Consider the following 57,671-nt stretch of genomic DNA (forward strand, 5'->3'; position numbering starts at 1 on the left):
CCGCTGACTCTACCCTGGATGCGTCTTTGCTCTTTGTGGATTTAGACACCGGGGAATATTTAGATGTGGCTGGCGATCGCCCCCTCTCCGCCGCCAGTACGATCAAAATTCCCATTCTTGTGGCCTTCTTTGAAGCCGTTGACAGTGGCAAAGTCAACCTCGATGATTCTCTTACCCTCACTCAAGAGGTCATTGGGGGCGGATCTGGCGGCATGCAATACAAAACCCCAGGTAGTACTTACACCGCCCTCTACACCGCCACGGAAATGAGCGTCAACAGTGACAACACCGCCACAAACATGATTACCGAATTGTTGGGGGGCAATGCCGTCCTCAACGCCAAATTTCAGCAGTGGGGCATGACCCAAACCCAATTAAACAATCCCCTGCCGGATCTCGAAGGCACAAACCTCACCAGCGCTAAGGATCTTGCCCATCTCCTCGCCCGCGTTAACCAAGGCGAAATCTTGTCTGTCCGCTCCCGCGATCGCCTGTTTCGGATCATGGGAGCCACGAGTAATGATCGCCTTTTACCCCAGAGTTTGGGCCAGGGAGCCGACATTGTGCACAAAACGGGCGATATTGGCAGTATCATCGGCGATGCGGGAATTGTTGATCTGCCCAATGGCAAGCGTTACGTTGCTGCAATTTTTGTAGAGCGTCCCTACAACGACCCCAAGGGTAAAGAACTACTCCACAAAATTAGCCGTCAATTCTATGACCACATGGCTAAAAAAGAGATTATCCAAGCGCCTAGCCAACCAGCCGCCCCAGAGACCGCCCCAGCCCCAACGCCTTAACTGCGGATCTGCACGGGCATAATCAAATAAGTCATTTGCACTGCACCCAGGGGCGTAAAAATGACTGGCTGGTTATTCTCATTCAACTGCATCTTAATCTCATTACTCGGTAAAGCCTTCAGGCCATCGATGAGATACCTCACGTTAAAGGCGATCTCTAGGTCTGTCCCTGAAACCTGGGCGGGCAACGCTTCTTCACCACTGCCCACATCCTGGGCTTCCACAGCGAGGTGAAGTTTTTGTTCGGCGCTGTTGAGGCGGAATTTGACAATATTATTTTTCTGATCGGCCAGAACCGCCACCCGTTCAATGCTGCTAATCAAAGCCCGTCGCTCTAGGGTGACATCACGGCTAAACTGCCGGGGGATTAACTGATGATAGGCCGGATAAGCACCGTCTAGTTTGCGACTGGTGAGGCGCTGGTGATTGACTTCAAAAATGACTTGGCTATCGTCTAAATGCAGGGCAATTAAATCCGCTTCATTGGCGGTGGTCAACATTCGTTCTAGTTCTCGGAGCGCCCGGGCGGGAATAGTTAAAGCAAAATCTTCCAGGGTTGAGGTGGGAAGTTTACCAGTTTCGCTGGATTCTGGCTCTGGACTGACCTGATCACTGGTTTCGACGAGGGCAAGGCGGTGGCCATCGGTCGCGGCAAACTCAAGGCAATCCTGGTGATGGGTGAGATGGACGCCCGTGAGAACTTGCTTGGTTTCATCGGGGCTTGCGGCGAATAGTACACCTCCTAGGCCTTCGCTCAAGGCGATCGCCGGCAACATTAATTTTTTACCGTCCTGGATCGTCGGCAATTCTGGGAATTCCTCGGCCCCCATACCTCGAATCTGAAACCGTCCCGTAGCAGCAGTTAGGGTCGCCTGGGCATCGCCTTTCATCAAAGTATCCGACGGGCAACTCAAGGTCACTTCCCCCTCAGGCAGACGCGACACAATATCATTGAGCAACTTCGCTGGCAGGGTTAGGGTGCCCCCTTCGATGACTTGGGCCGGAAAACTCGTGCGAATGCCGAGGCTGAGATCAAAAGCGGTGAGTTGAATCTGGTGGCGGTTCGCATCCGCAGTCAACAGCACATTTCCCAAAATAGGGTGGGTAGGCCGCGAGGGCACCGCCCGACCGACGAGGGACAGTTGGCTATTTAGATCACTTTGACTGCAAACAAACTTCATGGCTTTTTCCGGAGATCTCCAAGCAGAGCAGATAGATTCTACTACAACATCCCCTGGCCGGCGGGATTTTTTCTGGGGCGGCGATGGCGCAATACCCGATCTAAAATAAACCGACCCACCAGGTTTCCTACGGTACAATGGGGAACAGTAGGGACTTTTTATTTTTCGAATTTAATCCTGCGCTAATCTCCATCGGTGAATGCCAATCACTGCCAAGAAAAGCAAAGAGTTTCGTTCCTACGCCAGTGGCTGTTGTCTTTTCTTTTTGCTGAGCTTAAGCAAACATTGCAACATTCGTCACTGGAGCCCTTAATTAAAAAAGATAGCAAGATAAAACGAGGATTCATGACAAATATTCATCAAAAAATTGAACAAGAACGTGATGCGGCTCGGGAAGCTTGTAGTACTGACTCCACTTCCGCTGAATGTGCAGCTGCTTGGGACGCCGTTGAAGAACTCCAGGCGGAAGCCGCCCACCAACGGGAAAAAGAGCCGGAAAAAAGTCCCCTAGAAAAGTTTTGTGATGATAACCCCGACGCGGATGAATGCCGTCTTTATGAAGACTAATTTTGTCGGCGATCGCCTTTATTTCTGTTAAAAAAATTAATTGATGCGCTTTTGGTCATTGATCTTGGCTTCGGTAAGGTCAAAAAACGTGCTAGAAGCTAATCCCCAAAGCAGTGGTTTCTCTCCGTAGTGCCACTGCTTTGACTTGTGTATACTGTGAAAAATCAATCTTAATTTGTCTCAAACCCCACATAAACCATGGATGAAACGTTACTACAGCAATTGGCCTGGATGGACTACCGTTTGGCGGTCATTTTTACGGTGATGGTGCCGATTGCACTGTTGATCTGGAGTTTCGTCGCGAAGGTGGAATCGATGCAGCGGCTCCTGGGCATTTACTGGAAAGTGGCCAGCTTGTTAATGGTGACGGTGTATCTGTTGATTCCCAGTTGGTCAGTGGGCTATCTGACAGGGCTGTTGTCACGGATTTTGATCCCCATTGGGTTATGGTTTTGGATTGATCTCAATGAAGAAATTCGCGATCAGCCGGGTAGTCGTCTGAAATTGGCGTTTACGGCTTGGCGTTGGGCGGTGACAGTTTACTGCGCGCTCGGGGCGATCGCCAATCTACCATTTTTGGGCTGTGCCTTTTCGACGGCGATGCGCCAAGGAACCTATTGCCAAGTGTGGCTAGAAGCACCCAGCCGTTACCAACAAATTTTGCACGCCAACTCGACACCCGGTTTTCTCGGCTTCTTAGGAATTGTCGGCTTGGTGATTTATGTCGTGTATTTACTGACGTTTTTGGTGTTCCGTTTGGGACGTCAGGGCCGCATTGCCATCGAAGAATAATGAAAAAAACCCCGTAAAAAACTTTTTTTGAGAAAAATCTAGGCTTAGGGGTTGCCAATTTAAAATTGCTTTGCTAAATTAGAACTTGTGCGCAAAACGCCAGGATAGCTCAGTTGGTAGAGCAGAGGACTGAAAATCCTCGTGTCGGCGGTTCAATTCCGCCTCCCGGCACTGCATAAAGAGAGTTCACCTCGGTGGGCTCTTTTTTTGTTTGAAAAATATTTTTAGAATCAAGTTGTTTCCGCCACAAAGAAACCCAACCGGGCTAGGCTGGGTTTGAATGCAGATTGTATTTTTAGGGAATTTGTATGGGCGTACTTATGATCCTGGGGCTTTTGCTCCTAATTCTCCTCGGCGGGCTAATCCTGGGTTTGGGCAATGATTAGGCGGGGACTTCCACCTTTGCTTCACCACCGAGGGCAAAGGCTTCATGGACGAGTTTCAGGGCGGCCTGGCCTTGGGTTTCCGGGACAACGCAGCTAATTTTAATCTCAGAAGTGGTAATCATCTGAATGTTAATTTTTGCCGTAGCGAGGGCTTGGAAGAAACGAGCCGCAACCCCTGGTGCGCCAATCATCCCAGAACCGACAATACTGACTTTGGCGATCGCCGGATCTACTTCGATTTCCCCAAAGTTTAGCTGTTCCGCCATGCTAGAGAGGGCGAGGCGAGCCGCTTCAGCATCCCCCTGGGCGACGGTAAAGGCAATGTCACGGGTTTTGATCCCATTGAGGACACGGCACCGTTGGGATTGGATAATCATATCGACGCTGATGTTTTGGTGGGCCAACAGCGAAAAAATTTGGGCAGCCATACCGGGGCTATCCGGCACGTGACGAATGGCCAGTTGCGCTTGTTTGAGGTCAAGGGCGACACCCCGGACGGGGGGGTGATCTTTGGGATTGAGAGCCGCTGGGGTCGCATTCATCGGGGAAGAGGCAATGTCAAAAACATCGCAGAGGGTGGCGATCGCCCGGTCACAATCCGTCTGCTGGATAACGCAACTCACCTTCACTTCCGAAGTGGAAATCATCTCGATATTAATCCCTGCATCGGCTAGGCTTTGGAACATGGTGGCGGCAATTCCGGGACGGCCAATCATCCCAGCCCCAGAGATGGTGATTTTGGCAATGTCATTGGCGCTCATCACCGCAACATCGCTTAAATCTTGGTCTGTGCCAGCGCAGAGGGTGGGGGCAATAGCTTCGGTGATCGCCTGGGCCTGGGTGGCGGCATTTTCGGTCACGGTAAAGGCAATATCATTACTGTTGCCATCGTGGATCGACTGGATAATTAAATCCACATCGACATTGTGGGTGGCGATTTCCCCAAATAATTTGGCGGCGACGCCGGGGCGATCAGGGATGTGCAGCATCGCAATACGGGCCTGGTTGGTATCAAACTCCACCGCATCGACGGCCTTGGCAATTTCGAGGTTAATCAAGGGGCGATCGCTCACCGGGGCAGAGGTCACCCAAGTCCCCGGATCCTCCGTCCAACTGGAACGCACCACCAAAGGCACCCCATAATTTTTCGCAATTTCGACAGCACGGGGATGGAGCACCTTCGCCCCTAAACTGGCAAGCTCTAGCATTTCATCGGATGTGACTTCGGCCATCAGTTGCGCTTCGGGGACGATACGCGGGTCGGTGGTTAAAATTCCTGGCACATCGGTATAAATTTCACAGCAGGAGGCCTTGAGGGCGGCGGCGATCGCCACCGCAGAAGTATCCGATCCGCCCCGACCCAGGGTAGTAATTTCTAGATCTTCGGTTTTGGAAATGCCCTGGAAACCCGCCACGACGATCACCTCTCCCTTTTGCAGGTGTCGTTGGAGGCGGTCGGTTTTAATTTCGAGGATGCGGGCACGGCTATGTTCCGCTTCAGTAACGATTCCCACCTGAGCACCAGTGAGAGAAATTGCCGGTTGTCCCAGTTCCTGGAGGGCCATACTGAGCAGAGAAATCGAGACCTGTTCCCCCGTGGAGAGGAGCATATCCATTTCCCGCCGGTTGGGATTGGTGCTGATTTCGTGGGCCAATTTCACCAAACCATCGGTGGTTTTTCCCATGGCAGAGACCACCACGACAATTTGATTGCCCGCCTGGGCCCGTTGCTGTACCCGTTTGGCCACCGCTTGGATTCTTTCTACCGAGCCGACGGAGGTACCGCCATATTTTTGAACGATCATTGCCATGGAACCTGCCTCACTCTCCCGAACTTAAAACACAATTCGCTTTCCATAGATGTTTTGGAAAATCGGTGATCCACTCTAGCAAATCCTACCGACTTTTCTGATCGATCTTTCACATTCCGTTGTGTGGTGCCGTCATCTCTGTTACGTTCAGGGGCAATTTTTTCCCCCAAGATTTACGATGGATTATCGTTCACCAAAGCCACGGCATCGAGAAAATTTCAGGCGATCGCCATAGCATAAATTCCCTGGGAAAAACGGAAAAAAACGTTAAGTGACTTGTCTTTCCGCACCATTTACCCCATAATGGGTCACTCGATGGTGCTATACATTCTGTAACGTTCACGGTAAAGTAAAAATTCCAGAGCAACCGCACGATGTGAAGTATGCCACCACTGCTCCTGTGACAGACAAACCGATCAGTTTTCACCGAAGGCCCTAGGGCACAACAACACTGGATGATCAGTCTTTTTACAGTTAAATTTTTTTGTATTCAAGGTCAAAGGCGATCGCCACATTATCAGCACTTGATCCCTGGACGAGTTTGTCCCCAAACCAGTTTTTCATCTAACCCAACCAACATCTAGGAGGTTCCCTATGTCCGTACGTTTGTATGTCGGCAATCTGCCCAAAGACGTCGTCGAAAAACAAGCCCTGGTTGATTTCTTTGCTGAAGCAGGCGAAAACGCAACCACCAAAGTGATCAAAGACCGGAAAACAGGCAAATGCCGTGGTTTCGCCTTCGTTACCGTCCCCACCGACGAAGAAGCCGATGCTTTCATCGAAAAGTACAATGGCCAATCCTTCATGGACAGTCCCCTCAAAATTGAGAAGGCTCTCCCCCGTAGCAAAGGCGATGACAAACCCGCCGAAGCCAGTAACGCCAAAGGCGGCAAGCGCAAGCGCAGTGGTGGTAGTAGCAAGAAGCAATCCAGCTATGGCGATGCAACTTCCGCTCAACCCGACCCCCGCTGGGCCAGTGAACTGGAGAAGCTCAAAGATATGCTCCAACAGCAAACTGCTAACGTTTAGGCCTTGGGTCATTGATTTTCCTGCTGCAGATCGTGTGGCAGGATTTGTTTTGTTTACGCCAAAAAATTTTTCAGTATTAATTTTTTTATTCAACTTTTTTTTCGGAGGGATACACAATGGATGCCGTCACAGTCATGAAACAGGAAGTGGGCAAAGCCGCTGCTGCCCTAGTCCAGTCCAACTCAGTGGTTGGTTTAGGCACTGGGTCAACAACGGCCTATGCCATTCAATACATTGGTGAGCGTTTAGCCGCAGGTGAACTGGAGAATATTGTCGGGATTCCCACCTCCTTCCAGGCAGAAGTTCTCGCAAAACAGTACAAAATTCCCCTAAGCAGTTTGGATGCCGTCGATCACATTGATGTGGCCATTGATGGGGCCGATGAGGTCGATCCCCAGAAAAATTTAATTAAAGGGGGCGGTGCGGCCCACACCCGGGAAAAAGTTGTGGATGCCCTCGCCAACAAATTTGTCGTCGTGGTAGATAGCGGCAAGCTGGTTGATCGCTTGGGTTCAACCTTTTTATTACCCGTGGAAGTTATTCCCATGGCCATTACGCCAGTGATGCGTCAACTAGAAGCATTAGGTGGTAAACCAGAACTCCGAATGGGAGTCAAAAAAGCTGGCCCTGTAGTCACCGATGAAGGAAATTTAGTCGTGGATCTTAAATTTACAGGGATTGACGACCCAGCAACCCTAGAGCAAAAGATTAATAATATCCCTGGCGTCCTGGAAAATGGTCTGTTTGTTGGGGTGGCTGATGTGATTTTGGTCGGCGAAATTATTGATGGACAACCCCGCGTCCGGGAAATTCAATAGTGTTTTTTTGTTGAACAGGTGAGCCTGGGCCTCCTCATTGCAGGGGGTTTTTGTCTTGTTATGTCTGGCTCAAGAGGGTGATGGCCCGCCGGATCCATTCATCGGCATTGTCATTTTGCAACAGAATCGAGTCTTGGCTGAGGGTGGCGATCGCCCCACGGATTTCGGTTTCTTGGTATCCCAAGGCCAACAAGGTTAATTCCAAATCTTCGTGGACAGCGGCATTGGGTTGAACGGCTGTGTCGGGGAGCGAAAATTGATCTCGCCATTGGCTGAGTTTGCTGCGCAGTTCGAGGGCAAGCCGTTCGGCGGTTTTTTTGCCAATGCCCGGCGCTTTGGCTAGCTGGCGATGATCGGCGGTGACAATGGCCTGTACCAATTCCGGCAAGGTTAGGGTATCGAGGAGGGCGATCGCCCCTTGGGCACCAATGCCACTGACACTTATCAATTGACGAAACAGATCCCGCGCGGCACCGCTGGCAAAGCCGTAGAGATAGGTGCCGTCCTCCCGTTGCTGGCTGTGGACAAAAATGTGTTGGGGCTGGCCGATTGCCGCTGCCAACTCCTGGGCGAGGCGTCCTGGCACTTGGATCTCGTAGCCAATGTCCCTTACTTCGAGAATTAGAAAAAAACGCCCCTGCAAATTCCGGTGGATGGCGATCGCCTCTCCCTTAAGATAACTAAACATGAAATCCCCTCTGCCTAATGCCTGCGATCTTCCCATTGCCTCTGACATTCCAGCAAGTCCCAGTGGCGATCGCTATTTTCATTTTCAATCAGTACGTTTAGACTATTAAGAAAGCGTTTCCTTACGCCCCACTTCCTCCCCAACCATGGCCGATTCAACTCCCGCTTTTCCCGGTAACGCCCTTCCGCCCCAAAATATCGAAGCCGAAGAATTTATTCTGGGGGGGATTTTAATGGACCCAGAGGCCATGGGTCGGGTAGTGGATGTCCTGGTGATTAATGCCTTTTATGTCCAGGCCCACCGGGATATTTATCAAGGTTTGTTGGTGCTCCATAACCAAGGCAAACCGACGGATTTATTGGCCCTGAGTACCTGGCTCCAGGACAACGAACGTCTCGAAAAAGTCGGCGGTATTCCCAAGCTTTCCCAATTGGTGGATCGCACCGTCTCCGCTGTGAATATTGACCACTATGCGGAACTGGTCATGGATAAATACGTGCGGCGACAACTCATTGCTGGGGGCCATGAAATTATTGATCTAGGCTATGACACCGTTAAAACTCTACCCGATGTCCTCGATGAATCCGAGCAAAAAATCTTTCGGCTCACCCAGACCCGTCCCCAGGATGGCCTAACCGCCATTGCCGAAACCATTGCCGAAGCCTTTAGCAACATCGAAGAACGCCAGGCCAAGCAGCAGGAAAAAGAGATGCTGTCGGGGCTTTCGAGTGGGTTTTATGATCTCGATGCGATGACCAATGGCTTCCAACGCTCTGATCTGGTGATTATTGCCGGACGTCCCGCCATGGGGAAAACCAGTTTTTCGCTCAATGTGGCCACCAATATTGCCAAAAAAGAGCGGCTTCCCGTGGCAATTTTTAGTTTAGAAATGTCGAAGGAGCAATTGGTGCAGCGCCTTTTGGCTGGGGAGGCTCAGATTGAAAGTAATCGTCTCCGGGCCGGACGCCTCGATGAAGTTGATATGCGCCCCCTCCTCAAAGCGGTGGAATTTTTGTCGGATGTGCCTTTATTTATCGATGATACGGCGAATATCACGGTAGGTCAGATGCGATCGCAGGCGCGGAAACTCCAGGCAGAACAGGGGGGAAAGTTAGGGCTAATCCTCATTGACTATCTGCAACTCATGGAAGGCCGTGGTGACAATCGTGTCCAAGAACTCTCAAAAATTACGCGATCGCTCAAAGGGCTCGCCAGGGAATTAGATGTACCCATTTTTGCCCTATCCCAGTTAAGTCGAGGGGTTGAGGCCCGCAACAGCAAACGCCCGATGATGTCTGACCTGCGCGAATCAGGTTCCATCGAGCAGGATGCCGACCTGGTTTTAATGCTCTACCGCGACAGTTATTACAATCCAGATACCCCGGAGCGAGATATTGCCGAGGTGATTATTGCGAAACACCGTAATGGCCCCACCGGGACGGTTAAGCTGATTTTCCAGCCGGAGCTAACAAAGTTTTTGAATCTGGCCCAGAGTCCCAGCCCCTATGCAGAAACCTATTAAAATTCAACAAAATCTGCGTGGCTATGATTTGTTTTATTTATCAATAGCGGTCATATTTGCCTGGATTTTGGGAATCAGAGCTTCTTTTTGAAGAGATTCTAATTTTTTAAAACGCAAATGCTAAGATGCTGCTAGCATCAAGGCCAAAGCTTGATCAAAATTCTCCAAAAAATTGTGGTGAATTTCGGTCTTGAAATTTTTTACATCTTAATGATTTGGGCGATCGCCTCGATCCATTCCCAGCGCATCTACTGTCATTTAAACATCAGCAAAATAATCGATCATTTTTTCTAAAAAGGCTTGTTATAAGCATTATCAATCAAAGAAAAATGCTTCGATAACTTCAGGTTACGCGATTTCTTGTTTTTTAGTGTTGGATCCTGTGTTCATGTACGGCTTCTCCCCTCCACAATCACCCCGGCAACAGACCCCCATTTCTCTTCAGAAACGTCGCCATAAGCAAGATCAAAAAAGCGCTGGTCCATCAATAGCAGCAAATAAGCAGCATCGGTTCGCTTGCTGGGAATTGGCAGCGCAGATTTCTGTAAATTGTCTCCTTGGTGGGGTGGCGATCGCCTCCATTGCCCAATTGTTACCAGCCCAACTATCCCAACAGCAACAGTTATCCGTTCTCAAGGGTGAAGTCACCGAAGCAGAACAACGGGTCGCCAAACTACGCCAAGAATTTAACCGTCACTTCGATGCCTACGGGAGCCATCGACTAATGCAGGAGTACACCATAAAAGTCGATCCCAAACAACAGCGCATTATCTGGGTAGATCCGGCCCAGGCTCAAAATAGCGAAAATTAATTTTTCTAAGAGCTTGGCTATCAGCTAAACATTTTCTCGAATTTTTTTAATGCTCTAAATCCGTAAACAAAAAAGGGAGTCATCATGGCTCCCTTTCGTGTATTTCTCTGAATTTAAATGCTTACAAGAGACTTAGAGCAAATCCCAAATCCTTTTCCTGCATTAGGAAGCAAGGGATGCTGTGGGACGACGACGACGGCGCTGGGTTCTAACGGCAGTCTGTTCGCTGACCTGCATCAAAAAGACCACCAGGGGTTCCCCTTGTAATTCTCGACGGGCAAGGCGTTGCAGGGATGCTTCGATTTCTAGGCGAATATCAGTCCAGTCAATGTCTTCGTTGCTGCGCTTGCCATGCTCTTTATATTCTGCGAGGCGATCCTCCAACACATTTTCGACATTCCGCTGGATTAACTGGTGGAGTAACTTATTGTTCGCTGCGGTAACTACACCCCGGAGATGAATTTCTGGCGGCGCAATTAGATTACCGTCTTGGGCGATCGCCACGGCCACCGTAATCACCCCTTCCTCGGCCAACTGTTGCCGTTCCTGGAGTACCGAATCATGGACAATACCAGAACGGTCTACTAATTCAATTCCCGAAGGCACTTTCCCGGTAACACCAATGGAATTTTCTGTGAGTTCCACAATGTCACCGTTATCGATAATCACAATATTTTCTTCCGGTACCCCCATCGATTGGGCCGTTTGGGCGTGCTTCACCAACATCCGGTGTTCCCCGTGGAACGGAATAAAGAACTTCGGCTTCGTCAAGGCCAACATCAACTTGTGATCATCTTGGGCGCCGTGACCAGAAACGTGGATTCCTTCCCCTTTACCGTAGATGACTTTCGCGCCGCGCATCATCAGACGATCAATGGTATTGACCACGGCGATCGTATTCCCAGGGATCGGATTGGCCGAAAAGACCACCGTATCCCCTTCCTTAATTTTGATGTGGCGGTGGGCATCGTGGGAGATCCGTGTCATGGCCGATAAGGTCTCACCTTGGGAGCCCGTTGTCAGGATCAAAACATCCTCATCCTTCATGCTTTTCAGCTGCCGCAGGGGAATAAACAGCTCATCCAAACATTTCATGTAGCCTAAATTGCGGGCATGGGAAATGACGTTTAGCATGGAACGGCCCACCACAGCCACCTTACGATTGTGTTTTTGCGCCAGTTCTAAAATAATGCTGACCCGGTGGACAGAAGAGGCAAAGGTCGTCACAAAGAGTCGTCCTTGGGCCTGACCAAAGATTCTGTCTAAATTCGGCTTCACTGAGGCTTCCGAAGGGGTGCGACCGGGAACTTCGGCGTTCGTCGAATCACTTAAAAGACAGAGAACACCTTTTTCGCCATGCTCAGCGAGCCGCTGAAAATCAAACTGTTCACCGTCAACAGGGGTAAAGTCTACTTTGAAGTCCCCTGTGTGAATGATCACCCCAATGGGCGTGTGGATCGCCACGGTAAAGCTATCGGCAATGGAGTGAGTATTGCGGATGTATTCTACGAGGAAATTTTTACCAATGCGCACCATGTCCCGTGGCATGACGCTGTGGAGTTTGGTGCGATCGCTTACGCCTGCTTCATCTAGTTTGTCGGACAACAGAGACATGGCTAGGCGGGGGCCATAGATGACGGGAATATCAAACTGCTTGAGGTGATGGGAAATACCACCAATGTGATCTTCGTGGCCGTGGGTGACAATCATCCCCTTAATTTTGTGGCGGTTTTCCCGGAGATAGGTTGTATCTGGCAGAACAATGTTGACCCCGTGCATCCCATCCGTCGGAAAGGCTAGTCCCGCATCAAGCAGCACGATTTCATCGTCATATTCAAAAACACAGGTGTTTTTACCAATTTCGTGGAGACCACCCAGGGGAATAATTTTAATACTGTCCTGGGGGTTGAGATTTTCTGGCTTGGTCGTTTGTTTTTGGCTGGTGCGGGTTCTTCTACGGGTTGTGGGTTGGGGTTTGCTCTTGTTCATAAAACTCCTTAGATTTGCTTGTGGTTAAAACTAGAGAAAAGGTTGAAATAGAAAACTTTTAGGCTGGTATTTAAAGACCAACGGCTAGATATGACCAGCGATCAATCGGGTGCTGGTAATTGGCGCAATACTGTTCAGTTGTCAAAAGCCATGGCAGTGGGCTGTTCGTCCCATGCTCTGTTTTAGAGGAGGGACAGATCCTTCAATACCTGGGTGAGTTGTTTTGTGCGATCAGGGCTGAGGGGACAGAGGGGCGGACGAAAGCTACCTAAACGCCATCCCTGAAGAATGAGAGCGGTTTTCACGGGGAGGGGGTTGGTATCACAGAATAGGACACGGAATAGGGGGAAAAGCTTTAGGTGGAGGGCGATCGCCTCCTGGGTACGGCCAGCAAGAAAGGCTTGGATCATCGCCTGCATCTGCGGCCCGACAAGGTGACTGGCCACGCTCACAACGCCCTGGGCTCCTACACTCATCAAAGGTAGAGTTAGACTATCATCCCCTGAGTAAATTTCAAAGGTAGAATCTACACCACAACGAATTTGGGCGGCCTGGTCGAGGTTCCCGCTGGCTTCTTTGATGGCCACGATGTTGTCCACTGTGGCGAGGCGAATCACGGTTTCGGGCAACAGATTACAACTGGTGCGCCCCGGCACGTTGTAAAGCATCAATGGGATATCAGGGCAGGCCTCGGCGATCGCCTTGAAATGCTGATAAAGTCCTTCTTGGGGAGGCTTATTGTAATAAGGAACAACTTGCAGCGAACCGTCTAAGTTCAGTTTAGCGGCTTTTTGGGTGGCGGCGATCGCCTCACTGGTGGAATTAGAACCCGTACCCGCGATTACCTTAGCCCGTCCAGTGGCAGCATTTTGCACAGCCCGGAATAGCTCATACTCCTCATCCCAAGTCAGGGTGGGTGATTCTCCGGTGGTGCCGCAGACAACAAGGGCGTCACTCCCCTGGTCAATGAGATGGGCCGCTAATTTTTCCGCCATCGCGTAATCCACCTGCCCCTCTTCCGTAAAAGGGGTCACCATTGCGGTGATCACTCGACCAAATCTTGTACTTGTCATAAACGAATCGACACAACACACATAAATCTTACTGGACTAGACCGCCGTTGCGATCGCCGCTGGTTGGAGCCAATCTTTTTCCCAAAGCAGTTCCGCAATCTGGACGGCATTAAGGGCTGCTCCTTTCCGAATCTGATCGCCACAGAGCCACAATTCCAGGCCATTATCTTGGGAAATATCCCGGCGAATACGACCCACCAGCACCGGATCTTTCCCCGTTGCATCCATGGGCATCGGGAAATAATTGTTTTCCCAATCCTCTACTACGGTAACACCAGGGGCCGTGGTGAGGATGTCTTTGGCTTGGTCTGGCTCAAAGGGCTGCGCAAACTCTAGGTTAACCGCTTCAGAATGGGCCCGCAGCACCGGCACCCGGACACAGGTGGCACTAATCCGCAGATCAGGCGTCCCAAAGATCTTCCGGGTTTCGTTCACCATTTTCATCTCCTCTTGGCAATAGCCCGCGTCATCGATGGGGGTATTGTGGGGAAAAAGATTAAAGGCGAGGGGATAGGGGAAAGATTCTGTGGGGGGTTCTTCACCCGCCAAGATCGCCTGGGTCTGCTGCTTGACTTCTTCCATGGCCCTAGCCCCGGCACCACTGGCAGATTGATAGGTAGAAACCACAATCCGCTGGATGGGTTGTACTTGATGGAGGGGATAAATTGCCACCCCCATGAGAATGGTTGTGCAGTTGGGGTTCGCGATGATGCCCTGGTGTTGTTGGGCTGCCGCTGGGTTAATTTCTGGCACCACGAGGGGCACATCAGGATCCATGCGGAAGGCGCTGGAGTTGTCGATCATCACAGCACCGGCTTCGACGATCGCCTTGGCCCATTTTTTCGAGGTGCTTCCCCCGGCGGAGGCGAGGACAATATCGATCCCTTCAAAGGCTTCTGGGCTGACGGCTTCGACGGTAATGGGTTGGCCTTTAAAGGTGAGGGTTTTCCCGGCAGAACGGGGCGAGGCCAAAAGTTTTAGGTTGTTTAGGGGGAAATCCCGTTCTTCTAACAACTGTAAGAGTTCTGCGCCAACGGCTCCGGTAGCACCAAGAATGGCGACATTGACTAATTTTGACAAAGAATAAACCTCCTAATGACTTTGGGTTAAGGGTAATGAAATTAAAAAGTAAAAATCTGGTTGGGGCGATCGCCTAGGGGGAATTTTTCACTGTGGCGGGGCTGGCTTGATCACCCCAGTGGCGAGGGTTTGGCTAGGATAAGCAGGGCCGCTTTTGTCGTTCTGTGCTGGGGCATCCCTTTCGCAAGACTTTGTATATCGAAGCTCTAATTATACTATTATCAGATAGGTTAACCCCTTGTAAAAACGCAATAGACCGACCCAAACATATTCTGGGTAATCCTGCGTTTGGGTTACTGACCTTAGGATATCATGGAGCGCTCAATTCAGACCCCTAAAGGGGCGATCGCCAACGAACAGAACTATCCTAAGACCCTTAGTTGTAACTTATATATTAGAACCTTTAAACATCGATGAAAGTTATCCAGGAAAAGCTTCCTGCCAGCCAAGTTGGGCTAGAAATCGAAGTCCCCGCTGACGTCACCCAAAAAGCCTATGATGACACAGTGCGGAAACTCGCCCGTACCGTGAACCTCCCTGGTTTCCGGAAAGGGAAAGTTCCCAAGCAGATTTTGATCCAACGGTTAGGCCCCAATCGCATTAAGGCGTCTGTCCTTGAGGATTTGATCGACGACAGCTTAAAAGCAGCGATCGCCCAAGAAAACATTGAGGCCCTAGGAAATTTCCAACTCAAATCTTCCTTCGATGACCTGATCAGCGCCTACAAACCCGGTGAAGCCTTCACTTTCAAGGCCGCTGTGGATGTCCCCGCCACCGTCAGCCTCAACAGCTACAAAGGCCTCAGCTTCAAGGCCGAAAAGAGCGAATATGACCCGGCGGATCTCGATGAATTTCTCACTCAAAAACAACGCGAGCTTGCTACCCTTGTCCCCGTCGAAGACCGGGCCGCCCAAATGGGAGATGTGGCGATCGCCGATTACGAAGGTCGCTATGTGAACGACGCTGGTGAAGAAGAAGCAGACATTATCCCCGGCACCCAAGCCGAAGACTTTTCCCTCGACCTCGAAGAAGGCAAATTTATCCCAGGCTTTGTGGATGGTTTTGTCGGCATGAAACCCGAAGAAACCAAGAAATTCACCGTTACCTTCCCCGAAGACTACGGCAACGAAGAAATGGCCGCGAAACAAGTCTCCTTCACCGTCACCCTCAAGGAACTCAAGAGCCGCGAACTACCGGAACTCGATGATGAGTTTGCCAGCGAAGCCACCAACGAAGAATTTGAAACCCTCGCGGCTTGGCAAGAAAGTCTAGAAGCTCAGCTAAAAGAAAACGCCGAAATCAGCACCAAAAACAGCGTGCGTCGTTATCTGCTAGAGCAACTCGCTGCCAACAACAGCGCCGAACTGCCAGAAGTGAGCGTCAACGAAGAAATTACCGCAGTTCTCACCCAGCAGATGATGGAATTCAGCCGCATGGGTATTGATGTGAATCGCATCTTTACCAAGGATATGATTCCTAAACTGCGGGAAACGGCTCGCCCAGAAGCAGAACAACGGCTCAGCAACTCCTTGATTCTCACGGAAATTGCCAAGGTCGAGAAGATCGAAATTGATACCGACAAATTTAACGAGCGCCTAGAGGAAGCCAAGGCAGAACTCCAGGAAGGCTTTGATGAAGAGCGTCTCCAGGAAGCCATCAAAGAAGAGTTGACCATTGATGCCACCCTCGATTGGCTCGAAGAGCAGTCTGAGATTGAATTTGTCCCTGCCGGCACCCTCGAAGCAGAAGAGGCTGAAGCAGCAGACGGAGAAGAATAGAGCTTTAGACGCTTACGTTTAAACTCTAAAACTAATTGCGAAAAGACCCCAAGTGGGGTCTTTTTTGTTGGTATCTCAGGTTTTCAAGCTATCCCATCACACCCTTTATGCCGACAGGGTTAAAATTTCTGGCCCTTCTGGGGTGATCGCAATCGTATGTTCAAACTGGGCCGAGAGCTTACCGTCCTTGGTTACTGCCGTCCAACCATCACCGAGTAGCTGGCTCTCATAGGTGCCTTCATTGATCATTGGTTCGATGGTAAAAACCATCCCCGGACGAATTTTGGTGCCCTTGCCGCGTTTGCCGTAGTGGGGAACCTGGGGCTCTGTGTGGAAGACATTACTAATGCCATGGCCGACAAAATCACGCACGACTGAATAGCCTTGGGATTCGGCATATTCTTGGATCGCCGCCCCAATATCACCGATGCGACCGTTGGGTTGAGCCGCTTCAATGCCGATGTACAAACATTTTTCCGTTACTTCGACTAATTTTTTAACCCTGGGTGCTGGGGTGCCCACAAAAAAAGTCCGGGACGTATCACCATGGTAGCCATCGAGGATGGGGGTCACATCGATATTGATGATGTCGCCGTCTTTGAGCACTTTTTTCTTACTGGGAATGCCGTGACAAATTACTTCATTGACACTGGTACAAATGGATTTTGGGTAAGGATTGCTCTTGCCATAACCGAGGGGGGCGCTTTTTGCACCGTGTTTTTGGGTCCATTCCTCCGCCGCATCGTTCAATTCGAGGGTCGTCACTCCCGGCTTAACTAGAGGCCCTAGATAATCAAGGAGTTGCGCCGCTAGCCGTCCCGCATTGCGCATTTTTTCAATTTCTCGTTTTGATAGCAGAACGATGCCTTTACCCATGGGAGTTTATTGCTTGTAAGACCAACAGAATTATCAGAGGTTTATTGTAACAGCCCCAAAAGCCTTCGGCGAATCATTGCTGCGCCTGTCAAGTCCCCAGGGAGGGCGACTGAGATCCTCGGCGATCGCCAAAATTTCGACACAATGATCAGCAGAGTTTGCCGAAATCAAAGATGTCGGTTGGCTGTTTTTCCTATAAGTTATTAAAAATTTCTGAGGAGCCTGCCCAGCAAAAGTTCAGTTGACAACAATCTCCTATAATACGAAGTCTGCAGTATGCATTAACACATATTCTTAACTTTGTAATTTCCGTCGGAGAATTGTCCTATGGCTCGCATGTATTATGATGCGGACGCAAACTTAGATCTGTTAAACGGCAAAACCGTTGCCATCATCGGCTATGGTTCCCAGGGCCATGCCCATGCCCTCAACCTCAAAGACAGTGGGATTAACGTCGTTATCGGCCTGTATGCCGGAAGTAAGTCCACAGCCAAAGCCGAAGCAGAAGGTCTAAAGGTTTTACCTGTTGCGGAAGCAGCAAAAGTGGCGGACTGGATCATGATTTTGTTACCCGACGATGTCCAAAAATCTGTCTACACCAAAGATATTCTCCCCAACCTCCAAGCGGGCAATGTACTTTCCTTTGCCCACGGCTTTAATATCAACTTCGGCCAAATCGTTCCTCCCGCTGATGTAGACGTTGTAATGGTTGCCCCTAAAGGCCCTGGTCACCTCGTGCGCCGTACCTATGAACAAGGTCAAGGGGTGCCAGCATTATTCGCAGTTTACCAAGACGCCACAGGTCAAGCCCGTGATTTGGCGATGGCCTACGCAAAAGGCATCGGCGGTACTCGCGGTGGCATCCTTGAAACCACATTCCGAGAAGAAACTGAAACGGATCTATTCGGTGAACAGGCGGTTCTCTGCGGTGGTCTGAGTGCTCTGATTAAAGCTGGTTTTGAAACCCTCGTCGAAGCGGGTTACCAGCCGGAGTTGGCCTATTTTGAGTGCCTCCATGAAGTGAAGCTCATTGTTGACCTCGTTGTGGAAGGTGGTCTGGCGAAAATGCGAGATAGCATTTCTACCACCGCTGAGTATGGTGATTATGTCAGCGGGCCACGGGTGATCACTGCTGAAACGAAAGCAGCGATGAAGGAAATTCTGACGGAAATTCAAACGGGTGAGTTTGCACGGAATTTCATCCTCGAAAATCAGTCGGGTCAAGCGCAATTTACGGCAATTCGTCGCCGTGAAGCAGAACATCCCATTGAAGTTGTGGGTAAGGATCTGCGGGCAATGTTTAGCTGGTTGAAGGAAAGCTAATCGAGAAATTAGATTGATTTAATATCTAACAACAATATTAAGTTAAACCGATTAGGTGAGAGTCAGTGATTCTCACCTTTTTTCTTAATTGGGCGGTTTCACTTGGGCAATGTGGGCAGCGCAAATATATTGGGTGGGAATCGTCTGAATTTTTCGAGCTTGAAAAACAGCCTTTAGTTCATCGAAGAGTTGCCTGCGAACGGTGGAATCTAGGGCAATGTAGGGAGAAAGAGTTGTGAGTAATTTGAGGTAATCGTTGGGGGAATAATCTTTGGTTTCAATGATCTGGGTTAGTTCTAAGTTTTGAAAACAATTTGAATCAAGCAAACCCTGGCTAATATTTTTGAGATTTTGTTCCTGGACAGCGATATTTTCAAAGCTGGCAAAGCTGGGCATATATTTTTCATAGAGAGGCAAGAGATCCTGAAAAATGGTGGGATCCGGTTGGGGCACGGTATTCCAAAGCAGAACTATGTTCCCCTGGGGATTGAGTAAACTGGCGATCGCCTGGCATCTGGTGTCTGGTTGTAGCCAGTGAAAAGAAGTACTGGCAAGGATGGTATCGAATTTTTCTAGGGTCGGTTCCCATTCTTCAAAGGTGGTATTAATAATTTGAATTGGGTAATGTTGGAAGCGTTGGGCGGCAAATTCACAGGCTCGTGGGTTCGGCTCTAGACAGATTAATGAAAAACCCCGTTGGGCAAAATGTTGCGTTGCATTGCCTGGGCCGCTGCCAATTTCTAGAATGACACTTTCCGGCTTAATTTTTTCGCAGATTAAATCAATAATTTCCGGCACATAGGGGGCACGATATTGGTCATAGGCTTGGGTTGCCTCTGCATACCAATGTTGCCGAGCTTCGATGGGTTGAGCATAAATTTTTTGAAAAAAGGCGTCAAAATTTTTCATATTTTATAAGTTTAAAAGGGCAATATTTTTGAATAATTCAATATCAGTTATTTTCTTGATGATTAAAATTAAGGAAGTAAAAAACCAACCTCCTTTTTACAATAAAACAAATCCCTGGGGTGATGAAATGGCGGGATTATGGGAAGATCATCATAGTCGATTACTCCTTGAATTGTTCCGTAAGTATTAATGACAACGCCGCTGCTGCTCCTAATTGATGGTCACTCCCTCGCCTTTCGCTGCTACTACGCCTTTGCCAAGTCTAGACAAGGGGCGCTGCGGACTTCAACGGGAATTCCGACGAGTATTTGCTTTGGCTTTCTCAATGCCCTTGTGCAGGTGATCGAACGCCAAAAACCCGATGCGGTGGCGATCGCCTTTGACCGACCTGAACCCACCTTTCGCCACACCGCCGACGAGAACTACAAGGCCCAACGTAAGCCTGCCCCAGACGATTTCCGGCCCGATTTTGAAAATCTCCTCGACCTGCTCGATAGCTTAAATGTGTCCCGGGTGACTGCCGTGGGTTACGAAGCCGATGATGTGCTCGCCACCCTCGCCCGACAAGCCAGTGAAGCAGGCCAACAAGTAAAAATTTTGACAGGCGATCGCGATCTTTTTCAGTTGGTAAACCCTGACAAAAAAATCAGCATTCTTTACCTCGATACCAAGGGCGTCAAAAGCGGTAGCTATGAAGAATTCACCCCAGAGCTTGTCGAAGCAAAATTAGGTGTAAAACCAGAGCAAGTCGTAGACTTCAAAGCCCTCGCGGGTGATTCATCAGATAATTACAAAGGTGTCCAGGGCATTGGTGAGAAAACTGCCATTAAGCTCATCCATGAATTTGGCAGTTTAGATAATATTTATGCCAACCTCGATAATATTAAAGGCGCTACCAAAAAACGCCTAGAAGCCGATAAAGACGCCGCCTATCATTGTCAAAAATTAGCAAAAATTGCCCAGGATGCGCCCCTTGATATTCTCTTAAATGAGCTTCATTTAACTGGCTTTAATCTAGAGCAAGCAATCGGGATTTTAACGAAATTAGAACTCAAAAAATTTATTCAGGATATTGGTAGAATCCAGCAAATTTTTGGCGCAGAAACGATTGAAATTCCCACTCTAAAATCTGTCCAGTCCAATAATACAATCGTTGACGAAGCAGGTAACGCACAATTATCTATTTTTGCCCCCTCAGATCCTGGCCAAAATCAAGCCCAGACGCCCCCGGTTGCAACAATCTCGCCGATCCAGCCCCTGATTATTGACACGACAGAAAAGCTCGCCCAGTTGGTTGATCAACTCAAAACCCAAACCGATGTCAATCACCCCGTGGCCTGGGATACAGAAACCACTGGTTTAGATCCCCGGGAAGTCGATCTCGTGGGTATTGGGTGCTGTTGGGGTAGAGACCCAGGCAATATTGCCTACATTCCCATCGCCCACCATAACGGAAAGCAACTAGAAAAAACGCAAATTTTTCAGGCTCTAAAACCGATTTTGGAAACAGAAAAATATCCAAAAGTTTTTCAAAATGCGAAGTTTGACCGTGCTATTTTTGCCCACCAGGGAATCACCCTAGCTGGGGTAGTGTTCGATACGATGTTAGCAAGTTATGTTTTACATCCAGAGATGAAACATAATTTGACGGATCTAAGCCTACGTTATCTGGGAAATATCATTGCTAAAAGCTATAAAGATTTAGGGTTAACCAAAAAACAAACCATTGCAGATTTAGAGATTTCCGTTGCGGCAGAATACTGTGGCTTAGATGTTTATACAACTTATCTAGTCTGCCAAAAATTAAAAGTCGAGCTTAAAGATTACCCCGATTTAGAAAAACTTCTAGAAGAAGTTGAAACGCCCCTGGAACCAGTGCTCTATGCCATGGAGAATACAGGTATTCGCATTGATCAAGACTATCTTCAGCAATTAGCCGAAGAATTGGGGGCTGATTTAACAGACCTAGAAACCAAAGCTTACAACGCAGCAGATGAACGATTTAATCTCAATTCCCCCAAACAATTAGGAGAGATTCTTTTTGAAAAGTTGGGGTTAAACACAAAGAAAACACGCAAAACAAAAACAGGCTATTCAACAAACCATGCTGTCCTCGAAAAATTACAAGGGGATCACCCGATCATTGATTACATTCTTGAATATCGTACCCTCGCAAAATTAAAATCTACCTATATTGATGCTTTGCCGACCCTCGTTAGCCCAAAAACGAACAGAATTCATACAGATTTCAATCAAACTTTGACCAGTACAGGGCGACTTTCTTCATCGAACCCCAATTTGCAAAATATTCCGGTACGTACTGAATTTTCCCAACGGATTCGGCGGGCATTTATCCCTAAGGAAAACTGGGTACTTGTCGCGGCAGATTATTCACAAATTGAACTCAGAATCCTGACCCACTTAAGTCAAGAACCGATTTTATTACAGGCCTACCAAGCCGGAGAAGATGTCCACCGGGTTACGGCGCAAATGATTTTTGATCGGGACTCGTCCCAGGCTGTCACTGCCGCAGAACGACGGATTGGTAAGATTATCAATTTTGGTGTGATCTATGGGATGGGTGCCCAGCGGTTTGCTCGGGAAGCGGGCGTTTCTAAGGAAGAAGGACGGGCTTTTATTGACCGCTACCATGAACGTTATGCTAAGGTTTTTGAGTATTTAGAACTGGTTAAAAAGCAGGCGATCGCCCAGGGTTATGTGAGTACAATTTTGCAGCGACGGCGCAACTTTGACTTTATCAGTAACTGTTTAATTGAACTAAAAGGCAGCGACCCCAAAGCGATTGATTTAGATAGCCTCGATTATGCCTACAATGATGCCCAATTATTACGGGCGGCGGCTAATGCACCGATCCAGGGTTCCAGTGCCGATATTATCAAAGTGGCGATGATCCAAATTCACGAATTATTAAAGGATTATCAGGCTCGTTTGTTACTCCAAGTCCACGATGAATTAGTTTTTGAAATGCCCCCAGAAGAATGGGAAGAATTAGGCCCTAAAATTAAAGCAACAATGGAACAAGCGGTACCTTTATCTATTCCTTTAGTGGTTGATATTCACTGCGGTAAAAATTGGCTCGATGCGAAGTAATCATGGCGAATTCTGATCCTATTTATGGCTGGCTAGAGACTGCTTTGGCCACTATCAAAAAAGCAAATTGGTATCGACAACCGAAAACAATCACCAGTCAATCGGGGGCGACGGTCACCTTAAATGGTCAATCGGTGGTTAATTTTGCCAGCAATGACTATCTGGGTTTAGCGGGCGATCTCCGCTTAATTGATGCTGCCATAGCGGCCACCGAGGCGCTGGGGACAGGGAGTACAGGCTCTCGGCTCACCAGTGGCCACCGACAACTCCACCAGGATTTGGAGCAGGCGATCGCCAATCTCAAACAAACCGAAGATGCCCTGGTGTTTAGCTCTGGTTACCTAGCCAACCTCGGCACCATTAGCGCCATTACCAACAAAAAAGACCTGATTTTAGGGGATCAATACAACCATTCAAGTTTAAAAAATGGGGCAAAATTAAGCGGTGCGACAGTGTTGGAATATGACCACAATGATTTAGACGCATTACGTCAGCTTCTCGAAACCCATCGGCAAAACTACCGCCGTTGTCTGATCACCACCGATAGCGTTTTTAGTATGGATGGCGATCTCTGTTTACTACCCGGACTGTTGGCGATCGCCAAGGAATTTTCCGCCATGTTACTTGTGGACGAGGCCCACGGGACTGGGGTTTTGGGCCAAAAAGGTGCCGGAGTCGTAGAACATTTTCACTGTACCCAGCAACCGCTTATCCAAGTGGGCACCCTCAGCAAAGCCCTGGGCAGTCTCGGCGGCTATGTGGCGGGCAGCAAAGCCTTAATTGATTTTCTCCGTAACCGCGCCCCGACTTGGATTTACACCACTGGACTCTCCCCAGCGGATACGGCGGCCGCCCTCGCCGCGATCCATATTTTGCAGGCAGAACCCCAACGACGCCAGCAACTCTGGGAAAACATTCGTCAGTTAAAAAGCGCCCTTGGGAACCATGAATTAGTACCTTCTGAGTCGGCGGTGCTTTGTTTTGGTCTCGCTAATCCCCAGCAAGCACTAACCATGGGCGATCGCCTTTTAGCCGCAGGTTTTTTTGCTCCCGCCATTCGCCCGCCAACAGTCCCTACCAGCCGCATTCGCGTGTCGGTGATGGCGACCCACAGCCCCCAACAGATCCAAGGATTTATCGAAATATTCCAGCGGTGCTTTGCGGAATTTTCTGGGTCATCGAATCTTTAATTTTCCTCAATTTGGAACGCTTCTTTTTCCGCCTCTAGGATCTCCGGCGGCACCTGAAAGCGGGGTCTGCCATTTTCATCAATGCGAACAATGACCCCCATCGCCTCTAGCTCGGCGATCGCCCGTCTCTGGGTTTCCACATCCCGCGCCTGCCCCAAAATCGACGACCAAGCCGTTACCCGCGCCATAATACTGCGGGGATCCCGTTCCAAAAAGGCAACACTGGCCTCAGAGCGTTGTTGGGCATTTTGACTTTCGGGGTCATCATAGTAGGCCGCCCAAGCTGCCGCCGTTTTATAGGATTGAATAGCGGCGGGGATATCACCGAGGAAAAGATGCTCGTCAATGGCTTTCATGCGCCAGAGATAAAAACTTTGATCCGGGACAGTAGGGGTCATCTCGGCCAGGCCACGATTTAACAACTCGACGGTGCGGTCTGGGGTACCAGCGTAGAGGGAACTGCTCCCCGATAGATAGTAATAGCCTTCCTTAAACCAAGGGTCTAAATCAACGATGACCTCAAAATAATCCGCACTGAGGCGATAATCCCCCAATTTTCGCGCCTCATCATCCCCAAAGTATTGTAAAAATCGCAGAAAAATCCAATCAGAAATTAAATTGTCGTAACCGTAGGTGGGCAGTTGTTGCCACAGGTCTAAACTAGCCGCTTCCGTTTGTGCCTGACGCTCGACAATTTCTGGGGTTAAGTCGGTGGCTTGCTTCAAATTATTGAGACGGAACTGTTGCAGGGTAATAATTGCGGCTCCAGAAGCCAATGCTAACGCGCTTAGCCCTAGACTTTTTAGTCCTTTACCCACAAGTGCGATCGCCACCATAATCCGAGAGTGCTAAGGTTTTTGAAAACACTCCAATTTTAGCTTGCTGGGCTACCGATCCTGATGACATTTACTTGTCGCAGCGCTATTGACTGGTTTTGTTTATTTCCTAAGCTGATTTAGTTTTTTAAAGAGTTGACTGGCCGTATGTTCAACCCAAGCCAAAAGGTGATCCACCGCCTTTAAAAGCCGCTCCAAAAAATGTTGCTCGTAACCAACGCTGAGGGCCTCCGCTTCTATCCACTCCGGTTTCGCCTCGATCTCCGTCGCATTGGGGGGGGCATCCGGCTGGGTGAGGCTCTGGGTCTGGGATTCAACTGTGGCGATCGCCCCCGATTCAGGGCGAGAAATTGGTTGGTCTAAAGTTGTGATCAATGGTGGCAGTGGACTCAGTTGAGCCTGAGGCGAATTAAGATTAGCTTGATCAATGGCCGCGGCAGACTTTGTTTTGGCTTGGAAGAGGTCGGCCCAGGTCAGCCAGGGCTTGGGGGTGACAACGGGGTCAGGGGCCGTGATGGCACTGGTGGCGGGTTGAATCTTAAACCAGTTGCGAAAAAAACGTTGCAAGGGTGGTAAGGCTTCGACGGGAACCGTGGGCGCCAGAACCCGCTGTTCTAACTGGGCCAGCCGTTGATCCAGGGGCTTAAGCACTGGGGCGAGGGGTAAAGGGGGTAAAAGCTGGGGCGAATAAATTTCGGGGGGAACCACCGCCGTGTGCCAATGGGATTCACCGAAGAGATCAATGGCGATCGCCACCGGACTTTGCTCAAGCCAACTTAAACCCTGCATCAACCAGCGTACCGGAGCTAGCAGCCGGGGATTATGGTGATGCACGGGCGGGAGAATCCGAGGATTTGGGGTTTGGCTCGCGAGATCCTGCTGTCTTTTTTGATAGTTAACGCTGCCGAGGTGAAAACTGATTTGTCGCTGTAGCTCCGTTTGGGATTGCTGGGGTTCAACGGTGTGATTGTCTTGATCGACAAATAAAATGTCCTGGGTTTTGAGGTCGCAGGCAATGCCTTGGAGGGGGGGCTGAGTTGTACCGTCACCTCCAGAAATGCTGAGGGGAAAATCCGATGTTTGGGTCGCTGCCTCCGCGAGGGCAAGGCGTTTGCGTTCTGTTTGGGCGGCGGCAATTTGACGCACCGCAACGCGGCTGGTTTGCACCAGTAGATACAGCGGATACAGAGCGATTTGGCTACCCCACTCCACCGTAATTTTGAGGCGGCGGGCGGCCTGGGTCAGTCGGCTTCCCCACTGGATCGATTGACGATTGAGAAAGTTAAAGAGTTTACTTTGGTAGGGGCCTGGAGCAGACATCGTCATTTTTGCGGCACAACGCTTTTATTGTCCCATAGAGATTTCGGAATCGAAGTTTATGGCTTACGCTTATCGACGAACCATCCATTTGGCGGATACCGATGCCGCCGGGGTGGTCTATTTTGCCCAGCTTCTCCATATTTGCCACGAGGCCTATGAAATATGTCTCACAGAAAACGGTATGGATTGGTCTGGGTTACTCCGGGAGGGAACCGTTGCCCTGCCCATTGTCCATAGTGCCATCGATTTTTTGCGGCCAATCGCCTGGGGCGATCGCCTAGACATTCAGCTTTACCCAGAACTTGAAAATTTTCGCCAATTTAAGATTTCTTACCGGATTTTTAAGGAAAATCAAGACTCCCCCCCAGAATCGCCCCTGGCCACAGCCCTTACCCGCCACGTGGCGATCAATCCCAGAACTCGTCAGCGTTGTAGCCTACCTCCGGTAGTCGAAACATGGTTAAGGAATGCACCGAAAATCGAGGACAGCAAAATTTAGCCTGTACAATTGTCTTGAATCTAACGATATCTTTTTACCTGTGATGCTAAAACAAGGTAGCTCACGCACTTAATTCATTATTTTTCATTATTTTCAGACTATTTAAGAGGAGTCATCACTTCAATGAAAAAAGTAGAAGCCATTATTCGCCCCTTCAAACTCGATGAAGTCAAAATCGCCCTCGTCAATGCAGGCATCGTCGGCATGACCGTTTCTGAAGTTCGCGGTTTCGGTCGCCAAAAAGGACAAACAGAAAGATATCGCGGTTCTGAGTACACCGTTGAATTCCTCCAAAAGCTCAAAATTGAGATTGTCATCGATGATGATCAAGTAGATGCAGTCGTTGACAAAATTGTTGCGGCGGCCCGGACTGGGGAGATCGGCGACGGGAAAATCTTTATTTCTCCTGTGGATCAAATTGTGCGGATCCGGACTGGCGAAAAAGACCTCGAAGCTGTCTAAAATCGCCCCTGGTGCTCAGTTAAGTTTTTTTAAAATTGTCCACAACTATCCCCCACAGCTCCCTCTTGATTTGAGGGAGTTTTTTTTACGAATCAGCAATGACTTGAATGATGCCAACCATCCCTGCTGCGGCATGGCCAGGGACAGAACAATGCAGTTCAAATTTGCCTGTCTTTTGGGGAATCAGGATCCATTCGGCGATCGCCCCTGGCTTGAGTTCGAGTTCGTGGATCGCCCCTTTTACTTCCACCTTGCCCGCTTCGACTTTTTGGGTCCAACTGGTGTCGGCAAAATCCTTGGCCGTGAAGTAGTGTTTCTGATTGCTGGGATTATCGAGGAGTAATTTGTAGCGTTGGCCGGCGACAAATTCTAACTGGTCAGGGACAAATCGTAGGGCGCCACTGGCTGTACCCAGATGGATCTGCATTTCCTGGAGGGGCTGTTGAGCAGGAACGGGTAAGGCGATCGCCGCTGGGGTCAGACAAAACCAGATTAATCCGAGTAAAACCAGCGCTCTACAGCCATGGACGAAGCATGTATGAAATACCATTGATTTTCTCCATTGCGCTTGAAAATTTAGCTTTCTTCGATGGTTCTGTTATACCCTGGCTTCCTCTAACACCCCCTGCATTCTGCCGAGCCACTCGATAAGATTATCCAACTGTTGCTGAGGTTTCATCGCCCCTAAACCCCGCACCGTCACTTTTTTAGAGGTGTACACAAAGCGGGACTGGAGATGGGACGGTAACTTTTCGGCGAAGCGCTGCCAGGCGGGTTCCTCCATGGGCGTTTCTAGGACGATATTTTGTTTGCCTTCGGGTTTGATGCGCGCAAAACCAAGGGATTTGGCAATCATTTTTAACTCAATGACCTGGAGCAGTTGCTCGACCGAGGGGGGTAATTTACCGTAGCGATCGCCCCAATCAGCAGCAATTTGCATCAGTTCCGGTTTGGAGTTGGCCTGGGTAATCAGACGATAGGCATCAAGTTTTTGGTCGGCATCGGTGATGTAGTTGCTCGGAATAAAGGCCGTGAGCCGTAGATCCACCTGACAGTCATCCACCTGGGGAATTTCCTGGCCACGAATTTCACTAATGCAATCCTGGAGCATCTCCATGTACAGATCAAAGCCAATGGCCTCCATTTGCCCGGACTGCTCTGCCCCAAGGAGATTTCCCACGCCGCGAATTTCCATATCCCGCATCGCCAATTGATAACCAGAACCCAGTTGACTAAATTCCTGCAAGGCGCGCAATCGTTTCCGGGCTTTTTCGGTCAGTTCCCCTTTGCTCGGATAAAGGAGCCACGCGTGGGCCTGGATCCCGGAGCGTCCCACCCGACCCCGCAGTTGATAGAGCTGGGAGAGGCCAAATTTTTGGGCATCTTCGACGATAATCGTGTTCACCCTGGGAATATCTAAGCCAGACTCCACAATGGTCGTACAGAGAAGAATATCCGCCTCGCCATTATTAAAGGTCAACATTGTCGTTTCGAGGTCGGCTTCGTTCATCTGACCGTGGGCGATCGCCACCCGCGCCGAGGGAATCATTTCTTGTAATTGGGTGGCAATGATTTCGATTCCTTCGACACGGGGCACCACATAGAAAATTTGTCCGCCCCGATCTAATTCATTGCGAATCGCAGTGCGAATAATTTCAGGGTTATGGCGGGACACATGGGTTTGGATCGGGCGACGGGAGGGCGGTGGCGTGGTGATCAGGCTCATTTCCCGAATGCCGGACAGGGACATGTATAGAGTGCGCGGAATCGGGGTGGCGGACAACGTCAAAACATCAACCTTCGTTTTGAGAGCCTTAATTTTTTCCTTTTGATTCACCCCAAAGCGTTGTTCTTCATCGACCACAAGCAAACCTAAATCCTTAAATTGCACGTCTTTGCCGAGGAGTTGTTGGGTGCCGACTACAATGTCTAATTCGCCCTTGTGGAGCCGCTCCAAAATGTCCTTGCGTTCGGAGGCGGTGCGGAAGCGGTTTAAAAGGCCAATATTGATCGGGTAGGGAGAAAAGCGTTCTTTTAAAGTGTGGTAATGCTGTTGGGTCAAAATTGTGGTCGGTGCCAAGAGAGCCACCTGTTTATGGCCGCCAGTCACCACTTTAAAAATGGCCCGGATCGCCACCTCTGTTTTCCCAAATCCCACATCGCCACAGACGAGGCGATCCATTGGGCGATCGCTTTCGAGATCCCGCTTAATATCCTGAACGGCCTTCAGTTGGTCTGGGGTTGCTTGGTACGGGAAAGAATCCTCCATTTCCTGTTGCCAGGGGGCATCGCTTGGGTAGGTTGTTCCCTTCATTTCCGCCCGCTGGGCATAGATTTTCAACAGGTCAACGGCCAGCTTTTTAACGGACTTTCTGACCTTGGCCTTGGTTTTTTCCCAGGTTTTGCCGCCCATGCGGTGGAGTTCCGGACGCCCCTTGGCGGTGTGGCGATAGCGGGACAGGGTATCTAAAGAATCTGCGGGAATTCTCAAAATTCCATCGGCATATTTGAGAACTAAATATTCTCGACTTTGGAGGGTTTCAATTTTAATAAAGCGACCAATACCGTGGCTTTTGTGGACAATATAATCACCGGGATTGAGCTTATTAACGTCAACGGTTTTTGAGGCGGCCCGCCGACGTTTTCTGATGTAACCAAAGGTGGTGAGGGCGTGTTGGCCATAGAATTCTCGGTCGGTAACAACGGCAATTCTAAAGGTGGGTAGAATAAAACCTTCGAGTTCTGCCTGGCCTTTGTATTTGAGGGCGATCGCCGTGCCTTGGCGTTGGTGCTTTTCGATGGCGGGATAATCCCTGGGGTTGGGGATGAACTGGGCGGCGCAGTCATGTTCCTGGAGTAGGGACACAGAGCGTGAGGGTTGGGCCGAGACCAGCCAAGCATTGTATTTATCGAGGGTAATGGTGCTGTAGATTTCCCGTTTACCCCGCAAAATTTCTGCTAATTTACCAAACTGGTGCGGTGTAATGGGCACCGGACGGCTGGACAGGTTGACACTGGTTTCACTGACATCATCAAGTTCTGCCAAAGTGATTTTTTGATGCCGTTGGCTGACTTGGTCGAAATTTTCTTGCACCCTGCGGTGAATTTTCGGCAAGGGAAAGTCGCCATTGAGTAACTGCCACTGGGCCTCGCTGGTTTCGTAGGTGCGATCGCCATGGGCCAGACATTGGGAGAGTTCATCGATGGCCACCAAGGTATTTTCGGGTAAATATTCCAGAATCGAGGCCACCTGATCCGCAAAGGCGATCCCTAAAAAGCGTTGCATTCCCTCCGGGTAAACACCATCCGCCCATTGTTCTTTTTCCTCTGGGGTTAAAGGGAGATCCGCCGGATCAAGGATCTGTTGACCAATTAAAGGAGCCCAGGCCGTGGGGGTCAAAACCAGTTGGTCTACTTTATCGAGGGAACGCTGGCTGTTGGGGTCAAACTCCCGGATGCTTTCGAGCTGATCACCGAAAAAATCTAAGCGGATCGGTAACTCCCCCGACACCGGAAAAATATCAACAATATCCCCCCGACGAGTCCATTGGCCTTCGGTTTCGACGATGTTCACCCGCTCATAACCCAGGCGCGTTAACTGAGTGGCGATCGCCCCGGCGTGATCGAGTTCTTCTCCCGGCGTTAAGGTCAAACAATAATCTTGGAAAACCGTTTGGGGTGGCAGATGGGGCTGGAGAGCGCGCTCCGTTGTCACCACGACCATGCCCTTACCAGCATTAGACGACTGACCCTGGGCGATCGCCCCTAGGGTTTGCATCTGCCCCCAGATCATTTCTGACTCTGGATCAAAGGCCTCGTAGGGGGACGCTTCCGAGGTGGGATAAAACAAGACCTGCCCCCAGCCCATGGCCTCTAATTGGGCCGCCCAACGTCCGGCTTCCTCTAGGGTGGCACAAACTACTAATAAATTTTTCTCCTGCAACTGCGCCAAACTTGAGGCCAGCAGCCCTTTGGGGAGTCTTGGCAGGCCACTTAATGCGAGTTCCCCTTGGGTCTGGAGCTTTTGGTTTAATTCTGCGGTGAGGGCAGCGCGGCTCAAAAAACGGACAACCGAGGAAAAAGTCATAGGTAATGGCGACGGTGACAGGAAGCGTTTAGGGGTTCATTCAATGTATTACAGTTCTTTACAGGGCCGCAAAATCAACTAAAGATTACGGCGATCGCTTCGGCTTTTTGGGGCTTGTTTAGGATTGCGCTGCCTGCTGTTCAAAGAAGTCTGCTTGGGTCGCAAAAATTTCAAACACACGGTTCATATTGGTCAACTCAAACAGCATTTGTACCTGTTCATTGACGTTGCATAAAATCATTTTCGCCCCGTGGGAGCGCACCGTTTTTAATAATAGAACCAATGATCCGAGGCCGGCACTGTCCATAAATGTGATTCCAGCAAAATCAAGGACAACAACTTCTTTTTTTTCCTCGGTAATACTTTTGAGTAAATCATCTTTAAACTCAAGGGATTTAATATTATCAAAAATGCCCGTGGGGTGAAAGACTGCAATTTTGTTATCCATAATGAACGCAGAATCGTTAAAAAATAATCAAAAACTAGGTAAAAATTTTAAATCAATATTGATGGTCAAGAAGGTGAGGCGTTGTCCTCAAGCGCAGTGACCCAGGGGGACTGTTTTAGCTTAGTCTACATTGTCGTCCTTAGACCTATTCTTTTCAATCCATGGGCTTGGCAACAAATGGCGTTTCTACCTTAAATATTATCCGAGCCTAGGGGCAACCTGGCGGGGAAAATTGGATTTTTTAGGCTCAGGCTTGCGGTGGCGTGGTGGGTTGTTGTCTACTGTCCCAGGGTGTGGCCTGATAAAATGCCCAGGGTGTGGCAGCCAGAGTACAGGATAGCGCCGATGGTAAGGAAAATTTTGATTTTGGGGGGCACAGGCCGCATCGGGCAACGGGTGGCAGCGGCGATCGCCTCCTTGGGTGCGGTGACGGTTACGGGACGTTCTGGGCGGACAGCAAAGGCGCTCCAGGGAACATTTCTGCGCCTTGATTTAGAAGATTTAGCAGCTTTAGAAAAGGCGATCGTCAACCATGATCTGGTGATTCACTGTGCGGGGCCATTCCACCGCCGGGATGGGCGAGTCCTACAAACCTGTATCCACCAAGGCAAAAATTACATCGACGTCAGCGATCACCGTTGCCTGTACCAAAAGCTCAAACCCCTGACCCAAGCCGCCAGGGAAGCCGGAATTATCGCGGTGTGCAATGCAGGAGTTTTTCCGGGGATTTCTAACAGTATGGTGCGCCTCGGTGTAGAGCAGCTCGACGAACCTCACAAAATTGAGCTTTATTATGGTGTCGCAGGTTCCGGAGGCGCTGGAGAAACGGTGCTGACCACGACTTTTCTGGGGTTAGGAGAACCTTTTAGGGTTTTTCAAGACAGCACTTGGCAAGCCAAACAACCCTATTCCGAGCCGACGATTATCGATTTTCCGGCACCCATTGGCAAAACAACGGTGTATTGGTTTGATGTGGCGGAAACTTTTACCTTTGCTGAGTCTTTTCCGGTGAAAACGGTGGTCACAAAATTTGGTTCTCTGCCCAATTTTTACAATCAGCTGACGCGGGCCATGACCCTATTACCGGAATCATTACGCCAACATCCCCGCATCATTCAAGGTCTCAGCAAAATTGGCTACGGCATGACCAAGCTCACGGATCCCTTTACGGGGGTTGGGGTGGCGATGCGAGCGATTGTTAGCGGCATTAGAGATGGTACGCCCCAGCAGGTTACGGTGGATTTTGTCCATGAACACACGGCGATCGCCGCTGGCTTAGGGGTTGCTCTGGTAGCGGAGTTAGTCTTGGGTGAGCAAATTAACCAGCCTGGTCTCTATCCCGTCGAGCAGATTATTCCCAGTGATTTGTTTTTGGCCTGGGCACGCCAACATCGACTCCAACTTTCTTGGAACATTCAACCTTCTAAAAAGAATTAGGCGATCGCCTAGGTATCAGTCGGATTCCTGGCCGCAAACTACGCTAAATTAACTAAGTCCAATTCTCGAAGCCCATGGAAATCGCAACCTGGAACGTGAACTCGGTGCGTTCTCGTCAAACCCACATCTGCCAATGGTTAGAACAAACGGGGGTTGATCTGCTCTGTCTCCAAGAAACAAAGGTGGTAGATGAAGATTTTCCCCGGCAGCCCTTTGAAGCCCTGGGGTATCACACCTCGATCTCTGGCCAAAAATCCTACAATGGCGTTGCTCTCCTCAGTCGGGAACCGCTCCAGGATGTGATCATTGGTTTTACGCCTGTGGTCGGGGCGGCGATCGCCCAGGATTTTGACGCACAGAAACGGGTGATTTCTGGGGTGATTGGCGATGTGCGGGTGGTGAATCTCTATGTGCCCAATGGTTCCGCCGTCGGCAGCGAAAAATATGACTATAAACTGGGCTGGTTTGAGGTTCTCAAGGCCTATTTAAAAGAATTGCGCCAGGACAAGCGAGAGATTTTAATGTGCGGTGATTTTAATATTGCCCTCGAAGACCGGGATATCTATATGCCGAAAAAACCGGATCACATTATGGCTTCCCCCGCAGAAAGAGAGACTTTAACGGCGATCCTGGACTTCGGATTTCAGGATGTGTTCCGCAAATTTAACCAAGACGCAGATCAATTTAGCTGGTGGGATTATCGGACGCGGGGCTTTAGTCGAAATCGTGGCTGGCGCATTGACCACATTTACCTCACAGAAAAGCTCTATGGCCAGGCGAAACGCTGTTGGATCGACCGGGAGCCACGCGGTTGGGAAAAACCCAGTGACCATACCCCTGTGATTGTGGAGCTTTAAACCGATGGAACCGCTTACCCTCCGGAATCAAACTTTTACCTGGGGCGATCGCACCTATGTGATGGGAATTCTCAATGTCACTCCCGATAGCTTTAGTGATGGGGGTCTGTTTAATTCCGTCGCCTCAGCCCTGGCCCAAGCGGACAAAATGGTGGCTGCTGGCATTGATATTCTTGACATTGGTGGTCAATCGACCCGACCTGGTGCGGCACAAATTTCCCTCGCGGAAGAGTTAGACCGGACAATTCCTGTGATCCGAGCACTGCGAGAAAAATTTCAGACGGTGATTTCCATCGATACTACCCGGGCAGAAGTAGCAAAAGAGGCGATCGCCGCTGGGGCCGATATTGTTAATGATATTTCTGGGGCGACCTTTGACGCGCAAATGCTGACGGTGGTGCGGGATTTAAACGTGCCGATTATTTTGATGCACATCCGGGGCACACCCGAAACCATGCAGAGCTTAACGGACTATCAAGATCTGATCGCCGATCTAAAAAATTTCTTCCAGGAACGCATCGCTGCCGCCTTAGCTTTGGGAATCCCGAAAAATCATCTGATCCTCGATCCGGGCATTGGTTTTGCGAAAACAGCCCTGCAAAATTACGATCTCATTCGCCAGCTCCAGGACTTTCGCGATCTGGGTTATCCGCTCCTGGTGGGGCCTTCCCGTAAAAGCTTTATTGGCCATATCCTCAACAAACCAGATCCCACGCAACGGGTGTGGGGGACAGCGGCGGCCTGTGCCGGGGCGATCGCCTTTGGAGCCGATATCCTCCGGGTGCATGATGGCCCAGAAATGATCGATGTGGCAAAAATTGCCGATGCGATTTGGCGGCCTACAAAGAGCGCAGAAACTTAAAGAATTCGGTCAAGAAATTTTGGAGTTTTTCGTTATCGGCGTATTTTTTCTTGGAGAGTAACAGCGCCGTTTTATTATTAATTTCGCTCAGGGTGGGGTAAACATGAATTCCCGTTAAGGCCGAAACCGGTAAGCGATAGGTCATCGCCAGAACAATTTCATGGATCAGCTCCCCTGCCATTGGCCCTACCAGATGCGCCCCCAGAATTTCGCCGTTATGACGCACAATCAACTTATTAAAACCCACGGTAGAATCCTCCGCCTGGGCGCGATCCACTGACGCAAAGGGCACTTTCAAAATCAACACATCACCGTAACGTTTACGGGCTTGTTCCTCGGTCATGCCAACCCGTGCCACCTCCGGATCGGTAAAAGTTGCCCAGGGAATCACCCGATAATTGACGCTTTTGAGAAATAACTGCAGTGGATTCAGGGCATTTTGGAGTACCACAACGGCTTCGTAACCCGCCACATGGGTAAACTGATAGCCCCCAATCACATCGCCGCAAGCATAGATCCGACCATTGGTCGTTTGGAGTTTGTCGTTTACATGGATGCCTTGACTGTCGTAGTCCACTCCAGCGGCTTCTAGGTTGAGGGACTTGATATTGGGAGTGCGGCCCGTGGCCAGGAGAATTTCATCGGCGATCGCCGCCACCTGGGAATCATCCTCGGTGTAGAGGTGTTTTTTGCCCTTGACCACTGCTACCCGTTTTAACCGGGCATTTTTCAGAATGGTGATTCCTTCTTGGTTAAATTGTTGCTCCAGGACAGCGGCGGCGTCGGGGTCTTCTTTGGGCAAAAGGCGATCGCGGCTCGCAAACAGAGTCACTTCCGTCCCCAAACGGTGGAAGGCTTGCCCCAACTCACAACCAATCGGCCCCGACCCAATCACCGCAAGGGATTCTGGCTGCTCCGTGAGGGAAAACACCTGTTCATTGGTAATAAAGCCCGCTTCCTGGAGCCCTTCGACGGGGGGAACAGCAGGCCGTGATCCGGTGGCAATCACAAAGGCGCGGGCCGTTAGCTTGCGACCATTGACCAGAAAAGTTTTGCCGTCGAGAAACTGACCATCCCCAAAGATCACCTCGACCCCAAGCCCCTCAAATCGTTCTGGAGAATCATGGGGTTCAATGGTGGCGATCGCCTTTTGCACATGGCCCATTGCTTCTGAAAAATTAATTTCTGGCGCTTTTGTATGAACGCCGACCCGTCCTGCGTGGCGCACTTGGTGGACAACTTTTGCCGCATGGAGAAAAGATTTACTGGGAACGCAACCATACCAGAGGCAATCTCCCCCAAGGCGATCCTTTTCCACCAGGGCCACCTTTGCCTTTAACTGGGCCGCTGCACTGGCCACCACGAGGCCTCCAGAACCACCGCCGATGATGACAATATCGTAATCCACAGCCACAGTTAAGTTTCTCCATTGGTGCAGTCAAGTGATTTTATTTTGCGCGAAAATTTCCCCTTTGTATCGCTAACGTTGGGATTTTCAGGAAATTTTTAACTCTTTTTCTGCTTAGCTTCAGTTTTGTCGCCCGCTTTCCCCAGGCCAAGGGGTGATTGTCTGAAACCACTACAATACGAGTTAATTAGTTGATTTACTCGATGGGAACTCCTTTGAAAATGTTACGAAAACTCTTGTTTGGCCTAACGCTCATGGTGGGTGCTGGCTTCAGTATGCCGGCCCAGGCGGATGTTGTTGCCTATCCTTTGGTTTATAACATCGATGACCAACCCTTTGAGGGGTATGTTGCCCGCAACGAAGGCTTTGGAGATGATCAGCCGATTGTTTTACTCGTGCACGACTGGGATGGACTCAATCGCTACGAGAAAATGCGCGCGAATATGCTCTCGACCCAAGGTTATACGGTACTTGCCCTTGATCTGTATGGTCAGGGGGTACGACCCGAAAATGTCGCTGAATCCCAAGCAGAAAGTGGCAAACTCTATGGCGATCGCCAACTGATGCGCGAAAGATTACAAGCAGGCTTAGAAGTCGCCAAGCAACTCGAAGGGGTTGACCCAGAAAAAGTTGCCATCATGGGCTACTGCTTTGGCGGTTCGGCAGTGCTAGAAATGGCCCGGTCAGGGGCAGATCTCGACGGCTTCATTTCCTTCCATGGCGGCTTAGCCCTACCAGAAGGTCAAGATTACAGTGAAACCACCGGTTCCGTTTTAGTGCTCCATGGCTCTGCGGATCCAGTCTCTCCCATCGCTGAGGTGGCCGCCCTCGCCACAGATTTAAACGAAGCAGGCGTGACCTACGACATGGAAATCTATGGGGGTGGCTTGCACTCTTTTACCAAGTGGGATTCTAGCGATTATGACCCCCAAGCGGATCTCAAATCCTGGGATGAACTACTCGAATTTTTAAAAACAGTTTTTTAAACCAGATCAATTTTTCATTTCAGAAAAATTACAGTTCATTATCGGCAAGTTTTGGAAAAATATCATTCCAGGCTTGCTTTTTTGATGTTTTTCGCCACGGTAAAACAGCAATTAGTACAAATTTTTACATTATTAATTTCACGCCCATTGGGAAACTTTTCCGTGGCTTAACCTGTCATGGACTTTTACACAAGGATTGAGTTAAGCAGGATATTTAGCACCATGAAACCCTTCACACGTCAATGGGTACTGCTGGGCCTTATTCCCCTCCTGACTTTGGGGTCACTACTGCCCACATTGCCCGCCGCCGCTGACCCCAGAAGAAACAACACCCCCGAAAATTCCTACGAATACTATAGATATCGTTGGGATTATGATGACGATGATGACTGGGATGATTATGACGATGACGACGATGATCGCTATCGATATCAATACCGTCGATACGACTGGCGAGATGAAATTTCTTCCTGGGATAGAATTTTTAATGACATTGATCGCAATTACAACAGTCGTATTCCCCGCGAGCTTTTTTACTTTCTAAGACGCGACCAAAATCTGCGTCGGAGCCTGTTTCAAACCTTCGGTCTGCCTAGGGGAAATGACAGTTTGATCCGTGACATTATTCTAGGTGTTCTTTTCGATCGTAACTACAACAATTACAATAACTACCGTTATCAGCGCGGGTTTGACTACGGCATCGATGCTAGTTGCTTACCAGCCCGGTGGCGACAGGAATATTATCGCGGCAACCCAGTGCCTCCCTATTTGTTGCGGCAATGTGGTCGCGTGCGTTCGTATGATTACGATGATTAGCTAAAACGATTTCCCTAGGGTTGTTTCACTGAGGGGACATCGGGTCTACGGAACAAACCGAGGCTATAAAGATAAAGTGTGCCCACGGAACTGAGAAAGAGCACATAGGCGATCGCCTGGGCCAGGTAAATTTTTTGGCGATAACCCAACAAAGATTTCAGCAAAATCCCCGGAAACTGTTTATCGGGTAAAGTTTCTGACAAATCCCAAAGCTGAATCCCTAGAACGCAGGCTGGGGCTGGAGAAATGCAGAGGGCTTGATATTGGGTTTGGATCTGGGCAAAAAGGGCGATCGCCGCATCGATGTGCTTTAGAACACCGACCACCAGCCCCGCAATAATCAGCAGCAGAAAGATTCCCATCACCTGAAAAAATAACTTGATATTCAGCCGTACCCCCAGGGCAAAGAGGAGAAACCCCAGCACCGTTGCCGCAGTTAAGCCAGCCATCGCCCCAAGACTCGGCGGCAGCCATCCCCCTTGGAATTGAGCCACAATAAAAATCACCGTTTCAAATCCCTCCCGGAGTACCGCAATAAAAATCAGGGAAAACACAGCCCAGGCCGCCGTTTCTCTGTCCTGGAGTGCCGCTTGCAATGCCCCTTCGACATCGGACTTTAAAGATTTGGCCTGGCGGGTCATCCAAATGAGCATCCAACTCAACATGGCGATCGCCACAACCCCAAAACTTCCTTCGAGGATTTGTTTAAACACTGGTGCATAGGCTCCATCCGCCGTCGCCACCTGTAACAGCAGCCCCCACAGACCCCAGCCCACCAGGACACTCGCCCCCAACCCGGCACCAATGCCACCATAGACCCACTTTTGCAGGGACATCTGCTGCGCTTTCGCCAGACAAGCCAAGACAATGCCCACCACCAGGGCCGCTTCAAAGCCCTCCCGCAACGTAATCACAAAGGCGGGTAATGCTGCACTAATTTCCATAACTGATCCCATCAATTTCGGTGACGTTTTTCGCTTGCGCAATGCTTTTTTGATCCTAAAGGATTTTCCCTAAGACCTAGGCGATCGCCAAAAGTCCCTTACTCTCACCATCGCTACGATGAATATTTTGCATCCAAATTTTGCATAAAAGTGACGGCCAATCACGATTAATGCTTAACGGCTCTGACAATGCATTTTTTATCTTGACCGAATGGTCAAAAATAAAGCAACTCAAAAATGCTCACAATGCATTTTCTGCAACATTTTGCTCTTTATTGGCAACTGCAGAAAGTCATTTTATTCACAAAGTCATATTATTCACAACTTTTGGTCAAGGACACCAGGAAGGAAAGGAATACAGATAAACTCTTAGATAGTTGCCTTAGTGTGTGGCAGAGCATTGTCCATTGCAGCCGTCACCTAACATTTCATCGAATAACGCCACATGACCAACCTTACGCTTCTTCAGCTTTGTATTTGGCTTAGTCACAAACACGGGGACCCCCTGGATGGACTGCGTCAAGAGCTATTATTGCGGGCGTTAGAAGGGTACAAATTAAAAGATATTCAGATCGATGGCTATTCCCACAGCTATGTAAAACGGGTTATTGCTCCGGATCTTTGGAAACGCCTCGGACGTTATTGTAACCAACGGGTGGGGATTCGTTCACTCCAGTTGGCTTTGACCACTAAATATGAGCAGCTCTCGGAACAAGAAAAGGCAGCGGTCGATAAAATCGTGCCCAACGGTATGGCCGCAACGACGGAGTCCCAAGTGCCAGCCCCAACACCACCCCAGTACCAAGGGATTCCGAGAAACAAGAATCATTTTTATAACCAAGAGTCAACCCTGCGCACCCTAGGGCAACGGCTCCAACAAAGGGATATTTCATTAATCTTCGTGCTAGGGGGTGGCGGCCTGGGAAAGACCACCCTTGTCAGCGAAGTGCTCCGGCACCACCCACCACTCCAGGAAAACACGCTCTGGTGTAACCTCAGCGATCGCCTCATGTTTGATCACAATTGGGCTTTGATTCAGCAGGAATGGGCCTTGGCGGAACACCCTGACGGGGCGATCGCCCAACTCCAGGATCATTTGCAACAGCAGCCGAAGATCTTAGTCTTTGACCACTGGGAACTGCTCTTTGCCACCGCTTGTCTGTCGGGGAACTATCAACCGCAACACGTAATGTATGTGGAATTTTTAGAGGCGATCGCCCACCAGAGTCTAGCTGGCACCGTTGTCGTGATTTCCCGGGAACATTCCCCCGCCATCGAAGCCTTAGCCATGGACAACCCCAGGGTCACATTGATCACCGTCGAAGGCCTCAGTAATTTAGTCGCCCAGCAAATCCTCCAGGAATATAACCTCCAAGACCCAGAGCTTTGGGCTGATTTGGTCGAGACCTATCGCGGCAACCCCCTCAAGCTCCGGTTAATTGCCACAGGGATTCAAGAATGGTACGGCGGTTCTGTGGCGCAATTTCAAAACCAAGAAACAATTATCGGTGGCAATACCCTACGGGATATCCTCTACAATCTCACCTGCCGCATTAGCAACTCCGAACAGGAAGTGCTCTACTGGCTGATGTTGTGGGGCAAATCCATTACCCTCGAACAACTGCAGGCTAACTTTCATGTAGAAATGCCCTTTGCCAGTGAAGTTTGGGATGCGGTGCGCTCCCTTGACCGACGTTTCCTCCTGGAGAAAAAAGAAAATCATCGCCCCTACTTTGGTCTGCAACCGTCTATCCAGCGTTACCTCGCCCAGGAATTTACCCGGGAATGTTGCCAAGAAATTATCCAGGCGATCGCCAACTTACCCCAAACCCACTTTAATCACCTCAAACATTTCCCCCTCATGCCCCAGGGAGCCGATCCAAATATCCTGACTTCCCCCGTCATTTGCCCGATCCTGAAGGGACTGCAAAATCGTTACCGAGATTTTTCACAAATCCAAGCAAATTTGCGGCGACTTGCCCAAAACACGCCCCCTGCAAATTCCCTCCAGCACGACTATCGCCAAACCAATCTCACCCTTCTATATGAAACCTTAACGACCTATTTTCTCTAGCCCATCCGGAGATATTTAAAGGAAAAACTTTTCTGGGAATCTTCTGAGGCGATCGCCCTTCTCTGATAGACTTTGGGGTGTTTACAAAAAAACTAAATGACTGGTGGTTTTGATCAACAGTCGCAGTCTGGAGGATAAAAAGCGTGGAAAGCACCCTCGGTTTAGAAATTATTGAAGTTGTCGAACAAGCGGCGATCGCCTCTGCCAAATGGATGGGGATGGGCGAAAAAGATACCGCCGACCAAGTGGCCGTTGAAGCCATGCGGGAACGCATGAACCAAATCCATATGCGCGGTCGCATCGTTATCGGTGAAGGGGAGCGGGATGATGCCCCCATGCTTTACATCGGTGAAGAAGTCGGTATCTGTACCCGTGAAGATGCCAAAGCCTATTGCAACCCCGATGAACTGATCGAAATTGACATCGCCGTTGACCCCTGTGAAGGCACCAACCTCGTCGCCAATGGTCAACCCGGTTCCATGGCAGTCCTCGCCATTTCCGAAAAAGGCGGTCTGTTCCATGCCCCCGACTACTACATGAAAAAATTGGCCGCGCCCCCAGCCGCCAAAGGAAAAGTTGACATTCGCAAGTCAGCCACCGAAAACATTAAAATTTTGTCTGAGTGCTTAAATCGTAGCCCAGAAGAATTAGTCATTATCGTGATGGATCGCCCCCGTCACAAAGATCTGATCAAAGAAATTCGGGCCACTGGCGCCCGGGTTCGTTTGATTAGCGATGGGGACGTTTCTGCGGCAATTTGTGCTGCCTTTGCTGGGACGAACATCCATGCGCTGATGGGAATCGGGGCCGCTCCGGAAGGGGTGATCAGTGCCGCCGCGATGCGTTGTTTGGGTGGTCACTTCCAAGGACAACTGATTTACGATCCCGCCGATGTGAATACCCCCGAAAGTGCGGACTGGAATCGCGAAGAAAATATCAAACGCCTCAAGTCCATGGGCGTTGAAGATCCGGACAAGGTTTACGAAGCAGAAGAATTGGCTTCCGGTGAAACGGTTCTGTTCGCGGCCTGTGGGATTACCCCCGGCACTCTCATGGAAGGGGTTCGTCTGTTCCATGGTGGCGCACGCACCCAGTCTCTGGTTATTTCTAGCCAATCCATGACGGCTCGCTTCGTGGATACCATTCACATGTGGGACAACCCCCAAAATATTCAACTCTAGGATCGGGCTTGACAGCGATCATTGGAGTTTAATCTGTCTGCAACAAAAGGGCGATCGCCAACGAGGGGTCGCCTTTTTTTCGTGCGCTGTCAGCGATTGGGATGCCGTAAAGTTACATAAATTTTCTTTACAAAACCTTTTGTCCCTAAATGTTCGGAGACTACATTGCATAGGAAGTTAAAAAAATCCTTTAATAGAACTCTGCGCTTCCCTTGGATGTTGGAGCCCTAGAGAGATCAAACCTTTAGAGAAAACCCCATGAATATCGTTGTTGTTGGCCTGAGTCATAAAACAGCCCCCGTCGAAATCCGCGAAAAACTCAGTATTCAAGAAGCGAAAATGGACGAGGCGATCGCCCACCTCAAATCCTACCCCCACGTAGAAGAAGTCGCCGTTATCAGTACCTGTAACCGCCTTGAAATCTATGCCGTCGTGCAGGAAACAGAACAGGGCGTGCGGGAAATTTGCCAATTTCTCGCGGAAACAGGACAACTCCAACTCAACCGCCTGCGCCGTTACCTCTTCACCCTGCTGCACCAAGATGCCATTCGTCATTTATTGCGAGTCGCTGCGGGCCTAGAAAGCCTCGTTCTCGGCGAAGGCCAAATCCTCGCCCAGGTCAAAGCCGCCCACAAACTCGGTCAACAGCACAAAGGTCTGGGCCGCTTACTGGATCGGATGTTCAAACGGGCGATCACCGCCGGGAAACGCGTCCGCAGCGAAACCAACATTGGCACCGGGGCCGTTTCCATTAGCTCCGCCGCCGTGGAATTAGCCCAGATGAAGGTCAAGGATCTTTCCAATCAAAAAATTGCGATTATCGGTGCCGGGAAAATGTCGCGTCTGTTGGTGCAACACCTCGTTTCTAAAGGGGCCGAAGACATCACCATTGTTAACCGTTCCGAACGGGGGGCGCGGGATCTCGCGAAAAAATTCCCCGATGTGGATCTGCAATTAGAACTGTTACCAGAGATGCTCAATGTCGTTGAACAGGCGGACATTGTCTTTACCAGTACCGGGGCGACGGAACCGATTCTCGACCGAGCGAAACTGGAAAATCTCGATCTTCACACGTTAATCTTGATCGATATTTCTGTGCCCCTTAACGTTGCTGCCGATGTGGAAGAAATCGCCGGCGTTCGTTTATATAATGTGGACGCCCTCAAGGAAGTAGTGGCCCAAAACCAAGCGTCCCGCCGCAAAATGGCCGAAGAAGCCGAAGCCCTTTTAGAAGAGGAAGTAGAAAACTATATCCAATGGTGGCAGTCCCTCGAAACCGTCCCGACCATTAGTTCCCTACGCAGCAAAGTCGAAAGCATTCGGGAGCAGGAGCTGGAAAAAGCCCTCTCTCGCCTCGGCGCAGAATTTGAAGAGAAGCACCAGGAAGTCATCGAAACCTTGACCCGGGGGATTGTTAATAAAATTCTCCATGATCCGATGGTGCAACTGCGGGCTCAACAGGACATCGAAGCCCGTCGAGTTTGTCTACAATCGCTGCAAATGCTGTTTAACCTCGAAACGGAAGAGGCGATTTAGCAAGAGCCTAAGGCATTATTCAACCCAATAAATTTCGGTTTGAGCCGGTGTTTTCGCTAGGATGATGAACGCGGAGACTCCGGCTCTGTAAGTTTATTTTTTAATTTCTTTTAAATTTCTGAGGTAAATAAATGCGCCAAAATCGATGGAAAAAGGCGATCGCCAGTTTGTTGATCGTGATTAGTTGTACGTTGGCTGCTTGTGGTGGCGTTGGTAGCCTCCAGGGCTATAGCAATGGCACCTATGGCTATCAGTTTCTCTATCCCAATGGTTGGATTCCCGTTGACGTCAGCAAGAGCGATACTGGCGTAGATGTGGTGTTTCGGGATTTGGTGGAATATTCCGAAAATTTGAGCGTCATTATCAGTGATGTTCCCGCCGATAAAGCCTTAAACGATCTCGGCACCCCCACCGACGTTGGCTATCGGTTTATGAAAGAAGCAAGCCAAAATAGCGATCGCCAACCTGAATTGATCCGGGCCGAAAGCCGCACCGACAAGGGCCAAACCTATTACACCCTCGAATATCGCGTCACCCTCCCTGAAGGTCAAATGCGCCATGACCTCGCCACCGTTGCCGTCAAGCTAGGCAAACTCTATACCTTTAATCTCTCGACCCGCGAAAGCCGTTGGCCCCAAGTGGAGAAACTCTTTAACGCGATGGTCAATTCCTTTAAGGTCTAATTGATCAGCCATATTCAAGCAATATTTTTGACACCTTGATCCGCCAGTGCATCCACCTGGGTATGCTGTAATTGCCTTTGTTTGCGCCGCCTTACCTCAAAACACCATGGAATTTGTCCTTGCGTCCGCTTCCCCAGCCCGTCGTCGTTTACTCCAAGGCATTGGGATCAACCCCATTGTCCACGTAAGTAACTTTGATGAATCTCAAATTCATCATGATGATCCGGCCCAGTTGGTCGAAGCCCTCGCTGCGGCCAAAGCAAAAACCGTGGCCCAACATCGTCAAGATGCTTTAATCCTCGGCTGCGATTCAGTGCTCCATGTCCGAGGGGAAATCCTGGGGAAACCGGCCTCCCCTACTGAGGCGATCGCCCGGTGGCAAACCATGCGGGGCCATTACGGTTTGCTCTACACAGGCCATGCCCTCGTGGATCAAACCCAAAACCAACTGCTCGTGCGCCACGGAGTTACAAAAGTCTATTTCGCAGCCATTGACGATGACACCATTGCGGCCTATGTGCGCAGCGGTGAACCCCTACAATGTGCGGGGTGTTTTGCCCTTGAAGGAAAAGGGGGGCTTTTTATCGAAAAAATTGAAGGCTGCCATAGTAATGTTATTGGCTTGAGCCTGCCGCTATTGCGGGAAATGCTGACCCACCTCGGCTATACCGTTCAGCACCTATGGCCCTAGGATCAGCGGCAATGTCAAGCAAATAGGGCAATGTTACATTTACTGGCATTTTACCAACGACATTTTAGGGATGGGATATTCTGAGAAGAAATAACATCCGCCCAGCCACCATCCCCAGGCTTTTATCCATACCGCGCCCCCATTTTTGCGCCAACCCAGTGACCAAGGAGATTCCACCATGTCCTTAAGCGATGAATTTAAGCAAGCTCTCCGCAGCGGCGACCTTTCCAAAGCCTTTACGATGGTGGCGAGTAAGGCAGCAACCCTAAATATTACGACTCGCATTGTCCGTCATCCCGACCAGAGCGGGCCCTACCCTCCCGATACGAGTCTCCATACCCAAGTCGATCTCATCAATGGCACCGTCGAAAATGATGTCGGCGAGGCCGTACTTAATAACGCTCAGTACCAAAATCTCCAGCATTTTCATCAACAGCAGGTTGCCCTGGGTCACCGTAAAATTCAAGAAAATTTCCAGGGTTTGCAGCAGCTATTTCAGTTGCTCGTGACCCTGCAGCAATACGACCGCTTGATGAATGCCGAGGAACCCCTAGATTTGAAGTTTCTTGAAATTCCTAACCAAACGCTCATGGCCGCCACGGTTAAGGTTGTTGAGCCTTTTTCGGAAACGCCGCCGGAGAGTGACAAAATTCCCCCTCTGCCCCATAACTCCCTACCAACGGTAGCCCCAGGTGCTCCGACCGAATCAGCTGCGGAACCTCAGCCCAGCTTTGTCGTAGAAAAGAACGAGGCAAAGGACCTAGCGGATGCTGATTCTCTCAACTTTTTAGATAATTTTGCGGAAATTGCCCTGGATGAAACGCCAGAGGCGACCCTGACGACCCCTGAAGCCCCAGAAATTGAAGATTGGGAAACCCCCGTTGATACCACGGCGGCAGAACGGGCTAACGGCGATCGCCCCGATGCCTATGTTCCCAATTTGGCAGATTTTGAAGTAGACAGCAATCCCTTCGGAGATGAGGCAGTAGACGATTTAGAATTAGAAGATTTACTTGAAGACCCCGAAACTCCCGTAGCAGAGACAGCGACATCGTTAGAAACCACGGATCTAGATGCGGTCGATGATGAGACTTTATTTACATTTTTGAATCAGGATTGGCACAATCACCCAGGCGTCACAGAGATCAAGTCCCTCGATGGGCCGGAGACAGACCGATTGCCTTTACCTCCTCTTCCGGAAAATTGGTTGGAGCAGGAACTGGCCGCAGAAGCAGAGGCTTTACCTGATCTGGCAGAGTCCGAAGCTAATGATGGTGATAGTGAAGCAGACTTAGGGGACTTCAATGAAACCATCGCTGACTTTGGGGAGGATATTTTCATAGAGGATCTGGCCCTCGGCGAACTCCCGGAAGATGAACTTGGCGATCGCCTAAGCCAAGCCTTCCCGGATGTCACCACCGCCGATTTTGACAATGACCCGGAAGCCTCATCAGAGTTGACGGCAGATGATGCCTTGCCCAACGAGGAATTCAGCGAAGAAGAAGAATTAGACTTTACGGACTCTGACTTAGAACGTTTAGAGACTTTGGCCGCCGCTGACTTGGACGATCTTCTGGGGAGTAATGAAGAAACGCTCATTGAAACCACCGAAGCAGATGCGGCGATCGCCCCCGAAGAAACCATTACAGATCACCAAGACCTGCCCACGGATCTAGAGGATTTGGACGCCTTTGATTTCAACCTCTTCCCCACAGATTTAGACGAAAATACCCTCGGCCCCTTAAATGCCCCAGACCTTGGCAGTTCAGACTTAGCCCTGGATCTAGAATTAGATGACGATGGAGACCTAGACCTCGATCCCGATGCTTTTGATGCCGATTTTGAGCTTGGGGCTGATCCCTTGGCAACGGCAGATCCCCTAGCCGAGGAAGACTTCGATCTGCCCAGTGATTTTGAGCTTGATCTCGAACCCATTGATCATTCCAACAATATTAGTGGTGATTCTGGGTCAGATACCGATTCCCTAGAAGCTCCAGAAGCTCTATCTGAAGAAGATTTTGAGCAATTTGACGATTTTGAGTTTGACCTCGACCAGATGGATCTCTCTGGGGAAATAGCCCTTGATCCCCTCGATGCATCCTTTGATTTAGATCTAGAACAACAAGACTTCACCGAGGATATTCACGTCGCCCCTGATGCCCCACCAGAATCCACAACGGATCCCGACGCTTGGCTGTCAGAGGGAGCCGACCCAGAGGAAGAAGATGCTGATATCTTTAACCTAGGGGAACTCGATGAGGCAGCACTGCTTGACTTTGATCTCGATCAAGACCATCTCTCCGAACTTGAAATCGAAGCCCTTGATCACCAGGAAAATTCCCACGACTTTGAGGCCGGTGAGTTCAGCAAAGAGACTGTGATTCAGGCAGATTTTCAACAGCCAGATGATCTTAGTCCGCAAGATGCTGCAGCCCTGGACTTTGACGACTTAGACCTCGATCTTGACCCCCAAACTTTGCCACCGGAGGCCATGGCCCTTTGGGATGATGATCTTGACCTTACAGCCGATCTCCCTTCCCTAGGAGATGAAAGCAACGGCACTAGCGAGGCCAATCATCACCATGACGCAACGGCCGTCCCGACCAATGATTTCAGTGATGATAGTTGGTTAGAGGAACTTGATCTGTCGGGTGAACTAGATCCTGATTTCGATCTTGCCCTTGATGACGAAAATTCAGCGATAGATATCACCAGCCTCGATAATCTGGATCAAGACAGTGCCATTGATCTATCCGCCAGCGATGAGGCGATCGCCCCCGATGGGGATCTAGATTTAGAAGAAGCGCTAGCAGATTTAGAAGAGCTGAGTGCCTTTGATAGCAAGGACTTTGATGATTTTGATTTTGGAGACGAGACGCCTCTTTTTCTAGAAGAAGAGTCCTAGGTTTTACTGCTAACGACGCTCCCAATTGTTTCATCCCACTTTTTTGGTCTCCCATGAATCGTTCTGCTCCCGAAGCCAAATCCCCTCAGTCCCAGCCTGCTGCCATGGACCCATTTATCCAGGCTCTAAATCAGGTTTTTCTGGATGCAACCACCTTAGAGGTCAGTACGATGGTGGTCGATGCCATTGATGGTCAGCGATTCATTCCCCAGGAGGTTTATCAAGATTTGTATTATCTCAGGGAGGATACACTCAGCCAGCAGCATTATTCTCCTGATTTACAGGCGGCCTACGGCAATTTGCGATCGCAACTGGCGCGACAATACCACGCTCTCCTTAGGGAACCGACACACCCTTTGTATCATGGCGAAAATTCCAACTCTCTACCCCCACTCCCTAATCCCACGGGCAATGCCCAAGATCAGCGGCAAATTCAAAATCTACTTGGCGATCGCCAATTTCTCTGTTGCCTACGCAAACTAGGAGAACTAAAAATTGCCCTTGACCAACGCAAACGACAGCACCAACAAGCGAAACAGCCCCTCCCCGAAGGCATTATTTACGCGAAAACAATCCTGCAACTGGATGGCACCATTACAAATACCTACACCGAAGCCCTGATGAGCCATCCCCACTGCACGACAATCCTCCAGGCCCACCAGCACAATATCCAAACCAGCGAACAGCACTGGCAGGGACTCTTAAGATTTTTTATCAGTCTCATTCAAGGCACGTTCAAACGACAACCCAAACCGAGTTCACAAACATCCAAAGCCCGACCAAGTCTCCCCAGAGCGTCCCTTGCCAAGCCCCAATAGTTTTCTCTGTCATTTACGCTTTTTGCCCTTTCTCCCGTGACTGTTTCCGCCCACCCCTACATCCAACTGGATCAAGAACAGCTAACGCCGCCACTGCAGTCCACACTCTGCCACGGGGTTTTATTTGTGTTGGATCACGATGACCTTTTGCAGCTCCTGGCGCTCAAAAACCAAGGGCAAACCCTAACGTTTACCGATGAGTTCAACCTCGCTTGGCGAAAATATGTGCTTTTTCGGAAAGGTGATTGGCCCCAGGCGTCCCTCTCTTTTCTGTTGCGTTACGAAGGGATCAACGTTTTAAAGACCCAAATTGGACTTGATGGCGGTGTGTTGCACCAAGTGGTAGCGGATCTACTGCCGTCGCCTTCCCTCTATCAACAGTTAGCAGAAATTCAAGGGTGGTTTATTGGGCAATTATTGACGCAATTACCCTGGCGACAACGAAAGTATGGTTTCAGTTATCTCGCCTGGCCCTTGGCGATCGCCTTTGTATTCATCTCTGTGGCCTTGGGTTGGTCAACGCTGATGATGCAACCCTTACTGTGGATCCTCGTTCCCATCGTCTTGGGCCTGCTCGGCTGGGGATTGCAGACCTTATTACGACAATGGCGATATCCCCTAAAACGCTGGTTGCTCTCCCAGGTACTTTATGGCCGCTTTGCCCAGCGCGATCGCCTTAGAAACTGGGGACTCCGCTGGCTCCATTTCCTTTGATCGTTGATCAATTAACGTTAAAGCAAACTTTGGCCTAGGAGTTCATTGGCTCCGAAACCTGAGTTGTCTCCCCGTGGTTTACCCGCGACGGCAACTCCAGGCAGTAACCCGCCCCATAAACCGTTTTGATGTACTGGGGACGACGGGGCTCCGGCTCTAACTTCGTGCGCAGGTGGCGAACGTGCACCCGGATGGTCTCGATATCATCGGAAGGATCATAACCCCACACTTCCTTGAGGATTTCGCTGGGAGAAATGGTCTGACCATGGCGTTGAAGGAGACAGTGGAGCAATTCAAATTCAAGGTGAGTCAACTTGATGGTCTGATCGAACCAAATCGCCTCGAATCGCTCTGGAATTAACGTTAAAGGGCCGTAGTTCAAAATTTCTGTGTGTTTGGCGGCCTGGGGAATGCGATCGCTCCGTCGCAATAAAGCCCGCACCCGCACCAACATTTCTTCGACTTCAAAGGGCTTCGTGAGGTAATCATCGGCCCCGGCGTTAAAGCCATCCACCTTATCTTGGGTTTGCCCCAGGGCGGTTAACATCAAAATGGGGATATCTGCTGTGCGTTCTTCCCGCCGGATCCGTTGACAAACGGTAAACCCGTCCACTTTCGGCAACATCAGATCCAGCATGACCAAATCGGGTTGTAGCTGCACCGCCAATGCCTGACCTTTAATACCGTCTTCGGCACGACTGACGTCATAACCCGCCATTTCAAGGTTTATCGCAACCAATTCGGCGATCGCCGGATCATCATCAATAATTAAAATTCGAGGCATCACAACCAAGCTAAAGCAACTGCTTCTATCTTAAAAGGAAAATTCAAAAGGATTAAGGAATTTTCACAAAATTCCCCGGTCATGACAATCAAAATTTATGGATAATCGGCCTTATTCTTTGATTTTCAAAGGTTTCATCCACTCGATCTATTTAGAAAGAACATTACAGATTACCAAGCAATGTTAACTTTTGCGTAAATTTATTGGCGCTCAGCCTCAAAAATATAAAGAAAATCTTAAGGCGACAAGCGTGCTTTTTGGGCGCGATTCTTATGGTACCAAGCTGCAATTTCTGGACACCAAGTTTCAAAGTGAACAAATAATAATTCACAAAGTTGTTGGGCTTCTAGTTGGGCGTCTTTTTTCCAACGCAAATCTAACAAATGCATCAGCGATCGCACATTGCAACTCATAACAAAGTGTTGCCGCGCATCAAAAGGAATCAAACTCCGAGCGTGCTCCTCTGCCAAGCCTTCTTCAATCCGTTGCCGATAGCGATCGCAGGCAGCCAGACACCATTCCTTATCAGCGTTACGCTGCTCTTCTGAGTAAAAATATTTTTTACCTTGACGATTGTCATACTTACCCACAGGCCGTAGGTAAAAGACCTCTTCCACGTCCCGCTTGCCTTCTGCTACGTCAATAATCCGCTGTCCTGTGTATCGAAAGCTCTGAACATCAAAGGAGACGCCCACGCGATGAGTCCGGATTTGCTGCATCATCGAGTGGGGAAAATAGCCCACATTAAAAACAATCTGGGGATGTTCCAGGGGGCCATAGTGACCGCGACCACCCGCCAAAAGATGTTTGACAATTAACTCCCCTGCTTTTTGTTCGTCTGGAAAATTACTCTGTTGTTCCCACACAAATTCCTCGCAGTAGTCCTGGTGCATGGCACTCCAGATAGTTTGCTGGGGGTTGGGGGTAGAGCGGAGCACTTCAACGCGAAATTTATCCATGACAATTCAAACTCAGGAGCAAATGGAGATGTAGGGAAAGAAAAGATTTGATTTCACCATAGACAAAAATAAGCGATGTCCATGGGGGTTGTAATAAAAATTGGGGCGATCGCCAAACACATTCAGAATCTATCTAGACCCTGGGTAGGGTGACTTTTCCGGCTTGGTTTTGGTATTTGCCCCCCCGATCGGAATAGGTGGTATTGCAAGGATCACCTTCAAAGAAAAGTAGCTGCACAACCCCTTCATTGGCATAAATACGGCAGTCGGTACTAGAGGCGTTGCTGAATTCAAGGGTGATTGCACCGCACCAGGAAGCCTCCAGGGGGGTTGTGTTCGCAATCAGACCGACACGGGCATAGGTGGACTTACCAAGACAGATCGCGGTGACATTGGGGGGCATCTGAATTTTTTCGAGGGACACGCCCAAACCATAGGAATTAGCCGGAATAATAAAGTAGTCACCGTATTCATCGCGCTTGAGGTCAACCCGTTCAAGGTTTTCCGGGCTGAAGGCTTTGGGGTTTACAACGGTGCCAGGGATGTGGCGGAAAATAAGAAATTCTTCGGGGCTGAGGCGAATATCGTAGCCATAGCTAGAAAGGCCGTAGCTGAGAGCGGGTACAGTCTGCTGGGGGGACAGTTGGATCTGGCGGATCAGTGAGGCTTCAAAGGGGGAAATCATTCCCTGTTGGGCTTGTTCGAGGATCCAAATGTCATTCTTCAGCATAGTTCCTGTAGCTAAAATCGCTCATCATAGCAAAAAACAAAAACTATATAATCCCACAAAAACCCCACAAATTTGGAGTTTGGAGTTTATTTTTTTAATTTGGAGAAATTTGCAGAGCGGCGATCGCCCCTGAAATATCCCAACCGCGCCCCCGGAATTCCCCAACCGCCAAAAAACACTCCCTGTTTTAAAATACCCTTTGTAGCCAAATCGCTTTAAAATCAAGCCATTATAACCATACAAAGGAGTATTTCCATGAGCGCAGAAAGCATGATGTTCAACGGCTTTATCATTGCCATCACCGCAGTCCTCTTTGGTGTAGCTTGGGGATTTTTGATCCTCAAAATCCAAAATAAAGCAGGCAAAGCCGAATAGGTTCAGCACACGATTGTTAGGATAGGGGTATAGCCTTATATCCCTCCCTCACTGGCGATCGCCCTCCACAATCATGTTTAACTTCTTCAAAAATAAACAAACCGAACCAGCCGCCCCGCCCCCACCGCAAGACCCAACACCACGGATCGAATTTTTCAACGGCATCAGCGAAGAACTCAGCAACGTTAGCCTGCAGCGCAACCCTAAAACGGGCGTTAAATCTGTCTCCATGACCTTTGCCCAACTCAATGCCCTCGACCGTTTCCAGAGCTTTACCGCTGGTTCTAATGGCATTGTCCGACTGATCGACGAAGAAGGAGACATCGCCGTTACCCCCTCCAGTTGCCGCATCGTCTTTGGCGGTGAAGAAGGAGACGAACTGCGGGGCGTCATTTGTCGCTTTGAAATTGACAATGCTGACCACTGGGAAAGATTCATGCGTTTCATGCACCGCTACGCCGATGAACATGGCTTTGCCTATGGTGAAAGTGCTGAGACCTCCAATGAACCATCCCCATTAACATCAGAAACAGATTCAGAAGCTTAGGATGCAGGATTAAGCCCCTTGTCATCCCAAAAGCGCATCGATCCCTATAAAGAGTATCAGCGGTTACGAATTTAGCGAAGAAAGAATGTGATTCTTTATCACAACTTCTTGCGGTGGCGAGAGATTTTTAGGCCATTCGAACTATCAGCAGGAAAATAAACAATTGTCGGAATCAAATAATATTGGTCTCCTCACAATGGGAAAGAATAATCCCCTCGTTTATTTTCTTGATATTCATAATTAATTGATTAGTTCGAACTCCCATAAGGTCGAAAATTGACAGTCTGACCTGCAGCTTGAGAATACTCTTTTTAGGATGGTAAACAATGCTTGGAGAAATGTGGTCATTTAATGGCAGGTATAAGATCCTGCACATGACCTGGTTTGCTTTTTTCCTGTCGTTCGTGGTGTGGTTTAATTTTCCACCTTTCGCAACCACCATCGCCCAGGACTTTGGCTTAGACAACGCTCAACTAGGCACAATCGGGTTGTGTAATGTTGCTTTGACGGTGCCCGCACGGATCATTATCGGCATGCTGTTAGATAAATACGGCCCCCGGTTAACCTACTCATTATTGTTGATCTACGCTGCGGTTCCTTGTTTGATTTTCGCGACGGCCCAGAGCTTTAATCAACTGGTATTAGGACGCCTCTTAATGGGGATTGTTGGGGCTGGTTTTGTGATCGGGATTCGGATGGTCGCAGAATGGTTTCCCCCCAAAGATGTGGGCACGGCAGAAGGCATTTATGGGGGCTGGGGCAACTTTGGCTCGGCATTTTCGGCCTTTACCATGGTGATTTTTGGGATCATTTTGGCTTTCCTCCCCGGTGCGTTTAATTTCGGCCAGCCGGAAAGTTTTAAGATTCTCTTTTTCCCGGAATTTAATACGGCTATTTTGAATTGGCGGGCGGCGATCGCTGGTACAGGGATTATCGCGGCTTTGTATGGGATGTTGTATTACTTCAGCGTGAGTGATACCCCCCCTGGGAAAACGTACCACCGCCCGAAGAGTGCCCGGGGCATGGAAGTCACCACCAAGAAGGATTTCTGGTTCCTGTTGGCCATGAATTTGCCTTTGACCCTGATTTTGATGGTGCTGGCGTGGCGTTTGCAAAAGGTGAATTTTTTAAATGGCACTGGCTTGGCGATCGCCATCCTGGCGCTAGTGGGCCTCTACCTGTTCCAGACCTACAACTGCTGGACTGTGAATAAGGACTTAATGACCGGGAAAAAACGCTATGCCCCGGAAGATCGCTATGACTTTAGCCAAGTGGCCATTTTAGAATTGACCTATATTGTGAATTTTGGTTCTGAGCTTGCGGTGGTGACCATGTTGCCGGCTTTCTTTGAAGGCACCTTTAGTTTGGACAAGGCAACGGCGGGGATTATTGCTTCTAGCTATGCGTTTATGAACTTGATGTCTCGCCCAGGGGGAGGCTTGATCTCCGATAAGATGGGCAGCCGGAAATGGACAATGGTTGTCCTCACGGTGGGTATGGGGATTGGTTATCTCCTGATGAGTTCGGTGGCGGGGACTTGGCCCTTGGCGATCGCCGTTTTGTTAACGATGGCCTGTTCTTTCTTTGTGCAAGCCGCAGAGGGTTCAACCTTTGCGATTGTTCCCCTCGTCAAACGACGCATTACCGGGCAAATTGCTGGAAACGTTGGCGCCTACGGCAATGTGGGAGCAGTGGCCTATTTGACAGTGCTATTGTTGCTCACCGAAGCTTCGGCAGGGGCCAATGGGGGCGAACCCGTGATGGCAGCGGTGAATGCCGGTTTCTTCCAAGTGTTGGGGATTACAGGTTTAATTGTTGCTTTCCTCTGTGCCTTTTTCCTCAAAGAACCCAAGGGTTCCTTTGCTGAGTTCCATGAAGGCGAAACGGAAATGACAGCGACTCCTCCCGTTGAGGAAGAAGCAACCTATTAGGTTTTTGAGATTAGTTTAGGCACAACCTGTAAAACAAAAGTCATGGCAAGTAATGGCGTTTTACAGGTTTTTTCTATATACGTGCTTTGGGGCCATGGTAAGTCTCTCTTGATCATCGCCCCAGGGGATTTTTCCCTTTATGAATGCCATTTAATTTTCTGGCATTTTTTAACTCTATTATTGAAGTCTTAAAGTTAGCGGTTTAGCAATGGATCAACGCAAAACGAAAACCCTTTGTCCCTATTGTGGTGTTGGTTGTGGCCTCGAAGTTTCTGAGGTGATCAAAAATGAACAACCCACCCTCAAAGTCATGGGCGATCGCCAACATCCATCCAGCCTCGGTAAAGTCTGTGTTAAGGGCGCGACCATTGCCGAATCCCTCGATCAAGACCGCTTACTCTACCCTATGTATCGGCGATCGCTACAGGATCAATTCCAGCGCATCAGTTGGGATGACGCCTTTGAGCTAATTGTGGAGCAGATCAAAACGGTAAAGGCAACCCTCGGCGTTGAAGGTATTGCCATGTATGGCTCCGGACAGCTCCAAACCGAAGACTATTACACCGCCCAAAAACTCCTCAAGGGCTGCCTCGGCACCAACAATTTCGATGCCAACTCCCGCCTCTGTATGTCCTCTGCCGTGGCGGGCTATATCCAGAGCTTTGGGGCTGATGGGCCGCCTCCTTGCTACGAAGACCTAGAATTAACCGACTGCGCCTTTATCATCGGCAGCAATACCGCCGAATGTCACCCGATTGTGTTTAACCGCCTACGCGAACACCACAAACGCTCTAAGGCAAAGTTAATTGTCGTTGATCCCCGCCGCACCAAAACTGCTGAAGTGGCCGATCTTCACCTGGCGATCAAACCCGGCACCGATATTGATTTACTCAACGGCATTGCGCATCTATTACTGAAATGGAGCAAAATCGATACCCTCTTCATCGATGAATGTACCAAGGGCTTTTCTAAATATGCGATGCTCATCCAGAGCTATACTCCCGAAACGGTGGCCCGACGCTGTGGGATTCGCATTGATCACCTCGAACAAGCCGCAAAATATTGGGCCAATGCGGACAATGTTCTATCCCTGTGGTCGATGGGGATGAACCAATCCGCCGAGGGTACAGCCAAGGTACGCACCCTAATTAATTTGCACCTAATGACCGGGGAAATTGGCAAGCCGGGGGCCGGGCCTTTTTCCCTCACGGGTCAACCCAATGCCATGGGGGGCAGAGAAGCGGGGGGACTGGCCCATTTACTGCCGGGATATCGCCTCGTCAAAAATCCAGACCACCGCGCCACCTTAGAAAAAGCCTGGCAATTACCCCCAGGAACTATTTCACCACTGCCCGGAAAAGATGCCTGGGCAATGATCGAGGGGCTAGACAGGGGGACAGTGGGTTTGTTGTGGGTGGTGGCGACGAATCCAGCGGTGAGTATGCCAGACTTGGAACGAACCAAGGCTGCATTGTTAAAATCCCCTTTTACCATTTGCCAGGATGCCTATTACCCCACGGAAACATCTAACTACGCCCATCTCCTCTTGCCAGCGTTGCAGTGGGGCGAGAAAACAGGCGCAATGACCAATTCGGAGCGAGTTGTGACCTATTGTCCCCAGTTCCGCGATCGCCCCGGTGAAGCCTGGGCTGATTGGGAGATTTTCGCCGAGGTAGGACGCCGCCTCGGATTTCAGCAACAGTTCCGGGCGGTATCTTCAGCAGAGGTTTACGCCGAATTCGTGCAGCTCACGGGCGATCGCCCCTGTGATATGACGGGGCTAAGTCACCAACGTTTGGCCACCGAAGGCCCGATCCAATGGCCCTGTCCCGCCAATGAGACCAAGTGCGATCCAGAAACAACAGCCGACAACCGGGGTTTATTGCAAAAATTATTCCACCAGGACGAACCCCTCAAGGGCAAACGGCTTTACACCGACCGACGGTTCCATACCCCCGATGGCCGGGCCAGGTTTGCGGCTTACCATTCCCGGGGTCTCGCAGAACCGCCAAACACCGACTATCCTTTTGTGCTGACCATTGGACGACTCTACGGCCATTGGCACACGATGACCCGCACGGGACGAATCAAAAAAATCCAAAAAATGCACCCAAATCCTTTCCTAGAAATTCACCCCCGTGATGCAGACCGTCTCAGCATTACCGATGGGGAAATGGTGGAAGTGCGATCGCCGCGCGGTACGGCCCGATTTCCAGCGCTGATCACGAAAAATATTACCCCTGGCACCGTTTTTGCGCCGATGCACTGGGGCGCTTTGTGGGGAGAAGATACCGAAGCTAATGCCCTGAGCCATGCCGAAGCCTGTCCCGATTCATTGCAGCCGGAATTAAAAGCCTGTGCCGTGAATGTGCAAAAAATCACCGGCCCTGTTCCCCAGGAAAAAGCGACAGCCGAGCCTGTATTGCAGCAGCTTTAGGACGATCCGAAACCTGGGTTATGATATCCCTTTTGAACGTGAGCAATTGGGGTTGGTATGGCAGTGGACTACGACTTGGTGGTGATTGGGGCAACGGGGGCCGGCATCGCAACGGCAAAACGGGCGATCGCCTCTGGCAAAAAAGTTGTTTTAGTGCAGCAAACAGGGGAGCCACTCCAGGATCAACAGGGACTCGCCCTTGAAAAAACCTTGCTACACCTAGCCGAACAATCTCAACCAATGGATATTGCCACTTGGATCAAGGGGGCGATCGCCCCTGATGATTTCTATGAACCCTTGGCACACCTGGCAGAAGCGGGCGTTGATGTGATCCCAGAAATGGGCAATTTTGTCTGGAAACCCAGCACCTGTTTTGTCACCGCAACCCGTCGCCTCCAAAGCAAACATTATGCGATCGCCACGGGCACCACTTGGGTTACCCCTCCCCAGGATGGCTTTTTAAGCCCCACTGACCTCTTAAATCCAGAAATTTGGCGCACCCTGCCAGAAAAAATTGTCCTTGTCGGTCACGATCCCCATTGCCTTACCCTTGCCTACTGCCTCGCAAAATTGGGAAAAACAGTCACGTTAACTAGCGAAAAAAGCCTAT

At 49.8% G+C, this 57,671-nt stretch carries 50 protein-coding genes and 1 tRNA gene (1 of these 51 running past the window's edge); 32 read left to right on the top strand and 19 right to left on the bottom strand.

Going from position 1 to position 57,671, the window contains the following annotated elements; translation table 11 throughout:
- On the top strand, positions 1-800 hold an 800-nt coding region (locus AACT35_RS14430; protein WP_099237491.1), incomplete at its 5' end, for a serine hydrolase.
- Here the strand turns inward: AACT35_RS14430 and dnaN are convergent.
- Complete coding sequence (gene dnaN, locus AACT35_RS14435) at positions 797-1,981, bottom strand: DNA polymerase III subunit beta (protein WP_030006485.1); 1,185 nt, start codon at positions 1,979-1,981, stop codon at positions 797-799. The genes AACT35_RS14430 and dnaN overlap by 4 nt on opposite strands.
- 345 nt (positions 1,982-2,326) lie before the next feature.
- Here dnaN and AACT35_RS14440 point away from each other — a divergent pair, with 345 nt between their 5' ends.
- From AACT35_RS14440 to AACT35_RS14450, 3 genes are all read left to right on the top strand, one after another.
- A complete protein-coding gene (locus AACT35_RS14440; protein WP_012306885.1) occupies positions 2,327-2,548 on the top strand; it encodes a Calvin cycle protein CP12 in 222 nt (73 codons plus the stop codon).
- A gap of 198 nt (positions 2,549-2,746) precedes the next feature.
- Complete coding sequence (locus AACT35_RS14445; protein WP_030006486.1) at positions 2,747-3,340, top strand: DUF3177 family protein; 594 nt, start codon at positions 2,747-2,749, stop codon at positions 3,338-3,340.
- A gap of 98 nt (positions 3,341-3,438) precedes the next feature.
- Positions 3,439-3,511, top strand: a tRNA-Phe gene (locus AACT35_RS14450).
- A 211-nt stretch (positions 3,512-3,722) separates the two neighbouring features.
- Here AACT35_RS14450 and AACT35_RS14455 read toward each other — a convergent pair.
- Positions 3,723-5,537: an aspartate kinase gene (locus AACT35_RS14455; RefSeq protein ID WP_099237493.1), complete on the bottom strand. Its 1,815-nt coding sequence runs from the start codon at positions 5,535-5,537 to the stop codon at positions 3,723-3,725.
- A gap of 594 nt (positions 5,538-6,131) precedes the next feature.
- Here AACT35_RS14455 and AACT35_RS14460 point away from each other — a divergent pair.
- Positions 6,132-6,566 carry an RNA recognition motif domain-containing protein gene (locus AACT35_RS14460; RefSeq protein WP_065710542.1) on the top strand — a complete coding sequence of 145 codons (435 nt, stop codon included), beginning with the start codon at positions 6,132-6,134 and terminating at the stop codon, positions 6,564-6,566.
- A gap of 116 nt (positions 6,567-6,682) precedes the next feature.
- Positions 6,683-7,384 (top strand): ribose-5-phosphate isomerase RpiA, encoded by a 702-nt coding sequence (gene rpiA, locus AACT35_RS14465; RefSeq protein WP_099237495.1) that lies wholly within the window; start codon positions 6,683-6,685, stop codon positions 7,382-7,384.
- Between the two features lie 58 nt (positions 7,385-7,442).
- On the opposite strand, the gene ruvA is transcribed toward rpiA, so the two are convergent.
- A complete protein-coding gene (ruvA, locus tag AACT35_RS14470) occupies positions 7,443-8,072 on the bottom strand; it encodes a Holliday junction branch migration protein RuvA (RefSeq protein WP_099237497.1) in 630 nt (209 codons plus the stop codon).
- A gap of 145 nt (positions 8,073-8,217) precedes the next feature.
- Between ruvA and dnaB the strand changes: the two genes are divergently transcribed.
- Positions 8,218-9,594, top strand: coding sequence for a replicative DNA helicase (dnaB, locus tag AACT35_RS14475; RefSeq protein ID WP_099237499.1), 1,377 nt, complete (start codon positions 8,218-8,220; stop codon positions 9,592-9,594).
- Positions 9,595-10,120: 526 nt separating this feature from the next.
- Positions 10,121-10,405, top strand: coding sequence for a slr1601 family putative cell division protein (locus AACT35_RS14480; protein ID WP_099237501.1), 285 nt, complete (start codon positions 10,121-10,123; stop codon positions 10,403-10,405).
- A gap of 162 nt (positions 10,406-10,567) precedes the next feature.
- Here the strand turns inward: AACT35_RS14480 and AACT35_RS14485 are convergent, their stop codons facing one another.
- The 3 genes from AACT35_RS14485 to AACT35_RS14495 all read right to left on the bottom strand — a co-directional run bounded on the left by AACT35_RS14485 (position 10,568) and on the right by AACT35_RS14495 (position 14,547).
- Positions 10,568-12,394 (bottom strand): ribonuclease J, encoded by a 1,827-nt coding sequence (locus tag AACT35_RS14485; protein WP_012306893.1) that lies wholly within the window; start codon positions 12,392-12,394, stop codon positions 10,568-10,570.
- 182 nt (positions 12,395-12,576) lie between these two features.
- Positions 12,577-13,467 (bottom strand): 4-hydroxy-tetrahydrodipicolinate synthase, encoded by an 891-nt coding sequence (gene dapA / locus AACT35_RS14490; RefSeq protein ID WP_030006494.1) that lies wholly within the window; start codon positions 13,465-13,467, stop codon positions 12,577-12,579.
- 36 nt (positions 13,468-13,503) lie between these two features.
- The gene (locus AACT35_RS14495; protein WP_099237503.1) at positions 13,504-14,547 is read right to left on the bottom strand and encodes an aspartate-semialdehyde dehydrogenase; all 1,044 of its coding nucleotides are present in this window, start codon (positions 14,545-14,547) and stop codon (positions 13,504-13,506) included.
- Between the two features lie 413 nt (positions 14,548-14,960).
- Here AACT35_RS14495 and tig point away from each other — a divergent pair, with 413 nt between their 5' ends.
- Entirely contained in the window at positions 14,961-16,325 is a 1,365-nt protein-coding gene (gene tig, locus AACT35_RS14500) for a trigger factor (RefSeq protein ID WP_099237505.1), read from the top strand.
- A gap of 105 nt (positions 16,326-16,430) precedes the next feature.
- On the opposite strand, the gene map is transcribed toward tig, so the two are convergent.
- Positions 16,431-17,201: a type I methionyl aminopeptidase gene (gene map / locus AACT35_RS14505; RefSeq protein WP_065710548.1), complete on the bottom strand. Its 771-nt coding sequence runs from the start codon at positions 17,199-17,201 to the stop codon at positions 16,431-16,433.
- Positions 17,202-17,234: 33 nt separating this feature from the next.
- Entirely contained in the window at positions 17,235-17,372 is a 138-nt protein-coding gene (locus tag AACT35_RS14510) for a hypothetical protein (RefSeq protein WP_339374625.1), read from the bottom strand.
- A 156-nt stretch (positions 17,373-17,528) separates the two neighbouring features.
- On the opposite strand from AACT35_RS14510, the gene ilvC reads away from it, so the two are divergent.
- Positions 17,529-18,524, top strand: coding sequence for a ketol-acid reductoisomerase (gene ilvC, locus AACT35_RS14515; RefSeq protein ID WP_012306898.1), 996 nt, complete (start codon positions 17,529-17,531; stop codon positions 18,522-18,524).
- A gap of 84 nt (positions 18,525-18,608) precedes the next feature.
- Here the strand turns inward: ilvC and AACT35_RS14520 are convergent, their stop codons facing one another.
- Complete coding sequence (locus AACT35_RS14520; protein ID WP_099237507.1) at positions 18,609-19,433, bottom strand: class I SAM-dependent methyltransferase; 825 nt, start codon at positions 19,431-19,433, stop codon at positions 18,609-18,611.
- 189 nt (positions 19,434-19,622) lie between these two features.
- Here AACT35_RS14520 and polA point away from each other — a divergent pair, with 189 nt between their 5' ends.
- Together polA and bioF are read left to right on the top strand one after the other, a co-directional pair.
- Positions 19,623-22,544, top strand: a complete 2,922-nt coding sequence (gene polA / locus AACT35_RS14525; protein ID WP_099237509.1) for a DNA polymerase I — start codon at positions 19,623-19,625, stop codon at positions 22,542-22,544.
- A gap of 2 nt (positions 22,545-22,546) precedes the next feature.
- On the top strand, positions 22,547-23,734 hold the full coding sequence (bioF, locus tag AACT35_RS14530; RefSeq protein WP_099237511.1) for an 8-amino-7-oxononanoate synthase: 1,188 nt from the start codon (positions 22,547-22,549) through the stop codon (positions 23,732-23,734).
- On the opposite strand, the gene AACT35_RS14535 is transcribed toward bioF, so the two are convergent.
- Together AACT35_RS14535 and AACT35_RS14540 are read right to left on the bottom strand one after the other, a co-directional pair.
- Positions 23,731-24,570 (bottom strand): hypothetical protein, encoded by an 840-nt coding sequence (locus AACT35_RS14535; protein ID WP_099237513.1) that lies wholly within the window; start codon positions 24,568-24,570, stop codon positions 23,731-23,733. The two genes, bioF and AACT35_RS14535, sit on opposite strands and share 4 nt — an antisense overlap.
- A 102-nt stretch (positions 24,571-24,672) precedes the next feature.
- The gene (locus tag AACT35_RS14540) at positions 24,673-25,896 is read right to left on the bottom strand and encodes a hypothetical protein (protein WP_143596749.1); all 1,224 of its coding nucleotides are present in this window, start codon (positions 25,894-25,896) and stop codon (positions 24,673-24,675) included.
- Positions 25,897-25,948: 52 nt separating this feature from the next.
- On the opposite strand from AACT35_RS14540, the gene AACT35_RS14545 reads away from it, so the two are divergent.
- On the top strand, positions 25,949-26,389 hold the full coding sequence (locus AACT35_RS14545) for an acyl-CoA thioesterase (protein WP_099237515.1): 441 nt from the start codon (positions 25,949-25,951) through the stop codon (positions 26,387-26,389).
- 123 nt (positions 26,390-26,512) lie between these two features.
- Entirely contained in the window at positions 26,513-26,851 is a 339-nt protein-coding gene (locus AACT35_RS14550; protein ID WP_012306905.1) for a P-II family nitrogen regulator, read from the top strand.
- Between the two features lie 85 nt (positions 26,852-26,936).
- Here the strand turns inward: AACT35_RS14550 and AACT35_RS14555 are convergent, their stop codons facing one another.
- The 3 genes from AACT35_RS14555 to AACT35_RS14565 all read right to left on the bottom strand — a co-directional run bounded on the left by AACT35_RS14555 (position 26,937) and on the right by AACT35_RS14565 (position 31,386).
- Positions 26,937-27,401, bottom strand: coding sequence for a plastocyanin/azurin family copper-binding protein (locus AACT35_RS14555; RefSeq protein ID WP_099237518.1), 465 nt, complete (start codon positions 27,399-27,401; stop codon positions 26,937-26,939).
- Between the two features lie 48 nt (positions 27,402-27,449).
- On the bottom strand, positions 27,450-30,938 hold the full coding sequence (gene mfd, locus AACT35_RS14560; RefSeq protein ID WP_099237520.1) for a transcription-repair coupling factor: 3,489 nt from the start codon (positions 30,936-30,938) through the stop codon (positions 27,450-27,452).
- A 118-nt stretch (positions 30,939-31,056) separates the two neighbouring features.
- Positions 31,057-31,386, bottom strand: coding sequence for an STAS domain-containing protein (locus AACT35_RS14565; RefSeq protein ID WP_062433658.1), 330 nt, complete (start codon positions 31,384-31,386; stop codon positions 31,057-31,059).
- Between the two features lie 345 nt (positions 31,387-31,731).
- On the opposite strand from AACT35_RS14565, the gene AACT35_RS14570 reads away from it, so the two are divergent.
- The 3 genes from AACT35_RS14570 (at position 31,732) to folP (ending at position 34,542) form a co-directional block, all read left to right on the top strand.
- Complete coding sequence (locus AACT35_RS14570; protein ID WP_099237523.1) at positions 31,732-32,823, top strand: saccharopine dehydrogenase family protein; 1,092 nt, start codon at positions 31,732-31,734, stop codon at positions 32,821-32,823.
- 74 nt (positions 32,824-32,897) lie between these two features.
- Positions 32,898-33,680 (top strand): exodeoxyribonuclease III, encoded by a 783-nt coding sequence (gene xth / locus AACT35_RS14575; protein ID WP_099237525.1) that lies wholly within the window; start codon positions 32,898-32,900, stop codon positions 33,678-33,680.
- 4 nt (positions 33,681-33,684) lie between these two features.
- Positions 33,685-34,542 (top strand): dihydropteroate synthase, encoded by an 858-nt coding sequence (gene folP, locus AACT35_RS14580; protein ID WP_099237645.1) that lies wholly within the window; start codon positions 33,685-33,687, stop codon positions 34,540-34,542.
- Here folP and AACT35_RS14585 read toward each other — a convergent pair.
- Positions 34,520-35,956, bottom strand: coding sequence for a dihydrolipoyl dehydrogenase family protein (locus tag AACT35_RS14585; RefSeq protein ID WP_099237527.1), 1,437 nt, complete (start codon positions 35,954-35,956; stop codon positions 34,520-34,522). The two genes, folP and AACT35_RS14585, sit on opposite strands and share 23 nt — an antisense overlap.
- 215 nt (positions 35,957-36,171) lie before the next feature.
- Here AACT35_RS14585 and AACT35_RS14590 point away from each other — a divergent pair, with 215 nt between their 5' ends.
- Both AACT35_RS14590 and AACT35_RS14595 read left to right on the top strand, forming a co-directional pair.
- Positions 36,172-36,936, top strand: a complete 765-nt coding sequence (locus AACT35_RS14590) for a dienelactone hydrolase family protein (RefSeq protein WP_065710562.1) — start codon at positions 36,172-36,174, stop codon at positions 36,934-36,936.
- A gap of 222 nt (positions 36,937-37,158) precedes the next feature.
- Positions 37,159-37,752, top strand: a complete 594-nt coding sequence (locus tag AACT35_RS14595; RefSeq protein WP_012306918.1) for a hypothetical protein — start codon at positions 37,159-37,161, stop codon at positions 37,750-37,752.
- A gap of 14 nt (positions 37,753-37,766) precedes the next feature.
- On the opposite strand, the gene AACT35_RS14600 is transcribed toward AACT35_RS14595, so the two are convergent.
- Positions 37,767-38,696, bottom strand: coding sequence for an FTR1 family iron permease (locus AACT35_RS14600; protein ID WP_099237529.1), 930 nt, complete (start codon positions 38,694-38,696; stop codon positions 37,767-37,769).
- A gap of 445 nt (positions 38,697-39,141) precedes the next feature.
- Between AACT35_RS14600 and AACT35_RS14605 the strand changes: the two genes are divergently transcribed.
- The 8 genes from AACT35_RS14605 (at position 39,142) to AACT35_RS14640 (ending at position 49,298) form a co-directional block, all read left to right on the top strand.
- Positions 39,142-40,770 (top strand): NB-ARC domain-containing protein, encoded by a 1,629-nt coding sequence (locus AACT35_RS14605; RefSeq protein ID WP_099237531.1) that lies wholly within the window; start codon positions 39,142-39,144, stop codon positions 40,768-40,770.
- Between the two features lie 143 nt (positions 40,771-40,913).
- Positions 40,914-41,951 (top strand): class II fructose-bisphosphatase, encoded by a 1,038-nt coding sequence (glpX, locus tag AACT35_RS14610; RefSeq protein ID WP_012306921.1) that lies wholly within the window; start codon positions 40,914-40,916, stop codon positions 41,949-41,951.
- 258 nt (positions 41,952-42,209) lie between these two features.
- Positions 42,210-43,487, top strand: coding sequence for a glutamyl-tRNA reductase (locus AACT35_RS14615; protein ID WP_012306922.1), 1,278 nt, complete (start codon positions 42,210-42,212; stop codon positions 43,485-43,487).
- Positions 43,488-43,618: 131 nt separating this feature from the next.
- Entirely contained in the window at positions 43,619-44,170 is a 552-nt protein-coding gene (gene psbP, locus AACT35_RS14620; protein WP_012306923.1) for a photosystem II reaction center PsbP, read from the top strand.
- A 106-nt stretch (positions 44,171-44,276) separates the two neighbouring features.
- Positions 44,277-44,861 carry a Maf family protein gene (locus tag AACT35_RS14625; protein WP_099237533.1) on the top strand — a complete coding sequence of 195 codons (585 nt, stop codon included), beginning with the start codon at positions 44,277-44,279 and terminating at the stop codon, positions 44,859-44,861.
- Positions 44,862-45,039: 178 nt separating this feature from the next.
- On the top strand, positions 45,040-47,766 hold the full coding sequence (locus AACT35_RS14630) for a hypothetical protein (RefSeq protein WP_099237535.1): 2,727 nt from the start codon (positions 45,040-45,042) through the stop codon (positions 47,764-47,766).
- 53 nt (positions 47,767-47,819) lie between these two features.
- A complete protein-coding gene (locus tag AACT35_RS14635; protein WP_099237537.1) occupies positions 47,820-48,584 on the top strand; it encodes a hypothetical protein in 765 nt (254 codons plus the stop codon).
- Between the two features lie 36 nt (positions 48,585-48,620).
- The gene (locus tag AACT35_RS14640) at positions 48,621-49,298 is read left to right on the top strand and encodes a hypothetical protein (protein WP_099237539.1); all 678 of its coding nucleotides are present in this window, start codon (positions 48,621-48,623) and stop codon (positions 49,296-49,298) included.
- Between the two features lie 34 nt (positions 49,299-49,332).
- On the opposite strand, the gene AACT35_RS14645 is transcribed toward AACT35_RS14640, so the two are convergent.
- The 3 genes from AACT35_RS14645 to dcd all read right to left on the bottom strand — a co-directional run bounded on the left by AACT35_RS14645 (position 49,333) and on the right by dcd (position 51,771).
- The gene (locus AACT35_RS14645) at positions 49,333-50,082 is read right to left on the bottom strand and encodes a response regulator transcription factor (protein ID WP_012306928.1); all 750 of its coding nucleotides are present in this window, start codon (positions 50,080-50,082) and stop codon (positions 49,333-49,335) included.
- A 236-nt stretch (positions 50,083-50,318) separates the two neighbouring features.
- Positions 50,319-51,041: an FAD-dependent thymidylate synthase gene (thyX, locus tag AACT35_RS14650; RefSeq protein ID WP_099237541.1), complete on the bottom strand. Its 723-nt coding sequence runs from the start codon at positions 51,039-51,041 to the stop codon at positions 50,319-50,321.
- 133 nt (positions 51,042-51,174) lie between these two features.
- Positions 51,175-51,771 (bottom strand): dCTP deaminase, encoded by a 597-nt coding sequence (gene dcd / locus AACT35_RS14655; RefSeq protein WP_030006523.1) that lies wholly within the window; start codon positions 51,769-51,771, stop codon positions 51,175-51,177.
- A 255-nt stretch (positions 51,772-52,026) separates the two neighbouring features.
- Between dcd and petM the strand changes: the two genes are divergently transcribed.
- From petM to AACT35_RS14680, 5 genes are all read left to right on the top strand, one after another.
- The gene (petM, locus tag AACT35_RS14660) at positions 52,027-52,146 is read left to right on the top strand and encodes a cytochrome b6-f complex subunit PetM (RefSeq protein WP_012306931.1); all 120 of its coding nucleotides are present in this window, start codon (positions 52,027-52,029) and stop codon (positions 52,144-52,146) included.
- Between the two features lie 73 nt (positions 52,147-52,219).
- Positions 52,220-52,693 carry a photosystem II reaction center protein Psb28 gene (psb28, locus tag AACT35_RS14665; RefSeq protein WP_030006524.1) on the top strand — a complete coding sequence of 158 codons (474 nt, stop codon included), beginning with the start codon at positions 52,220-52,222 and terminating at the stop codon, positions 52,691-52,693.
- A gap of 326 nt (positions 52,694-53,019) precedes the next feature.
- Positions 53,020-54,624 (top strand): MFS transporter, encoded by a 1,605-nt coding sequence (locus AACT35_RS14670; protein ID WP_065710572.1) that lies wholly within the window; start codon positions 53,020-53,022, stop codon positions 54,622-54,624.
- Positions 54,625-54,832: 208 nt separating this feature from the next.
- A complete protein-coding gene (locus AACT35_RS14675) occupies positions 54,833-57,061 on the top strand; it encodes a molybdopterin oxidoreductase family protein (RefSeq protein ID WP_099237545.1) in 2,229 nt (742 codons plus the stop codon).
- Between the two features lie 57 nt (positions 57,062-57,118).
- A protein-coding gene (locus AACT35_RS14680) for an FAD-dependent oxidoreductase (protein WP_099237547.1) crosses the window boundary here: on the top strand, positions 57,119-57,671 show its 5' end (the start). 665 nt of this gene lie beyond the right edge of the window; the window shows 553 of its 1,218 coding nt (coding positions 1-553); its start codon is at positions 57,119-57,121; its stop codon lies beyond the right edge, outside the window.

The organism is Synechococcus sp. BDU 130192 (assembly GCF_963876085.1).
Lineage (GTDB): Bacteria > Cyanobacteriota > Cyanobacteriia > Cyanobacteriales > MRBY01 > MRBY01.

What these genes read in the sequence shown, in the direction of transcription:
- dnaN (WP_030006485.1), bottom strand. Translation starts at nt 1,981, where the DNA reads ATGAAGTTTGTTTGCAGTCAAAGTGATCTAAATAGCCAACTGTCCCTC.
- AACT35_RS14440 (WP_012306885.1), top strand. Translation starts at nt 2,327, where the DNA reads ATGACAAATATTCATCAAAAAATTGAACAAGAACGTGATGCGGCTCGG.
- AACT35_RS14445 (WP_030006486.1), top strand. Translation starts at nt 2,747, where the DNA reads ATGGATGAAACGTTACTACAGCAATTGGCCTGGATGGACTACCGTTTG.
- AACT35_RS14455 (WP_099237493.1), bottom strand. Translation starts at nt 5,537, where the DNA reads ATGGCAATGATCGTTCAAAAATATGGCGGTACCTCCGTCGGCTCGGTA.
- AACT35_RS14460 (WP_065710542.1), top strand. Translation starts at nt 6,132, where the DNA reads ATGTCCGTACGTTTGTATGTCGGCAATCTGCCCAAAGACGTCGTCGAA.
- rpiA (WP_099237495.1), top strand. Translation starts at nt 6,683, where the DNA reads ATGGATGCCGTCACAGTCATGAAACAGGAAGTGGGCAAAGCCGCTGCT.
- ruvA (WP_099237497.1), bottom strand. Translation starts at nt 8,072, where the DNA reads ATGTTTAGTTATCTTAAGGGAGAGGCGATCGCCATCCACCGGAATTTG.
- dnaB (WP_099237499.1), top strand. Translation starts at nt 8,218, where the DNA reads ATGGCCGATTCAACTCCCGCTTTTCCCGGTAACGCCCTTCCGCCCCAA.
- AACT35_RS14485 (WP_012306893.1), bottom strand. Translation starts at nt 12,394, where the DNA reads ATGAACAAGAGCAAACCCCAACCCACAACCCGTAGAAGAACCCGCACC.
- dapA (WP_030006494.1), bottom strand. Translation starts at nt 13,467, where the DNA reads ATGACAAGTACAAGATTTGGTCGAGTGATCACCGCAATGGTGACCCCT.
- tig (WP_099237505.1), top strand. Translation starts at nt 14,961, where the DNA reads ATGAAAGTTATCCAGGAAAAGCTTCCTGCCAGCCAAGTTGGGCTAGAA.
- map (WP_065710548.1), bottom strand. Translation starts at nt 17,201, where the DNA reads ATGGGTAAAGGCATCGTTCTGCTATCAAAACGAGAAATTGAAAAAATG.
- ilvC (WP_012306898.1), top strand. Translation starts at nt 17,529, where the DNA reads ATGGCTCGCATGTATTATGATGCGGACGCAAACTTAGATCTGTTAAAC.
- AACT35_RS14520 (WP_099237507.1), bottom strand. Translation starts at nt 19,433, where the DNA reads ATGAAAAATTTTGACGCCTTTTTTCAAAAAATTTATGCTCAACCCATC.
- polA (WP_099237509.1), top strand. Translation starts at nt 19,623, where the DNA reads ATGACAACGCCGCTGCTGCTCCTAATTGATGGTCACTCCCTCGCCTTT.
- bioF (WP_099237511.1), top strand. Translation starts at nt 22,547, where the DNA reads ATGGCGAATTCTGATCCTATTTATGGCTGGCTAGAGACTGCTTTGGCC.
- AACT35_RS14535 (WP_099237513.1), bottom strand. Translation starts at nt 24,570, where the DNA reads ATGGTGGCGATCGCACTTGTGGGTAAAGGACTAAAAAGTCTAGGGCTA.
- AACT35_RS14540 (WP_143596749.1), bottom strand. Translation starts at nt 25,896, where the DNA reads ATGACGATGTCTGCTCCAGGCCCCTACCAAAGTAAACTCTTTAACTTT.
- AACT35_RS14545 (WP_099237515.1), top strand. Translation starts at nt 25,949, where the DNA reads ATGGCTTACGCTTATCGACGAACCATCCATTTGGCGGATACCGATGCC.
- AACT35_RS14550 (WP_012306905.1), top strand. Translation starts at nt 26,513, where the DNA reads ATGAAAAAAGTAGAAGCCATTATTCGCCCCTTCAAACTCGATGAAGTC.
- AACT35_RS14555 (WP_099237518.1), bottom strand. Translation starts at nt 27,401, where the DNA reads ATGGTATTTCATACATGCTTCGTCCATGGCTGTAGAGCGCTGGTTTTA.
- mfd (WP_099237520.1), bottom strand. Translation starts at nt 30,938, where the DNA reads ATGACTTTTTCCTCGGTTGTCCGTTTTTTGAGCCGCGCTGCCCTCACC.
- AACT35_RS14565 (WP_062433658.1), bottom strand. Translation starts at nt 31,386, where the DNA reads ATGGATAACAAAATTGCAGTCTTTCACCCCACGGGCATTTTTGATAAT.
- AACT35_RS14570 (WP_099237523.1), top strand. Translation starts at nt 31,732, where the DNA reads ATGGTAAGGAAAATTTTGATTTTGGGGGGCACAGGCCGCATCGGGCAA.
- xth (WP_099237525.1), top strand. Translation starts at nt 32,898, where the DNA reads ATGGAAATCGCAACCTGGAACGTGAACTCGGTGCGTTCTCGTCAAACC.
- folP (WP_099237645.1), top strand. Translation starts at nt 33,685, where the DNA reads ATGGAACCGCTTACCCTCCGGAATCAAACTTTTACCTGGGGCGATCGC.
- AACT35_RS14590 (WP_065710562.1), top strand. Translation starts at nt 36,172, where the DNA reads ATGTTACGAAAACTCTTGTTTGGCCTAACGCTCATGGTGGGTGCTGGC.
- AACT35_RS14595 (WP_012306918.1), top strand. Translation starts at nt 37,159, where the DNA reads ATGAAACCCTTCACACGTCAATGGGTACTGCTGGGCCTTATTCCCCTC.
- AACT35_RS14600 (WP_099237529.1), bottom strand. Translation starts at nt 38,696, where the DNA reads ATGGAAATTAGTGCAGCATTACCCGCCTTTGTGATTACGTTGCGGGAG.
- AACT35_RS14605 (WP_099237531.1), top strand. Translation starts at nt 39,142, where the DNA reads ATGACCAACCTTACGCTTCTTCAGCTTTGTATTTGGCTTAGTCACAAA.
- AACT35_RS14615 (WP_012306922.1), top strand. Translation starts at nt 42,210, where the DNA reads ATGAATATCGTTGTTGTTGGCCTGAGTCATAAAACAGCCCCCGTCGAA.
- psbP (WP_012306923.1), top strand. Translation starts at nt 43,619, where the DNA reads ATGCGCCAAAATCGATGGAAAAAGGCGATCGCCAGTTTGTTGATCGTG.
- AACT35_RS14625 (WP_099237533.1), top strand. Translation starts at nt 44,277, where the DNA reads ATGGAATTTGTCCTTGCGTCCGCTTCCCCAGCCCGTCGTCGTTTACTC.
- AACT35_RS14630 (WP_099237535.1), top strand. Translation starts at nt 45,040, where the DNA reads ATGTCCTTAAGCGATGAATTTAAGCAAGCTCTCCGCAGCGGCGACCTT.
- AACT35_RS14635 (WP_099237537.1), top strand. Translation starts at nt 47,820, where the DNA reads ATGAATCGTTCTGCTCCCGAAGCCAAATCCCCTCAGTCCCAGCCTGCT.
- AACT35_RS14645 (WP_012306928.1), bottom strand. Translation starts at nt 50,082, where the DNA reads ATGCCTCGAATTTTAATTATTGATGATGATCCGGCGATCGCCGAATTG.
- thyX (WP_099237541.1), bottom strand. Translation starts at nt 51,041, where the DNA reads ATGGATAAATTTCGCGTTGAAGTGCTCCGCTCTACCCCCAACCCCCAG.
- dcd (WP_030006523.1), bottom strand. Translation starts at nt 51,771, where the DNA reads ATGCTGAAGAATGACATTTGGATCCTCGAACAAGCCCAACAGGGAATG.
- petM (WP_012306931.1), top strand. Translation starts at nt 52,027, where the DNA reads ATGAGCGCAGAAAGCATGATGTTCAACGGCTTTATCATTGCCATCACC.
- psb28 (WP_030006524.1), top strand. Translation starts at nt 52,220, where the DNA reads ATGTTTAACTTCTTCAAAAATAAACAAACCGAACCAGCCGCCCCGCCC.
- AACT35_RS14670 (WP_065710572.1), top strand. Translation starts at nt 53,020, where the DNA reads ATGCTTGGAGAAATGTGGTCATTTAATGGCAGGTATAAGATCCTGCAC.
- AACT35_RS14675 (WP_099237545.1), top strand. Translation starts at nt 54,833, where the DNA reads ATGGATCAACGCAAAACGAAAACCCTTTGTCCCTATTGTGGTGTTGGT.